Consider the following 57,671-nt stretch of genomic DNA (forward strand, 5'->3'; position numbering starts at 1 on the left):
CCCTGATCTTTTTCTTGCACCCACTTGATCTTTTTCTTACAGCGTTTTAAAAATCAGGTGCGTTAGCCCTGGTAAAAACCGCAGGTCAAGGCATGTCAACATTATGCACTAAGCTTTTCCTTTTTATTCAGCATGCAGCATCAACCGCCTCTTTTCCCGCATTAAATTTGAATGCCAAGGCCGCAAGAGGCAAGTAAGCCAGGGCCAAACTGGGTATAATGCCCATGAATCCTTTCTCAAGCATAACGGCAATAGGGAGCAACCAAAACAGGTTAATGAGGATAACACCCACGGTAATCGGCCAATGCTTACCATAATATTGCACGGCGTGTTGATACGCGTGAGTACGATGCGCCTCCAATAAACGAGCCCCCCGCAACCCACGCCGGATAAGCGTTAACGTCGCATCGGTGAAAAAAACTCCAGCCAGAATAAACCAGCACCAGAATAGCCGCTCCTGAACCATAGCCGCCTGAAGGGAAAGAATACTCACGGAAAAACCAAGAAAGCCGCTGCCGGCATCGCCCATAAAGATACGGGCTGGGGGGAAATTCCAGATTAAAAATCCCCCTACCGCCGCCGCCAGTAACAAGGGAAGCGCTAATAACTCTCTATTTCCCTGTAAAAAATACAACAGGCTGCCGCCTATACAAATACAAACCGTTTCGGCCGCAGCCAAACCGTCAATGCCATCCATGAAATTAAATAAATTCAATCCCCATACCAAATAAAAAACAGCGAGGATCTGCCCTGTCCAAAGCCACTCCCGATGCGATGAAAAAAGAGGAAGATTTGTAAAATTATCTAATAATAAAACCGCACCAACTGCCAGGGCAAAATGACCAATAAGACGATACACTGCCGGCAGCTGGTATCTATCATCAAGAAAACCCAACACAGCAACCAGAAGTCCCGGCCCCATGAAAATAAAACCCATTGACGGGGTGATCCGCTGCTTAATCAGAACGAATCCGATGGCCGCGAGAAAGCAAATCACAAAAGCAATACCGCCGCCACGCGGAGTTGGTATGGTATGCGAACTTCGTGCATTAGGAATATCCAGGAGATTGGTGGTTAAAGCATAGCGCCGAACAAGGCCGGTTGACGCGCAGGAAAGAATAAGAAGAAAACCATAAGAAGCCATTGGAATCATTGCGTGTCCTGATTAAAAAATTTCATTTTCATTCCATTGCCAACAATGGTATTTTTATAAAAAAATAATTATAACAGCATGATGCAACTAACAAAATTAAATGCATGGATTAATTTACAAAATCAGGTGAAATCCATCCACCAGACGTCAATACCTGAGCTGAAAAAAATTCATCCCAACCGCCACCAGGAATTGATCGTCTCCAATCGCTTGATTACCCTGGATTTAACCAATCAACGGATTAATCAGCCTATTTTACAAGGTTTGCTTGAATTGGCAGAAGCGCGAAAACTACGCGAACACATTCAGCAACTGGTGCAGGGCGACAAAGTCAATCGAAGTGAAAACAAACCTGCCCTGCATACGGCGCTGCGGCAATTGCAGGATGACCCGGTTATTGTCGATGGCCGTAATATCCTCAACGACATTCATGAAGCCAGAGAACAATCCCGGCAGTATGCAGAAACCATTCGTCAAGGCAAGTGGCTGGGGTTTAGCGGTAAAGCGATTAAAGACATTGTCAATATCGGGATTGGCGGTTCGGATTTAGGTCCGCAATTTTGTATCGATGCGTTAAAACCTTATACTGCACGGCATTTGCGTTACCATTTTATTTCCGACGTGGATCCCCTGTCGTTTGATTCAGTCGTCGCCCAGCTCGATCCAGAAACCACCCTATTCATCATTTCATCAAAATCCTTTACGACCCGCGAAACCCTTTACAATACCAATAAAGCCATCGCCTGGATTGGCGATCGTTCGCGCATGGATAAGCATTTTATCGCTGTAACGGCCAATATTCCCAAGACCAAAACCTTAGGCTTCAATCACACCCTGCCTATCTGGAACTGGGTGGGGGGACGCTACTCTCTGTGCTCAGCCATTAATCTTATAACCATGATCGCCATTGGATATGAACATTTTATTGACATTCTTGCTGGCGCATTCAGCATGGACCAGCACTTCTTACATACAGATTTTAGTCAAAACATGCCCGTCCTTCTCGCCTTGGCCGGGATTTGGAACATTAATTTTCTAGACATCAATAATTTGTTGCTGCTGACTTATTCTCAACGCCTTGCCTATTTCCCCCATTACATCCAACAACTGGACATGGAAAGCAACGGCAAATCCATCAATCACGCCGGGGAACGAGTGAACTATCACACCGGCCCGATTGTTTGGGGCGGCTTGGGTAATCAGGCGCAACACAGCTATTTTCAGTTGCTCTGCCAGGGAACCCATCGCGTGGCGATTGATGCCCTGACTATAAAAGAGAATGACGGGGAATTAATTAATCAAAGCTGCGACATGAAAGTGACCGTTCTGACGCAAGGGGTCGAATCAGACACCAGCCCCCATGCAGCCATTCCAGGCAATGTGCCGCTCACCAGAATAACGTTGGAGGCTTGTTCTCCCTTTGCCATTGGTGAGCTTATTGCTCTGTATGAACATAAAATTTACACTCAGAGTGTGATTTGGGATATTAATCCCTTTGATCAGCCCGGGGTTGAAAGTGCCAAGCAGTATTGTTTCGCGGAGTAATAAACGCTATAACCTTATCTATTTAGCACAATCGATGCCAAATCATTAGCCATATCGACAGCGCGTTTTTCTATTTGCACTTGCGCACGCTGCATGAGCGTCGTAACCTGAGCCTCCTCCTGAGAAGGAAAAAGGGTGTGCCTGGCAATCTGAGTACCATGGATTATTAACCGCGCTGTATACAATGCAGTGTCCGCAATGCCTGGAAATTCTGATTTGGTTTGCATAATGATTCTAACGAACAAATGAAAATAATATTATCATAATGACAAATTAATGGTCAATTATTTCGCAGTCTTTAAGAAAAAAATAATTTGTCGTGCCCGCGCAGGCGGGCAACTATTCATATCGCGAAGTCGCTTTGGTTGACCTCAAACCATGATCTGGGCATTCATTCCAGAAACGGCTTTACATCAGGCACATAGCGAACATGTTTGCCCATGCATTGTTTAATGGTCTTTAAGTGCTCTTTAGTCCAGTCAATGGTTCGCTGCAATCCTTCCGGCAGTGAGACCTGGGCTTTAAAGCCAAGTTCACGCTCTGATTTGCTGGTATCCCCATGACGCTTGCCGGAGCGATCCCAGTTCCTTGGCGGGAGTTTATCAAGGGCTGCTTGATTGCCCGTGATTTCATTTATCATGGTTGCCAATTCAAGGATCGACGTTTCCACACCCGAAGCAATATTGTAAACACCGCCCTCCTTGCCTTTTAACGCACAGGCAATCAAGCCATCAACAATGTCATCCACGTAAATAAAGTCACGGGTAGCAATACCGCCGTTGTCCAATGGCAAAGCCTGATTGTGCAGGGCTTTGAAAATGAAAGTAGGCGTTACATTACGCCAAATAGTATTGGCATTGCCCCGCCATTGGCCAGCACCTAAAATTTCACCCGGCCCATACACGTTTTGAAAACGGGCTTTGACAAACGGCATGTTATAACGCATGAAATAATAGTTGCCGTAAAATTCGCCAAATATTTTTGACATTTGGTAGGGGCTATCGAGGTACAGAGAAACATCTTCCTGCTCCACAGTAGCCTCTGCGTAGTCAAATGTTTTCTTGGCCACAACGCAACCGGCAGAGGAATAAACCACCTTTTTAAGTGACTTGAATTTGCTGATGCGATCAAACAGTTTTAATGTGGTCAGCGTATTGTTTTCATGATCTTTCAAAGGATCTTCAATGGAACTCTGGTTACCATGATAAGTGGCTAAATGGAAAACGTAGTCCAAATCCTCAGGCAAACGATACAAAACCGCATCGTCAGTAATGGATGCGTGAATAAATTCCAGATTAGGGTGGGTGGCGACTCGGGTAATATCAGCCGATAAAAGATTATCAACCACAATGACTTTGCTGGCATCAGAAGCAAGCAATTTATTGGTTAAGTTACTGCCTACGAAGCCTGCCCCGCCGACAACAAGTATTTTTTTTCCAGAAAAACTGGTCATGATGTTCATCCTCAATGCTTTTTCTCAAAAAAAGAGCAGGCTAAGCCTGCTCTTTCTCATCCCTAAGCCTTTACGCTGGCTCTGTTTCTTCAGAACGCAGATGGGTAAAGGTTTGTTCAATGCCGTATTCTTTATAATAATCAATTGCGGCTTTAACACCATTGACCAACGGGGTCGATGTTTTCCAGGAGAAATCCTTGTTGGTTCGGGATGGGTCAAGCAGGATGGTGAAGGCATCGTCTGGGTGACGGGGACGCACTTCCACTTCTTTATCCAGTTTGATGTTGAGCGCAGCTAATGTCGCATCGAACAATTCTTTGATGGAGTAATCGCTGCCAGAAGAAATGTGGTAGTAACCCTGACCTTGGCCATCCACTGCACGTTCTACGCAATCCACTAAATCGTTGATAAACACGAAGTCACGGCGGGTATCCATCACAAAGCACGCCTTGCCGGATGTCAGGCGATGGTAGAAAGTTGGTAGCGGACCACTGATGTTTCTGGGGCCGTACGCATTGGCTAAGCGGAAGGAAACAAAGCTTAAGCCAGACAATTCAACATAATGTTCAGCGGCTGTCTTGCTGATGGCGTAACTGCTGCCGCGCGCATCGAAATGATGATCCAGTGAAACCGGTTGCTCTTTGGGATTTAAGCCATAGCAAAGTGCAGTCTGGAAATAAACAATACGCTTACAGCCCGCTTTCTTGGTGGCATTGATAACGTTAATCGTACCCAACACGTTGGTTTTACAATCTTCAACCCAGTTGTCTGGATCTTTGTAGGAAGCCGCTGCATGCACAACAACATCCGGTTTGAATTCGGTAAAAATCCGTTCCATGGCTGCGGTGTCAGCAATGGTTTGCTCAATCGTCTGCAGGTTGCGGTGAGGTTTTAAATTGTCGCGGCGACCGGTAGAAAAGTTATCGATAACCAATACTTCGTCATTTCTGGCTAATAATCTGTCTGCCAAATGCGATCCGACAAAACCGGATCCTCCTGTAATTAACACTCTCATTCACTTTTCTCCTATGGTTGCGTATTCATTATTGTGATTCAGCATGGCACGATAAGTATGGGCTTGATCATGGAAGACCTGATGCCACATTTCGTAGCATAAAAAGCCCCAGACTTTACGGCTGAATTTGCCGGAATCGTCAATGGTATTAATAATTCGCTGGTAATCAATAAAATTGTCTTTCCTTGACAACCCGGTGTGCAGGATATCAAAAACAAACTCTTTCAAATCGCCGCGAATCCATTCGTTTAAGGGAACCGGAAAGCCCATTTTGTCTTTACGATTTAATATTTGCTTGGGCAGAACATTGGCAAAAGTCTGCTTTAACATATGTTTCATGCGGCCATCGGCAAATTTTACATTCGCGGGAACAGTCGCTGCAAACTCAATCAAGGGATAATACAGGAAAGGCACGCGTGCCTCGAGACCATGAGCCATGCTGACCCGATCTTCAACATGCAGCAGGCTTGGCAGCAGGCATTTGAAATCAAAATGCGTCATGCTGTCGAAATAGGATTCTGCCTTTTCGAATTTTGCCGCATTGAATACTTCAATGAATTTATTGTAAACGTGTCCTCTTTCGGCCGCAGTCAACGTCACCTCGCCATCAAGGTCCATGCCACGGTCCACCAGGGTAAAGTAACGCTTTTCCAGAGGCTCAAACAGCCCATGGCTCCAAAAACGCTTAAGCAGGGGTTTATAAGCATTCAGCACTTCGAGATTGGGAATAATGGATTCCGCCGTCACCACGAAATTGCCTTTTTTGTAATTGCCCTCAATGGCCGCCTTCATGCATTGCTCGAAATAGGCAATCAGGTAACGGGCATAACCGCCAAAAATTTCGTCCCCACCCTGACCGCCAAGCACGACTTTAACCTGCCTGGACGCCATTTCCGAGACCATGTATTGGGGGAACACGCCAGGTCCTGCGACCGGGAAATCAAGGTGGTAAATGATTTTACGGAACATGTCGGCAAAATCCTGGGAGGTGATGTCGCGAACCTGCAATTTGGTGCCGCAGAGCTGCGCTGCGTATTGCGCATATTCGCTTTCATCATAGGCCTTGTCTTCAAGAAAACGGCCATGGAAGAAAGGCAGGGCCTCGCCCTTTTGTTGGGTCGCTAAAATACCAATTAAACTTGAGTCAACCCCACCACTGACATAAGCGCCGATGTTGACATCTGCCCGGGTATGCAATTTGACTGATTCATGGAGAATCTCTTCGAGTTTATTGTAAAAATACTTGGGCGTATGATCGTAATCAATGTGGTAATGCACATCCCAAAAACGCCATACCTTCTTCCCTTCAGCACTGATCACCATGGCATGAGCGGGCTCTAACTGATGAACCCCTTTGAACAGCGTGCGGTTACCCATGGGGTATTGGAAAGTAATATATTCCGCAAAAGACTGCCGCTCCGTTTTAATCGACGGCAGGAAAGGCAATAAGGCTTTGCTTTCGGAAGCAAAGTAAAATGCATGGTCCTGTTCGGTGTAATAAAAGGGTTTGATGCCGAAATGATCGCGGGCGCAGAATAATTTTTCACCATCCCAAATGGCAAAGGCAAACATGCCTTTGAAATGCTTGACGCAATCAACGCCATAAACCTTGTAAGCCGCCAGAATCACTTCCGTATCGGAACGGGTAGTAAAGGTCCAGTGGGCGGCAAGCGCCTGCCTTAACTCGACATGATTATAAATCTCGCCATTATATACAATGACGTCACCGGTAGGGGCCACCATGGGCTGGTGAGCATGTTGCGACAAATCGATAATGCTTAGGCGACGGTGCGCCAATCCCAGGGTTTTATGCTTATTCGTCCAAATCCCTTCATCATCCGGCCCGCGATGGGCAATCAGCTTGTTCATCACCTGCAGTTTTTTCTCAAGCTGTTCTACAGCAGCGGCCTTAAGATTAAATATTCCCGCTATACCACACATAGGTACCTATTCCTTTATTTATTTTTTTACAATCTGATACATCGCTGTTAAATACTTAGGCAGGCATCAGTGGCTAAGGATAATAGCAATCCCCTCTCCATTGGTCAAACCATGCTAGCCTTTATTAACCCATGGTTTTCCCGTAAATACGCTGGTTTAAGTAAGCGATGAATTTGAGCGTCGCATATTCTACCGGAGCCTCTGCTATTTTAGTGTCCCTGTCAGGAATCAATTCAATGTTGCGTATCACCCCATAACAAATTTCATTAGCTTTTGTAATAGCCAGCTCGCTTTCTGGTCTTATTTTTATTAATGTTTTGCCAATCTGGACGGGATAGACACCGGAAGATGTCTTTAAAAAAGATGTTTTACATAACCCACCCTGCCTCTGAATATCCACTATCGCTTCCATTGGGTAAGGCAGGTTTTCAAATTTCATTCGCAAAGGTGGGGTTACGAGGGAATTGGCGCCAATGTACCTTGGTAGACCATCCAGTTTGACCTGGTTGTTAATGAGGGGAACCATGAGGAGTCCGCCCTTGTTTCTTAAGATCTGCAGATGCTTGCTCTGTAAATACTCCAGGGGATCATAGACAAAGCGGGTATATTTAAAATGCAGATACCAGCTATTAATGCCGGACATCACCTGTCCCTCGTGGTTAAGCACTTCTTCGAGAGATAAAAGGCTGGATAAATTATTTTTCTCTTTTACCCAGATACTCCCCCAGGTAATATCAACATAACGCCACTTGTTGGCTATTTTAACCTCAGCTGCCGCATGACTGCATGGGCGTTCCTGATCGTCAATGTAGTAAAAATCCACAGGACGCGCATCGACTTTCAGTAACTTCATAATTTCTAAAAACATCGCCTGGTGGTTGCCGCAAATGCCATAACCTCTTTTTAGCATCTGTGATTGCTCGTTCATTGATAAAGCCAAAGCCCCCTGACTGGTTGAAGCCAGATAGTTATAGCGTCCTGATCCAGCGAGGGTCTGAACAAGATTCATCGCTTCCAAAGCACGATAAATGTCCAGGTCATCTTTAGACAGATTATCGCTTAACGAATGATTAATGCCCTGCACAGCATGTTCCGTCATGCAGGCATTCTGTTTAAATGCGTCTTTATATTGACAATAAAGCTTCGTCTCAGGCTTGCCCGCCAGAACCGGGCTGATTAGACTGATGAGAAGTCCCAAGAAAATTCTCAATCGTACTTGCCGGTTGAGCCTGAGAGTCAAATCCATACTGTATCTCATTGATGTTTATCAAAACACGGATAATAAATGCCTGAGATAAGATTGGCAATTCTCTGTTGTTATTTCCCACACACAACTGGACAACATCCCGATGAGACATTATCATTCCGTGTCAATCACGGAACTTATTGCAACCTACCCAGGTTAATTTTCTTCAAAGAGAGTATCGCTGCATGAACACTGGCCAAGGATATGCTATCTCTTGTGAAAACTTATCCAAAGAATTTTATATTATCGATGAGCATTTGAACTGGCGTATCGTTTTTCGCGATAAAAATACTCCTTTCTCCGCATTTCAAGCTCTCTCTGATGTAAGCCTCAACGTGCCCAAAGGAAAATTTGTTGGCATTCTGGGACGTAATGGCGCAGGTAAAAGCACCTTATTACGCATTTTAGGCGGCGTCTATGCGCCGACGAGCGGCGTTATCCATATCAAAGGGGAAGCCAGCTGCCTGTTTGAAATGGGAGGACTGGGCAATAACCGGCTTACCGGCCATGCCTATGCGGATCGCTTTCTTGACATTTATGGCATCAATAAATTCCAACGCCAGCAACTAGTCAGAAATATTCAGGATTTTTCAGAGTTAGGCAAGGATTTTCATAAACCCATTTATTCCTACTCGTCCGGTATGGCCGCAAGACTTTACTTTGCCACGGCCACCGAATTGCAGCATCAAATCTACCTGGTTGATGAACTTTTATCCGTCGGTGATGAACATTTTCAGGCAAAATGCTGGAAGCGCCTGCGGGAACGCTTTTCCAATGGCGCATCAGGGATTTTAGTTACCCATGACTGGTCTGCCGTCATTAAGCTGTGCGAATACGCCTACATTCTGGACCAGGGTCGGATAGTCACCGGTGGGCGTGCCGATGTCATCGTGCAAAAATACCTTGATCTGCCTTTACCGAACCGGGAGCTTGCCGAAATCATCCCGTCGTCAACACCCTATGTTGCTCAAAGCGGCAAGGATTGTCATCTGGCATTCGATATTTTACTCAAACAGCCTGTCCCTCTTGCGGTGAATTATTCCATTGAGCGGTTTCGCGGCGGCCATGGCTGGGAAATTATTTTACTGAATGACGAGTATGTGGAAATTCCCTGCCGTAAAGGGGTCAATCCGGTATCCATCCGTATTCCCAACCTCCCGCTTGCCGCAGGCGACTATTATTTCAATCTTTTCTTAAAGTCACTCAATCCAGCTGTTGATAACCTCAAACTGGACAGCCGCAGCTGGACTTATGGAAACGGTATTCCATTACAGGTTAAGGGCAAAAATGCCAACGCCTCTGTTCATTTACCCTGGCGTACGCAGGTAAGGATTAAGCAGCATGACAACGCCTCACATTGAAATCAAAAACCTGTCCAAAATATTTTATTCACGCCTGAGTGATAATCTGCACAAGGTGGGCTCGGGATTACCCCATGAAGGAAAAGATGACAAAATTGCCCTGGATAACATTAATTTAAGTCTGTGTTCCGGTGAAACCATCGGCATCATCGGCCGCAATGGCGCTGGCAAATCGACCCTGCTTTCACTAATTGCCGGAATTGCAAGCCCAACCATGGGCGATCTGATCATTGAAGGTCACGTGACCGCCGTCATGACCCTGGGGGTTGGCTTACGCGAAGATTTAACCGGCAGAGAAAATATTTATCTTGATGGCGAAATCCAGGGTAAATCACGGGAGTCGATGAATGCCCTTATGGATAACATCATTGAATTTTCCGAGTTGGGCCACTTCATCGACAAGCCAGTAAAAACTTACTCCACCGGCATGAAATCCAGGCTGGCCTTTTCCATGCTAGTTGAAATCGAACCCGAGATTTTAATCATCGATGAAGCCCTGTCGGCTGGTGATATTTTCTTTGCCCAAAAAGCCTCCCGCAAAATCAGGGACATTTGCGCAAAGGGCAAAATCGTCATCCTGGTTTCCCATTCAATGGGAACTATCGAATCCATGTGTAATCGCTGCCTGTGGATGGAAAAAGGGCGCATTATTATGGATGACGTGCCGGCTGCCGTGACCCAGGCTTACTTAAAAAAAATCCGGGAAGAGGACGAGCATACCGATACGCATCATGCGCGTTTTGAGCAATCCGAGGTTAATCATGAGGCTACCTATCAGATCAAAAACGTTATTTTCCGATTAGCCGGCAGCGATTATCCGCAAACCATCTTTCACACCCAGGATCATTTTCTTACGGAAATTACGGTTGAACGGCTTCGTTTTGGTAAAGGCTCGCTTACGATGGTGATTGAGCGCATCGACGGGATTATTGTTTATCAGGAAACCATTGATTTAACCGGCATTGAACCGGATAAAAAGCTCGAATTTCAACTGGAATTGTCATTAAATCCCCTGGTACTGAATAAGGGTTATTACCAATTGAAATTGCAGGTCAATGAAGGCACGGTTTGCAGTAATCATTTTACTCGATTATTTGAAATTAAAAATAATTGCATGCCAAGCGGTGGTAGTCCCCTGCTTCATTACCCCGCAGAAATTAGTTTAGTTAATAAGGAAACGCCGGTATGTTCGGATTCGATAGAACTGATTACTCAATGATTTATAATTTTTTTAGGATTAATCTTAAAGATCGGTATCTGGCCTCCGCGCTGGGTGGCATTTGGGCTATCCTTAACCCCATCATCATGCTCAGTATTTTTACCTTTATTTTTGGCTTTGTTTATCGCGCCCGGTTACCCGGTGCAACGACGACGCTTTCTTATGTAGTCTGGTTAATCAGCGGCTATGGACCCTGGCTTGCCATCAGCGAAGGGCTTCTTAATTCCGCCAATTCCATCGTATCCAATACTGGCATCGTAAAAAACATGGCGTTTAAAACCGAAATTTTACCGATATCGTCTGTTCTGATTTCCATTATCCCCCTGCTGGTGAGTCTGGTTTTCTTAACCCTTATCATGATAGCGGATCATAATAGGCCTTCCTGGGAAGCCTTAATGGTTATCCCGGTCATCGCCATCATGTACTTTTTCATGTTTGGACTGGGTTTTTTCCTTTCTGCCGTGACTGTTTTTTTGAGGGATTTAGCCATTGTTCTGCCTAATATTTTGATGATGATTTTATTCGTTTCCCCTATTTTTTACACAGTCGAATCCATGCCGAGACCCATTCAAATCGCCTCTGAATTTAATCCATTTTATATTCTTACAGAAGGCTTTCGTCAGCCACTGGTCTATCATACAATACCCAACCATTTAATTTATGGCTTAATTTACGTTTCAGGAATAGCAGCCTTATTGTATTTTTTTGGTTTGTCACGGTTTAGGAAAATCAAAGGCTACTTTACCTCTGTTATATAAATACAATAAATAATCAGTAAGGGAATAACATGTCAGCGAATATGACTCAGGACGAAATTGACAGGCAAAATCAAAACTACTGGAATGAATTATGTGGCAGCCCTCTGGCTCAATACCTGGGTGTTGTTGACTCCAGCCCATCCAGTCTGGCTATTTTTGATGATTATTATCTGACAGTTTACCCCTACCTCAAAAAATACCTTCCTGCCGTATGCATAAAAGGTAAAAAAGTGTTGGAAGTTGGTCTGGGTTATGGCACGATGGCCCAGTATTTGGCCGAAGCAGGGGCTGACTATCATGGCCTTGATATCGCCAATAATGCAGCGGGTATGGCACGACACCGGTTACAACAAGTGGGGCTGGCGGGCGATGTGCGAGTAGGCAGCATGTTGGAATGCCCTTTCCCGGATAATTATTTCGACCTGGTTGTATCAATTGGTTGCTTTCACCATACGGGCAGCGTCCAGAAATGCGTCGATCAGGCCCATCGCATACTAAAGCCAGGCGGCAAAGCCGTGATTATGGTATATAATAAATTTTCCTTCCGGCAGTGGACGCGTTGGCCTATAGCCACTGTACGTAATCTTTTACAGCAATGGACTGGCTTTAAAAACCTCTCCAGAAAAGTAACCGTCGCGCAGCGTCACGCCTACGATGCCTCCGTGGACGGTCAAAAGGCGGCGCCTGAAACCGAATTTTTTTCAGTGAAGGAATTAAAATCCATTTTTTCTGATTACACAAGCGTGCAAGTCACTCGGGAAAATTTTGACGATTATGATGTAGTCCGATGGAAGAATATTCCTATTATTAAAATGGGTTCACGTGCTGATTATTTAAACACCCGATGGTGTCGACATCTGGGCTTGGATCTTTATGTCGAAGCGATAAAATAACCTCAATCCTGGCTTGATAATTTGATGGATAAGACTATGAAGCTAAACATATTATTTTTGTGTAATAAACCAAAGTCAGCTACTGACGCAAATACTATTATCGATCACATTTCAGCTTTTGAAGATTACTCCCAACATCATGTCTTTACCTATTCGAATGTTGGTGATATTTCCCCCCGCATCCAATTGGAACAATTTGATGCAATAATGATTCATTATTCCATTTCACTGGTGAATGATTATTACATTTCTCCCCAGTCAAAGGCTCTTCTGCGTGATTTTACCGGTTTAAAAATCATGTTCATCCAGGATGAGTACAGACAAATCAATAAAATTGTTTCTGAGATTGATTATTTAAAGATTGATGTGCTTTTCACCTGTTTCCCTCCAGAGGAAATGAGTAAAATTTACTGTCCATCCAAACTACCTTTTTTATCCCTATACAGCAATTTAACCGGTTATATTCCTGAAAGACTGCTTGATTTTCCACCCGCCCGTATCCCGTTGACAGCACAACGTGAAATTGATGTCGGTTACCGCAGTCGTAAAGTACCGTATTGGTTAGGTCAATTAGGTTATGAAAAATGGCATATTGTGGAACAATGGCAGCAGTTGGCTGAAAAAAATAGCGGCCTTAAAACGGACATTTCTTACTATGAGCAGGATAGAATTTATGGAGATAACTGGGTCAGATTCCTCCTTACCTGTAAAACGACGTTAGGGGTTGAAAGTGGTGCCAGCATCATGGATTTCACGGGGCAGTTGCAAACACTGGTTGACTTTCATCAAGCGACTTACCCTGACGATTCATTTGAAAAAATTCAAAAAATCTATCTCCGGGAGCATGAGGGCCTGTACAAGCTCAATCAGATTTCACCCCGTTGTTTTGAGGCGATTGCCTTAAAAACAGTCTTGGTTTTATATGAAGGCGACTATTCAGGTATTTTAACGGCCGGACAGCATTATATCCCCCTTAAAAAAGATTTTAGCAACATTCAGGAAGTCATTGCCAAAATTAAAAATACGGCTTACCTGCAAGCGATGGCCAATAAGGCGTATGAAGACATTGCACTCAATAGCCAATACCATTATTCAAGCTTCATTCAGCGTTTCGATGACATCATCACGAACGAATTCAAACAGCGAGATAAAAGAAAAGCCGCTCAACCTTACCAGCCCGATGACTTACAAACGTCGCTATCTGCTTTTGACTTCCCTGTTGCGGAACATCCATTCGAGGAGGTGAAAAGGAAGGTAGCTATCCGACCCATCCTCAGCCGGGCGTTGCATTTGCTCATTAATCGGTTCGCACAAAGTGCCACTTTACGAAAATTTAAATTTTTCCTCACGCAACGGGTTGTTATATTCAACCCGCTCTTACGAGTCATTAAACGGCGCCTGTTACAACTTATTTAGGAGAAGCTGTTTAGCTGTTCCGGCTTAAATTTCCGCATTGTCGGTTGGGAAGCAAATTCGTTGCCCGCAACCGGCGGGCAGGAAAATTGACAGAAAAGTCAGATTTTAGCCGGACTGTTTGATGAGTCTGGACTTTAAATAAGTCAGGTAGCGATGAGCCCCTTTAAAAAGCAGCTTAAAACGTTCGGGAAGACTGTGTTTGTTATCAGCAAGAAGTTTAAAGAAATTCATGAGAATGAATGTTAATTCCGTCGTACTTCGTCTCACGGCGTTAAGCCAATGGTGTTTTGACAATTTCTCAAACTGTTGCTGAACAACATCCAACCGCCCCTGTCGTGGATGCTCTATCTGCATCAGCAATTCATCAGCAATTAAATTGGAAAAAACATGCTGACTGTATTTGTCTGATAAAATTAAATCATCAAACGTTTTATCGACCATGCCCTGCAGAAAAGCAGTATCCCGCAGGCGGGCCAACACCTCATCCAGATTGGAAAAATCCTTTTCGAGCACAATATAGTGCTTGTCGGCTTCACAAACCCCGCTGTAGTACCCTGGAAACATAATCATCGCAGTTCTGGTGGCAGCAGCCTCAAATACTCGGGGTGAAATGGCATTATAAAGAATCTTGCCGTCGTAAGGTTTTAATACTTGCTCATACAGTTCAGAAAAACTCGCCTGTTTGTTTTTTTGCAGATAATGATTGGTTTTTTTTATAACACGCCCATCAAAATCCCATATGCTGGCACCACTTTCGGTACCCAGAACCGCTTTGGAATTTTTAAGAAGTGTTAACCAGGCCTCTCCATAAACGCGATTGGACTCTTCAAGGCTTATGTCCAACCGCAGGCGGCTACCCGCTACCCGCTGGCAAAATTGTTCGGCTATCCATTGTTTCTCATAAGCCAGACTTCCCAACCAATAATCACAGCGTCTTGCGCGGTAGGACACATCGAGCGGCCGTTCGGCAATATCGGGTGATTGATAGGTTTTCATCGCTTCTTGAACATAGCCAGTCAGCACCGTGGTTTTTTTCAAGCTTTTTAAGCGGGGATCCGGGTAAGCGATATCGATAACGGATTGATTCACCAGGGTAAAAAGCAGATTAAATTGCAAACGGTACAGGTACTCCTGTACTTCGTTGACCTTCTGGTATTCATCCTGCAGAAAAAGAAATTTTGTACCCTGATAATCCATCAGTCTTTTCTTTAAACTGGCAGAGAGATAATAATGCGTGTAGGGCTTTATCGAGTAATGGATGCCAATCGCATCAAAAACCGATAAGTCCAGCTTATCAATGGTTTTACAGACCAGTGGATTTAGGATATGCCAATGCAATTTCTTACTGGACGTGACAGCGGCAATATGATCCTGCACAGCGCCCGCTGGGTGCGTGGTGTCAGCGAGAAATAAAACCTGGGGTTGATTCATGACCGCAATCCATTCATTTAAACTGATAATATTTTTTCTTAAGCATTTTAATGGTCGTTTGTGGTTTTAAAATGCCCTTAATTACCTTACGCATACTCAAGGGCAGTCGTTGATAGGTTTTCATACCTAACCTAAACAGCCGGGTCTTCAAAGGAACATGCCGTATAATTTTTCTAAACTCATCGGGTTGGTAATAGCTGCCTGAGAGAACGTAATCGCGTTGGTTGAATTCTTTATCAATGACCTCATCAACGAGACGTATAAAGGATTGATAGCTGTATTGTCCACCCAGAGCGATTTCGTCATAGGTTCTATTCACCATATTCTGAAGATAATCGTCATCTTTTAATTTGCGCAAAACATCGCCAATGTTACTAAAGTCTTTTTTAAGACTGATGTAATGCCTGTCAGGAATTAATACGCCGGAATATTCTCCTTCATATAAAATCAAAGCCGTCTTTAAGGCAATCGCTTCAAAACAGCGTGGGGAAATCTGGTTGAGCTTGTATTGCCCTTCGTGTTCACGCAAATACAATTGTTGCACGTCCTGAAATGAAGCATGAGGATGAGTTAACTCGTAAGCCTCAACCTCCTTTTCCAACTCCCCAGTAAAATCCATGACGCTTGCGCCGCTTTCAACCCCTAAAGTGGCCTTGCAACGGCTTAAAAATTCAATCCATTTCTGCCCATAGAGGCGATCGCGTTCATGGTAAGATACATCACAAATCAGGTTTTTCCCTTCAGTATGCTCTTGCCATTTTTCAACAATATTCCACTTCTCATAGGCTAACTCGCCAAACCAGGCAGACAAACGTCTGGCTCGATATCCTGCATGGATAGGCCTGTTTTTTATGGGCGGCTGCTCTTTAAACTGTAAAAGACGCTCAGGAATATAACCCGTCAGGTTATTGTATTTCGATACCTTGGGTAAATCGCTTGTCCTGTAGATACGCTCCATTTCACCTTCAGGGAAGCAAGTAAACAGAACATCTACATCCAGATACTGCAATTGGCTGACCATATGATTGATCTGTCGGTATTCATCCTGGACAAAAATAATTTTTAATCCCTGATAATGACGCAGCCTTTCTTTCGCATGCTGGGACAGGTAACTATTATTCAATATACATAAGGAGTAATGAATAATAATAGCATCAAATTTCTGCAAATCCAGTTTGGGACTCAAGTCGCCCAGATTCGATAACAGCCAAATGCGATGTTTTGAATAATCGGTAAATGCATCAATGTGATCAATGATCGTATTGGCATCATTCCCAACGGGGGGTTTGTTGCATAATAACAAGATGTTTAATTTCATGGTTAACTCATACTAAAAGGACTGTTACTGCCATCCCTTGTAAAACAGGCTGTGCAGTATGGATAGACCTGCTTCGCTTTCATGGTGGACAGGAAGCCATCGATCATCAAGTGGACTGTAATTCTGATAAATTAACTGGATGCCTTGCTCGGCAAACAATTCATCATTCTGATAACCGCCTGCTCCATGACCACAAAGGTAAGCTTCTGCGTCGACCTGTTTGAGTAGTTCAATGAGCAGCTCAGTAGCATGCTGACTATGGCTCAGCTCTGATTGCCTGACAAACCGTGTTTTTAATCCCAATAAAGCAGCAATGACTGTCACCGCATGCATATTATATTGCGCAAGCGAAGTGGTATTGAAATCAAGCAAAGGCTCTATTTTCGCCATAACTTCATCATAAAAAGGCGCTTTTTTATAATTAAAAAACAAAGACTTTTTAATTTTTTTAATATGGAAATCTTTATCTGAAAAAAAGACATCCTTAATTAATTGAGTCCCCGATTCTTTTTTAATCGGCAGCCCATACCAGGATGGCTCCTTATTATTCAGCAATTTAACCCGATTACACCAGGAACCTGACCCGCTGCCGCTTTTAGGATAGGCCACTTCATCCAAAAAGATAAATACGTCGGCTTGCCTTATTTTGTCGAAATAACCATTCCAGGGAAAAAAATTAGGCTGGTGGATTGCGCAAACGACCATTTGATTATCCAAATACCTTGTGCCGGTATTATTCCGGCACGATCAATTAATCTTTAATGGCAACAATAGTGATACCGGAAGGTTCAACTATCTCCCGGACTATGCGCATCGAGGCTTCATCACACCAGCCCCTGACCTCCTCAGGTGTATGACGATGGGCATTTTTAGGCGCATACCAATCGTAATTAATATGATTCATTTCTTCCAGATTTAGTTTGGAATCATAGTAGGCCTTAAATACATGCCAATAAAAGAAACGCTGCAGATTAATTTTACCGGCAGGAATATCCAGAAGTTTAATCTCTTCAGGAATATCAATGGTAATATCCAAATCGCCCAATAATTTTCCAAGTTTGGTCAAGGGCCGTAACGCATCCCATCCTTCCTCAGGATTCATAGGCTGTAGTTGTTCACGGATGTAGTCATCGACAAACTCGCGAATAGGTCCTTTTTTATTATAAACATAAAACAAAAACATCCCTTTCTTCTTTAATAACTTAGCCAGGGACAAAAAGGTATTGCGCGTCGAATCCGTATGATGCATAACACCTTCGGAAAAAATCATATCCACTGTACTGGGCTTCAAGGGTAATTTTTCTATATTGGCCTGCATAAACGCTGCATCTCTAACTTGACGGCTTTCAAAACGCTGACGACAAACATCGACTGCAGTTGAAATATCAATACCCAAATAATGAATGTTTGAAAAATTATCTTTCCAATATTCCAGAGCAGACAATCCAGCCCCGCAACCCGCATCCAGCACAATTGGTTTCGATGCAAAAGAATTAACATAAGGCGTCGGCTCAGCATAGCGTTCAATTAACCACCGGCGAGTACGAGTTACCATTTCCTCTGATTCAAAGCTATCTCGCTGCGACCATTTAAAACCAAAGGCTTCCTGAGTTTGCTGTTGAGCATTAGAGATGGAGTCCTGAAAGCGAACAACACCATTGGAATAGGTTAATCTTTCTTTTTTACTCTCCGCATCAAGATCGAGAATTTCAGAAAACCAATCCGGTAGAGACAGGGTGTCTAGCCCAATATTTTTCAAGCTTATTGGTTTCTCACACACCTCGCTCATCGTACGCTCCTTTAATAATTATTGACGGTAAATCAGAATGTCCATACACGAAAAAATGAATTACAGGTTGTAATTTCATGACTTATTCTTATAATGGGGCTAATGATATGAGAGTATTAAATGATTGTAAATAACACGCCGACTCCCTGATCCAATGCCTAACCAACTTGTCACATTAAGACCTCCGCTTCCCGAAGACAGCAAAAGCTATTTTAACTGGATTAATGACCGCGAACTGGTACTTCACAACGCAGATTTTAAACCGGTTTCCTGGCAAGAACATGAGCGCTGGTTTAATCATTTAAATGAATTGCCGACCAGCCTTTTTTTTTCAATCGTTGAAAATGCCACTCAATTACTTATCGGCTCCTGCTCATTAAGGAACATAGATACTCAACAGGCAGAGTTACAGATTCGCATCGGCGAACCCCACTTTCACGGGAAAGGGTACGGGACAGCGGCGGTTCGTTTATTGGTTGCTCATGGATTCTCAAAGCTTAAGCTTGAATGCATTTATCTTCATGTATTCTGCCGTAATGTCCGCGCTATCAAGGCCTATGAAAAATGCCACTTCAAGATTGATAGTAAACTGGAGAAGGCTGCATTTATTGATAACCAATACATTGATATGTTTCGTATGTCAGTCAATCGCGATTTAATTCAGAAGTTGTAAATCCCCGGCTAACAACCGGCTGTAGATTTGATCAAACCGTTTCGCTGCTACTGTATCGGAATGCCATTTTAGGCAAAATTCCCTGCTTTTCTGACCTATTTCAATCCTTTTTTGTGGGTTCAGGATTAAATCCCTTAGGATGTCCTCCACCGTATCCGGCAGAGCACTGATAATGGGCAATTCGTCTGCGCACTCCGGCAATTCCGCTCGCAGGGATTCAAGCCACTCAGGGCGGATATAGCAAATGACCGGTTTCGCCAGCATCATGGCCTCCCGCGCCGTCGCACCGTACCAGCCGTAAGAAAGCATATCCAGGAAGATATCGGCTTGAACCTGATAGTAACGAATATCCCTGTTTGCTATGCCTTCGGGAGAAATAAGTTCAATTTTTAAGCCTTCATCCTGAAATTTTTTAATCAGGGGAAGGTAAACATGAGTCGACTTGATATTGACGCCACTTTCCTTCGTTCGGTCTCGTTTATTACCTACCGCGTGGTAAACATACGTTTTCTCTTCATCGTTCCTTATTTTGAAATTTTCAGGCACCTCAATGTCGGGATGCCAAATCTCCGCGTTTAAACAATAGACTTCAGGTACTTCATGGACTGTAGGTGCAGCATTATAATCTGTCCGATTGCCGCCGAATAAACATTGATAATCGGCTATCTGATTACGAAATATCCCCCATGCCAGATTTTTTGAATCACTGCACACATCCTTTTGGTGCTTCCAAATACAAATATTACAAACCGGGGTCTTATCCCATTTCGAAAAGGATGATTGTGAAACACCATCCAGGCAACCATTATTGGTATAGACAATTTTTTTATTCAGCTTTTTTAAAACATGAATCTCATACGCTTCACCAAAGTTGGATTTAAACCAGCTGCTTATGGAGGTACCGAATTGTATTCCATTGGTATTGCTGAAATGAAATACCTCATACTGCAGGAGCGATTTTAAATAAAACTTTAAATCGGTATACAGGGAACCCGTGCAATTGATTCTGAAATCTTCGCCATGATAATAAATTTGCGAATGAGGATTAGAATCCCAATTCAAGACATCCGCTCTCCATCCCAATTGCCGCAGGGCACGTGATAAATACCAACCGTTGTAATAGCATTGACCGGCAAAGAGGACAGACTTTCGTCGACCAAACAGCCACCCTCGAACTTTTACATACGAGCTGATAAAAGCAAGCGCCATTTTGATTAAGGATTTATCGTATTTTTTTAGAATTTTACTGGAAAGCAAGCTGTCATTCCTCTTGTTGTCGTTTAATCAAGGATTAACCTATATTCTTACGGCCGTTTTCCGCCAGCAGTGCATCATAGGCCGCCATAACCGCCGCAGCCCTTCCTTCAACAGCCCGTAACACCCTGGCACGGGGCAGCATGGGCGTTTCCTGCCACCACCCAGGATGCGTTAACACGTGCAAGCGAGAATCACTCGCCTCCTCCAATATGTTTTTTAAGCGTCTGAAGCGCCAGTAGCCATTAGAATCGGAACAATACGAGATCTCATTTTTAAAAAAACTGGAATAACAATTTATCAGTCCCCCATAACTTGCCTTTTCACAGTGCAAAATGGCTTTGAGGGGGTTATGAAAACTGAATACCTCAATACCTACGTCAAACCAGTCTTCCAACCATTTTTTTTCATGAACTATCAATTCATCCAGTTGATCTTCCGAGGTCACATCATAATAATCAGCATCAAAATGTAAACCTATCTGATGCCCCATCTGAATGATTTGCCTGATAATATTTGATTGGCTTTTTTCAAGCAGATTATAAAATTCGCAGTGAGGATTTATAAAATAGGTTGCAGTAATCGATTCTTCCTGTTCGATTTGAGCCACACGCAAAGCCCGATTTAGAGAGAAATCGCAATCATGCCGCCATAAAACATAGTTTTCAGCCGAATCCAATTGATTATAAGTAATGAACTTATAATTCGATTTAGCCAATCTTAGTAAATTTTTGTACTCATTGATAGTAAAGTCATCTATATGATATTGCAGACCTTTATCGCTGTTTAAATCCACATTCATTGGGCGCATTACTCTTAAGCTGTATCGGACACACGGCATTGAATTATATTAAATCCGCATGCAATTTCATAGAAGATCAACTACGCCCTTATGAAAGGATGTCAGCGGTCGAGCAAGCAGGGTGCGCATTGGTTCATTATCAGCAATAATATTAGCTGCGTCGCCATCCAGGTACTCGAAACACGGCAAGATACCGGTTTGACTACCTATTATTTCAGCAATTTGACGGATACTCAAAATATCCGGTCCCGACACATTAAGGATATGGCTTTCTCTGGTCTGCAGACACTGATCAATTAAGTCCCTGACATCATTTACGTGCACAGGGTTAATTGCAATGCCATCCTCTCCTTGCAGGGAAACAGGAATATGCTGGCGTATACTTTCAACCAACCGCGGCAATAACATGCTTTTCTTTTGGCCATGACCATAGATAAAAAAAGGGCGGAGGATAAAAACTGACAAGTGTTGAGCATAAGCCTGCACCAGTTTTTCTGCAGCATATTTTGTACTGAAATAATAATTTAATGGCCCGGCAGGCAATTGTACCGGTGTCAACTCAGTCACAGGTTCAGCACTAGCCCCATAAATACCGCCAGTGGACGCAAAAACAAAATGGCTGGCTTGCGCCTTATGGGCATAATCCAGTAACGTCGCAGTAGCGGCTACACTCACATTAAAAACAGAAAGTGCGCTCGCTGGAAAGTCACGAAATTTTTCAGACTGCGCCAGATGAATAACAGCATCAACCGTCCTGGGAAGCAGCGTCACGTCCAACCCCGCAGCCAGATCGCATTCATAATATCGGACATTCTTTTGCTCTGTATCAGGTTTCTTTTGTACCAGAGCATGGATTTCATAATCATGGGCATAGTGTTCGATGAAGTGCCTGCCTACCAAACCAGTACTACCGGTAATGACTATTCGCTTTTGCATTCTATTTCCTAATAATACTGACCTAGCCATGTCTCAACGCTTAATAATGCCCAAATCAGCAGGCGATGGTTGGTTGAGCCATTTAAGTGTTCACGAATCAAACGCTCAACCGGTACGCTGTCCATAAAAGTATAAATTTTTGCATTTTTGTTGAGCAAAACTTTTTTTACAAACTCGATACTCTCTCCCTTGAACCAACTGGCATCGGGTGCTGAAAATCCTTGCTTTTCAGCTTTGGTGATTTTTTCGGGAATATAATGAGTCATGACATCACGAAGTATCTGTTTGCCATCATTGGTTTTATTTAAATATTTATTCGCTTTGTCGGTAATTTCATTTTCATTAATGCGCACAATTTCATGAAGATTATTTAGTTTAAGGCGCACTGGGCAGCGCATGGCAAAATCCACCAAATCATTATCCAGAAATGGAACCCGGCTTTCCAGGCCATGTGCCATGCTCAGTTTATCCTCAACTACAAGCAAACCATGTAAAAATGTCTTCGCCTCGAAATAAAGTGAATGATTGATATAATCTTCAGGCGTATACAGGTTTTCAGGATGATGCTGGAAAACATCTCGGAAAATATCCCGCGTATTCACATGGCTAACCTCATCCCAAATGGGCGCAAAAGCCTGCTTAATAACATTATTTGGAATCAGACGTTGCCAGAACTGATAATACTTATCGATGTAATGCTCAAAATCATCATTGACCACGGCGCGATAATACCGCCAGGGGTAACCACCGAAAAGTTCATCGCCACCCGCACCGCTCAAAACGACTTTGACAAATTTGCTCGCTAACTTTGCCGCATAAAAATTAGGGTAGCTTTGACCGACACGAGGCTCTTCCAAATGGGTGACCAATTTAGTCAGTACTCTTTCCATATCGCCTGCTTTCAAAACCATTTCGTAATGTTCTGTTTTGAAACAGTAAGACATATACTCTGCCTGGCTGCGCTCATCGAACGCCAACTCAAGACCCGAAGCAGAATGCAGATCAAAACCGCAGGTAAATGTTTTCATGTAGGGATACGATTGAGCAGCAATGGCAGTGATGGATCCGCTATCCAGACCCCCGCTTAAATAGCTGCCTAACTCGACATCGGTCATCAATTGGCGATTGACCGCCTGATGAAACAACCGATGCAATTCTTCGCGATATTCTTCGTCGCTTATTTTTTCAGCAGGCTCTGAGAAATCAAAATCCCAATACTCTCTCAATTTCAACGTTTTATTTTCGGCGCGCAAATCCAGTACCCCGACATGCCCTGCCGGAAAAATCTTGATATCATCAAGAAAAGTTCTGTTCGTGAAAATGTTCTGAAAGGTAAAATACTCTAACAAAGCGGCTTTATCGATGTTGGGTTGAAAGGCAGGATGCGCCGTGATCGCCTTCTGTTCTGATCCGAATGCAAAAAAACCGACCTGTTCTGTGTAGTAAACCGGTTTGATGCCATAACGATCACGAGCCAACAACAGCGTCTGGCATTGCCGGTCCCAGAGGGCAAAAGCAAACATGCCATTAAAGCGTTCAATGGCTTTAGCGCCCCAATGAATCAAGGCATTAAGCACCACCTCACTGTCGGTATTTGAACGAAAATAGAAACCCTGCTGTTCAAGTTCACGCCGCAATTCGCGGAAATTATACACTTCTCCATTGTAACTCAGAACATAGCGCTGATTGATGGAAACCATGGGCTGACTGCCAGCAGCCGATAAATCAATAATGGCCAAACGACGATGCCCCAGAGCGACATTATCCTCAAGCCAATAGCCTTCTCCGTCAGGTCCTCGATGGCTGATGGCATCTGTCATTTTCTGGAGTATATCGCGGGTGGCTGCGCCACCCTTCAGATCAATATAACCTGCAATTCCACACATCGAGTTTCTCTTTATTGCCAGTAGTCACACCTGTTATTGCTTACAGGCTTTCAGATAAAGGCCATGACGGTGAGTATCTCCCTTGGGAGACTCATAAACTTCAGCCTGCACGTTGTTGAAGCCCAATTCATCAAGCGCGCCCACGAGTTCATAATATCTAAAATGATGAAAATGAACGGAATCAGGCAGCAAATCCGCTCGCTCCGTCCAGATATAGGTAGAAATATAAATATTTCCGCCTTTTTTTAGAACCTCTCTGGCTTGGCTTAAGGCACGGCGCCAATCAAAAATGTGATCCAGACTGGTATTGAATAGAACATGATCGAATGACTCTTTTCTAAAAGGAAGAAACTCTCCCGTTCCAATGATCCGGAAAGGCTCATTGCGGCTACAGAAAGGATCCAAACCCACGTAATTCGCCGTGTCTGGTAAAAGACTGGCGCCCAAGGAGGGATCATCGCATCCTACATCCAGGGTCAGGCCGTGACAATCGTTTAAAAAATTGGTCATGCGGAAAAAGTGCTTCTGGGCTGCACCTTCCGTTGGTGCGGCATTGACTTCACCGGATTGCTTAATGGTTGCCAATAGAAAATATTGCAAAAAGCTATCTGCGTAATGCTCCAACGGTACCTGAAGCCGGGTAGTAAAAAAAGGAACAAGCTTTGTCGGCATTAGAATGGGTAAGCCATCACGAATGTCATAAACATGCTCATCATCGGTAAGCGTTAAACCATCGTCACTTAACCGCAAAGGCATACCTGTGTCAGGCGAAACGAACAAATGCAACACCTCATCCAGTTTCAGTCGACAGGCATGTGGTCGCTGTTTTAATTCCTCAGGGGATATTGTCCTCTCATCCTTTTTTAATTCCATTGTTTTCTCACTAAAAGAGTTAAGCGGGTTCCTGAATCAATCTTTCAAACTCAAATTTCCCAGTCTTTCGCCAATGTATCAATTTTTCCAAACCGGTTTTTAAATCGTAACGGTATTGGAAATCAATGTCCTGACTGGCCTTTTGCACAGAACCAATCCGATTTTTAACCAACTGCCTGGCATCATCTGCGCTATACGGTTTGTAATTAACCGTCAGGCTTGATTGTTTCAGTGATAGAATTAATTCACAGAGTTGTTTGATAGTGGTCTGTACTTCTGTGCCGACATTATAAAAGCCATACGGTGTATCCGATAACAGCGCACAGAGATTGGATCGCGCAACATCCTCGACATAGATAAAATCATAAGCCTGACTGCCATCGCCGTTAATGGTGGGGGCTTCATTGGCATCGATTTTATTGAGCATAATGGGAATAACGCCGGAATAGACGGCATGTTGATCCTGCCCCGGACCATAGACATTCATGTAGCGCAAACCAATCACCTGCAAACCATAACGGTCATAAAACGCCGTGCACATGGCTTCGCCAGATATTTTGGTGGACCCATAAAAATTTTTATTATTAAACGGGTGCTCTTCCGTCATCGGCACCGCCACCGCATCGCCGTAAACAGAGGCACTGGACGAATAAATCAGTTTTTTTACCTTGTGTTTGACACAGGCTTCAAGAACATTGAATGTACCGGCCACATTCACTTCAAAGGCCGTACGCGGAAAATCCTTGCAGTGTAAAAGCCACATCGCCGCCAGATGAAAGACATAATCGACCCCTTCAAATGCCTTATCCAATACATCCGTTTCCCGTATGTCGCCGCCATAAGGAAACACATAACAACGGGGATCCTCAAGGCAATCTTTAATGTTAGCTAGTTTACCGCGGGAGAAGTTATCATAAATAATCACTTCGGACACATCGGTTTTGAGTAATTCCCTGACAACGAATCCACCGATAAACCCGGCTCCGCCAATCACCAGGACTTTTGCACCATGAATATTCACCTTGACTCCTTTGTTATCTCAGCCTGATGGTGTTCTTTTTCAGCGACAACCATTTTGGCAAAACTGAATGCGCTGGTAAATGCGGGGGAAACAGCATTTAGCACATGGGTTTCATTTTTAGTGGTAGACATTAAAAAATCCATCACCAATTCTTTTTTCTGTTGATCATATAATTGTGCCCGTATGCCCACTTTATCGCTGCGCAGCACGTCTTTTGCCCTAAGTCGAGGCACCAGGCTGCGGGCTGCACTTAAAAATTTTGACTTCAAAAGACGGGGCACTTCCTGATGAGTGTAGGTGCGAAAACCCTGTCGGTTAGCATAATAATGCCGGCTTAACAATGCCACTGTCTTCATTAACTCCGACAGATTGGCGCCCTGCCACCCGCGGTAATTTTCTCGCCCCAAAGCCGGAATGGCTGTGGGCCCAATGTATATTTTACCTGAAATGCTTTTGGTGAAATGAACACCCAAAAAGGGCACATTCATATCCGGAACAGGATAAATCAGGTGATTGATGGTTAAATTGGCCGCTTTTGCCACTTCATAATAAAAACCCTTGAATGGCAAGAGTACATAACGTTTACCCAGCCCGCAACGTTCTGCAATCTGATCAGCAAACAAGCCAGCTGTGTTAAATAAATAGCCATAATGCCAACTGCCTTGCGGAGTCCGTATGCACTTGCGCGTGGTATCAATGGTTAGTTCACCGCAATTCAAATGAAATACCACTCCTTGACTTTCCAAACTAAAATATAGGTGCTGTACAATCGCCAGGGGGTCAACAACCGCTGTGTCCGGCGAATAAAGCGCCTGTCCTGTAGCCGTTCTGGCCTCAGGCTCCATGGCGCGCAGTTCCTGTTCGTCAAGGAGGTGCACCCTGGCCCCATTCGCTTTAGCACGAGTATACAGCGTGTTTAAGGCAGCTTCATCCTCCTGTTTTACCGGAACAATCACTTTACCCATGCGGTTTAATGGTAATTGATGCTCTTCGCAGTAGGTCGCCATCAAACGGGCGCCATGCAGGCAAACCTGCGATTTCAGACTACCTTCCGGATAATAAATACCCGAATGCAAAACACCGCTGTTTCGGCCGCTGGCATGCAAGCCCACTGCCGCTTCCTTTTCAAGTACCACGATTTTTGCCCGAGGCTCTGCCTTAAGCAGTTCCCATGCAACGCTTAAACCCATGATGCCGGCCCCAATGATGAGGTAATCGGCACAGGCGGCTAAGTTAGGGGGTAGCGTGTTCAATTAAAATCTCAACGATTCGTTCAGCCGCATGCCCCTGGCCATAGAGGTTTTCAGTTTTTTGCTTTGAAGCAAGCGTTTTAGCCGCGGCAACATAATCCTGCAATGAAAACGCCTTATCCGGCGAACACAACTGGTTCCATCCCGCGTCAACCAGCTCCACCCATTCCGTTTCATCGCGCAGCGTAATGCAGGGTACCTGATTGAAATAGGCTTCCTTCTGCACCCCGCCCGAATCGGTCACAATCAAGGCCGCATGCTTTTCCAAGGCCAGCATATCGAGGTAGCCAACGGGTTCGGTTAGGAAAACATGTTTTTTAAGAGAGGAAAAGTAGCTTTTCTGACTCAAGGCAGCCCGTGTACGCGGGTGCAGGGGCAAAATGACCTTATACGTTTTAGCCAGGTCAATCAGGGCATTGCAGATGTTTTGCAGGCGCGATTCATCATCGGTGTTTTCGGCACGGTGAATCGTGGCCAGCACATAGGGTGTAGCCTGAAGTTGCCACTCATCGACTTTGGTTAGTCTCGACGCATTGAGCTCATTATAAAAAAGCGTGGCATCGAGCATCACATCACCGACATTAAAAATCTGTGCGGGATTAATGCCTTCTTTAAGCAATTGCTGCTTGCCGTTCTCAGTGGGTGCAAACAGCAGATGGCTCAAGTGATCAGCCGTGATGCGGTTAATCTCTTCCGGCATTTTGCGGTTAAACGAACGAAGCCCCGCTTCCACATGGGCCACAGGGATATGCAATTTGGCTGCGGCTAAAGCGCCGGCTAACGTGGAATTGGTATCACCATAAACCAAAACCCAATCCGGTTTTTCCTTGATTAATACGTCTTCAATGGCACCCAGCATCTGACCGGTTTGATGGCCATGACTGCCTGAGCCAATGTTTAAATGATAACCTGGTTGTGGAATGGATAACTCATCAAAAAACTGCGACGACATGTTGGCATCGTAATGTTGCCCGGTATGAATGATGATTTCATTCACGTCAGCTCGTTTTGCAATGATTCTTGAGACAGCGGCAGCCTTGATGAATTGCGGCCTCGCCCCCACAATCGTACATATTTTAATCATAATCAGTCCCCGTTTACTGGTCCATCAAGGTCACGGAATGGTTTTCGTTGAGCCTATAAATATCACCTGTCTGTGGGCATCTGGCGTAAGAAAGACCGTCATTCTCTTTTTTAAATGAAAGCCGCTCACCAAAACGGCTCATCCAGCCAATTTGTCGGGCGGGAACCCCCACCATCAAGGCATAAGCCGGGACATCCTGATTGACCACAGCACCCGCACCAACAAATGCGTACTCGCCAATAGTCACACCGCAAACAATGGTGCAGTTCGCGCCTAAGGTGGCACCGCGTTTAACCACCGTGTCACGGTACTCATCCTTGCGAGAGACCGCAGAGCGAGGATTGTAAACATTGGTAAACACCATGCTCGGACCACAGAAGACATCATCTTCCAGGGTAACATTATCATAAATAGACACGTTGTTCTGAATTTTGACATTATTGCCAATGGTTACCTGGTTGCCGACAAAGACATTCTGGCCAAGGCTGCAACGTTCGCCAATCCGGGCGCCGCCGCAAACATGAACCCAATGCCAAACACGCGTGCCCTCACCCAGTTGTGCACCCTCGTCAATGATGGCTGTGCCATGCGCCTGATACGACATATTATAACTCCAGGGGTAAATTCACCGTTGAGCCATCACGTGCGGAACGGTAAGCAGCAATCAATAACTCCAGCGACGTCAAGCCTTCACGACCATCCGTCTCAGGCTCTTCCTTGCCCTGCAAGGTATTAATGACGTTATCGTAATAAAGCGGATGCCCGAAGCCATACACCGAGGTCGTCTGATAGCTGGCGGCCATGATTTGTTCATCTTCCGGTTGCCGGTCGGCGAATTCCCATTGCTGGATTTCATTGACTGCCACACCGCCTATTCTGACCGTGCCTTTTTCGCCCAATACCGTGATAGACCCTTCCAGGTTTCTCGGATAGGTCAGCATCGTGACACTGACAGAGCCCATGGCGCCGCTGCGCCAACGGATATTCATCACGCCAGTGTCTTCGGTTTCAATGTCTCGGGCCAGGGTTCCCATCATGGCTTGTACGGATTGCACCGGGCCAAGCAGCCAATGGATTAAATCGATGTAATGGCTTGCCTGATTCATAAAGGCGCCGCCATCAAACTCCCAGGTACCGCGCCAGGAAGCCTGATCATAATAATCCTGCGGACGCGTCCAGAAGACATTGATATTGGCGAGATAAATTTTGCCAAAGCGCCCTTGTTCGATTGCTTTTTTTAATAATTGCAAGGTGGCATTGCGGCGGTTTTGTTTGACGACAAACAATCGAACACCTGCCTCATCGCAGGCATTTACCATGCGTAAACCATCCTGCCAGCGGGTGGCCATCGGTTTTTCTGTGAGCACATGACGGCCGCTACGAGCTATCTGGATTGCCTGGGAAGGGTGCAGGCCGCTTGGCGTACACAGGGAAACGATGTCGGCATTGGTGTGTTGCAGTAACTCCTCAAGGCTTCGATACCCTTCGACGCCATATTCATTCGTGGCTTTCTGCAACGCCTCCGAATCGATATCGCAGACCGCCGTCAGGTTCAATCGATCGCGATGTTCGGCAATCGATTGCAGGTGATTGCGTGAAATACGCCCACACCCGACCAGCGCGATATTAATTTTACGATCCGTGATATTCCAGGGTGCTTTTTTCATAATCAGGCACTCACTATGTTATTGCGTTTAAACGTTTTAAATGCAGCGCGCGTATCGACAATCAGTTGAGCGTGCTCAGCAATCAGGGCATAGTCAAAAGCATGATGGGCTGTCGCTAACACCACACAATCGTATTGGCTGATGGATTGCGGAGTAATCTCCACGCTTTTCATCTCCAGATGATGGTGGCGCATGGGCGGCAAGGCCGGCACATGCGGATCCGAATAGCTGACCTTAGCGCCTTTCTCTTGCAATAATTCAATGATTTCTAATGAAGGTGATTCACGCATGTCATCGACGTTGCGCTTATAGGCTGCACCCAAGACCAGAATGTTGCTGTTTTTAATCGCCTTGGTGCGCTCGTTTAACGCATCGGCAATTTTATTGACCACCCACAGGGGCATGCCACTGTTAATTTCTCCCGCTAACTCAATAAAACGGGTATGCAATCCATACTCGCGTGCCTTCCAGGTGAGGTAGAAGGGATCGATGGGAATGCAATGGCCGCCAATACCGGGCCCTGGATGATAAGGCACGAAACCAAAGGGTTTGGTTGCGGCGGCATCAATGACTTCATGAATATCGATGCCCATCTTGTCGGCCAGTATCTTCATTTCATTGACTAAGCCAATATTCACGGAACGATGAATATTTTCGAGCAACTTGGTCATTTCTGCGACTTTGGTAGAGGAAACAGGCACGACCTTGTCGATAACGCCTGAATACAAAGCCAGCCCTGCTTCAAGGCAAGCCGCTGTATCGCCGCCACAAACCTTGGGAATGGTGGCCGTGGTGAAATGTTGATTACCCGGGTCTTCGCGCTCAGGGGAATAAACCAGGAAGATATCCTGACCGACCACAAAACCACGGCTTTCAATGCGCGTTTTTAATTCTTCTTCGGTGGTGCCGGGGTAAGTTGTGCTTTCCAGTGAAATCACCTGTCCCGCACGGAGGTGGGGAAGCAGCGAATCCATCGTCTGCAGCACGAAACTTAAATCCGGCTCACGGTATTTGTCCAAAGGCGTTGGTACGCAAAGAACAATCGCATCCGCTTCAGCTGCCTGAGAAAAATCAGCCGTGGCTGTGATGTAATTTTTTACACCTGCAATCTGCTCGGAGGGGATATGTTGAATGTAGGAGCGGCCCTGGTTAATTGCCTGATTTTTACGCTCATCGACATCAATGCCGATAACACGATAACCCACCTCGGCAAACCGCAGCATTAAGGGCAATCCGACATACCCCAGTCCTACAATGCTAATCATTGCTTCTTTGTTTTTTATTCTTGGCAATAACGTTGCTAACATCTTCTTCATCCCATCTAAATTGAACTTTACAGTTACAGGTACATTTTTTTTCTTGTTAATACAGCATCCGTACTTTTGGATGTTTATCATCGATAAACATGGCCGGGAATCATAGCACCCAAAATTAGAAAAATCTCTTAATTAAACAAAAACAGTTCAATCATGAAAAAAATTTACCGATTTTGTGTTTCAACCATCGAAACAAAATGATTTAAAAAAGAAAAAATTCGCCAAAGTCAGGTAATTGGCTATATACTGGCTGAACGTTTAATAACTGGGTGGTTACATGTCCTTAAAGGCCATGTATAACGAAATTGCGGGTCACTACGCGACGGCCGATCGCTTCGGGTCGATAAGTGAGAGTCATCAAGCGGCCATCAACCAGATTAAAAAAGAGCATATAGGCTTTAAACCCAATTATAAAATTCTTGATTTTGGTGTCGGCAATGGCGCATTTCTTGAAAAACTCAGAGAACATATTCCCCATGCCCATTATACGGGTATTGATATTTCCTCAGAAATGCTGACAGAGGCCCGCAAAAGACTGCCCCTGACCACTATCGAAGCCAGCGCCACCGAGGCAAGCCATTATCTCCCGCAACACAGCCAGGATCTGGTGTTAGCGCATTTTATCAACGCCTACATCCCCATTCATACCCTGTTCGCGGAAGCTGATTTGCTGACCCGGGCGAACGGGTATTTTTCCTTGATTACCACAACGTATGAATCATTTCCCGTCGCCCAACAGCAGTTAGCCGAGTTTATTGCCCAGGGCACGATGCTAAGCAGTGTAGTCGGTCATTATTACAAAACCATGGTAAAAAATACGACAGTCGCCAGCGGGTTGGATGAATTATTACACGTTTTTGCCCAGCACCAGTTTAAAGTGGTGCAGCATCAACGCCTTCATATTCCAGTTACGCTCAATGATATTGATGAATTAGCGCTGTTCGGCATTGAAGGAACCTGGTTTTTAAATACCCTTTCCTTAAGGATGCTGCCTAAGAATTTTTTAGTGGCAAGGCTTAAGCGATTATTCGATAGAATATTTACCTTTCCCTACCACGACACCCACATCATTGATGTAATACTTGCAAAAAAATAACGGACGCAATAGCCAAGACAAGGAGTCGCTGTGTTTTTAGAAGCCCTGAGAAAGCAATTACCCGTGTGGGATACCCGCCAGCTGCAAACCAACAATATTGTGATGATCACCTTCTGGAGTCAGTTTTCGGTTTATGCCTTAAATACCGTGCTTGTTTTATTTTTGACCCGCCCCCTGCTCGCGCACGGATTAGGTTATAGCCATACCAAAGCGTATGCTTTCATTGGCATTACCCAGGCCACCAGCTACCTCATGCCGGTTTTAGGCGGCTTTATGGCCGATCAGGTTCTTGGTGTCAGACGGGCGATTCTCTATGGCAGCATCATGCTCGCCCTGGCCTATTTGCTGGTCATGTTAAGTGGTTATAGCTTAGTCGGCTTTGGCGATAAGCTGTTTATTGCAGCCTATGCCTTAATTCCTGCGACCAACTCCTTATTATTGGGGACCGCATCAGGTCTTGTTTCCCGTATTTACGAAGACGATGCTATTCAAGCCAAGACCGCCATGACCTTCTATTACATGGCCATCAATGTCGGTGCTCTGCTGGCCACTATATTAGCCCCTGCCTTGCTTGACAGCGTCTATGGTCCGCTGTCGGTACTGACTGTCACCTTCATTGGCAAATCCATTGCCGCGCTTAATTTTGCCAAACGCTATGCCCTTTACGACAATGTCATTTGGGGTAAAGACAAAGAACCGATGACCGCTAAAACAAGCTATCGCCTTGGCGTGTACATTTTAGGCATTTACCTCTTTACCTTACTGGCCTATTCGCATGTGCACGTGGCCAGCCTCGTCATTGGCTCAGGCTGCGCAGGGGGTATTGTCTGGTTTCTCATCAAAACATTGACGTTGTCCGGTGAAAATCGCAACAAGCAGTTAATTGCCATCTTGCTTATTTTGGAAGCGGTCGTCTTTTTTATTATTTACAATCAGATGAACAGCACGCTGGTGTTGTTCGCCAACAGCAACTCCAACCTTAATCTGTTTGGCTTCACCATTCTGCCGGCGCAATATCAAATTTTGAATCCCTTGCTTATCATTGCCCTGGGATCGCAACTCCCCCGCTTTTATCGCCTGTTTCCACGCTTTACTATTCCCTACCAATTTGCTGCGGGCACCCTGTTAGCGGGATTGGGGCTGTTGATTATGGCATTCGCTTCACAACAAGCCGTACAAGGGTATGTTGAGGGTAATTACATTGCCCTGACTTACATGCTGATTACCTTAGCCGAGTTATGGGTGAGCGCCATTGGATTAAGCATGATTGGCCTTTATTGCGATGGGCGAAATATCGCCTTTGCCATGGGAGTTTGGTATCTTGCAAGCTCCCTTTCCAATGCCATTTCAGGACAATTGGCTGGCTGGGTCGATATCCCTGAACAGCTTCAATCGGCGGCACAAACCCTCCCTCTCTACCAACATTATTATCTCTGGATGGGTTGTGCGGCCGTCGCTTTGGGCGCCTTCATGGGTCTCTTTGCTTTTTTTATCCAAAGGCAGATGGGGCGAAAAGGGGTTAAGTTGGCGTAAGTGCGCCGCTTACCTGCTGAATGACAGCAGGATAAGGCAAGACTACGAACCCAGTGTATAGGCCATTGCGTCATTCGCCTCAAGCGCATAGCTTAAGCAGGCAGGGGTCATCCCGTGTGTATTTTTTTGAGATTCATGGCTTCATTTTTAGTACACAGTAACGATACGATGGCTTTTGAATCGGCACTGTCACTCAGTACCATCAAATGCAAGGCTGTGTTTTTGTCTTCATCGGTTTCAAAAACAAGTTTTGGATTTTCATCCAGAATTTGCTTTATCTCCTCAATGGAGGCGTCTTCTGCGATGGCCTTAAACAGTAAATTGGAAGACGTTGCTGTTCTTTTCAACAGCGCATCCCAATAGTCCTTTTCTGGCGTTACTTTTTTCTCTTGAAGGGATGTGATGGCGGGCTTGAATAAATGGGGAGAATGGGGCGAGGACATTTTCGCAAAAAGTAATCGCGCCGCTAAAAAACCATCAATGTAATGGTATGCACTTTGAACAACAGGGAATTTTTCTCTTACCGATTTAGGGAGGTGTAAAAGAATATCGCAACCTAAAAGTATTTGAAGCTCTTCATCAAATTCAAAATCAATCAATGCAGGATAGGTGGGATTCTGGTGTAAGTCCTGCAAATATTGATGGGTTGTTTGGGGGCCATATTTTGCTTTTACTATGGAGACAACGGAATTAAACCCCCTCGTCTCGACCATGGCCAATGCCGCCAGAATATTTTCAATGTATTCCCGGATTATGATTCTAATGCAGTCACGTGCTTGAGGTTTATATTCGTTAAACGCTTTAAGTTCATTGTAATTCGTATGCAACGCTTCGAAACCCGAAATGACATCCAGAGGTTCTCTAACTTTTCCTTTTTGTCTGGTGATGCTTTCGAGAATTAAACCTGACCAATTTTCATGAATCGTGACAATAATCGCTTTAATTTGCTGTGGTGTCAGCATGACGGCTACTCCCTAAAATAATAGATTAACGGCTTGGCTGGTGATCAATAAAATTATCCGTCGATCATGTCGCTTGCATTGTCTAATTTGCCTGCGTCCTGAAGGGGGTATTTTAATGAATTAACATTATTTATCAATGAAGAACAAACATCATCGAGTGGCTTAGTGTCTTCCGTCATTATTTCATCAAAACATGTGAACATGGCCACTGTTTGAGCCCTTCTGGATGCCGCGAACAAGTCGCGGCACGTAGGCAGAGTGGATGTTTTCGTAAAGCACAGGCAGCAAAACGACGTTTTAAAAAGGGTAATCCATAAAGCAACCCGTTGCCTTCTTTTAAAACCGCAACGACAAACAGCTTAAGCCCCCATCCAGTTTGCGAAATTCGCTGACGTCGATTTCGATGAGGTCATAGCCAAGGCTTCGGATGAGGTCTCTGGTTTTGGGGAAGCCAGCCGGCATCAAGACAATGTCATTGACTAAAATGCAATTGGCCGCATAGCCTTCCTCTTCATCAATTACGTGCTGGTGCAGCAGGTTAAACTCGGGGTGGTTGATGAACTCGCCGCTAACCAGTAAATTGCCCTTATCAAGGTAGCTCACCCCGGTTTTCAGGTGAAGAACCTCCTTTAAAGGCAATACCGACGCCGTGTATTCGTAATGCCTCAGAATATGGATAAGCTGCTTCGCCCCTTCCTGATTGGTTCGTTTGGATAAACCGATATAAAAATGGTTATCCACCCGCAGCACATCGCCCGCGTCCAGTGTGCCCGGGGCGGTAATTTCCTTGATATCCTCCCCGTAAAAAGCGGCAATCGCCTCACGGTTTAAGGCGACTTCGCCGAGGCGCGACAGCGCACCGGGGCGGGTTAAAATGGCGCCATGGCCGGTTAGCAGGGCTGGATCTTCAATGAAGCAGGAATCGGGGAATTCGTCTGCCGGGGGCAAGACGGTGACCTCAAGGTCACAGGCGCGCAGCATATCCACATAATGCTGATGCTGTGCAAGCGCCAACTCATAATCCGGGTGGCCAAGATTGGCCGAGGTAAGGCCATGCACCAGGCTTTTGGCTGGCTGACGAACAATGGCGCGTGTGAACATGTTTTATCCTTAAAATGAATCCCTAAAGCCCCAGATTATCCCGCTTAAATACCCGATCAGCACGGTAACTGGATCGGACCATAGGGCCTGAGGCCACTTCAAAAAAGCCCTTGGACAACCCTATTTCACGCAGTTCAATGAATTTTTCGGGTGTCACGTAACGCGCCACGGGCAAATGATTTCTTGTCGGTTGCAGGTATTGTCCCAAGGTCAGAATATCAACCTGCTGCCGGCGCAAATCATCCATGGTCGCGATAATTTCTTCATCGGTTTCACCAAGACCAAGCATTAAACTCGTTTTGGTTAATACATCCGGGCGGTAACGCTTGGCAAAGGCTAAAACATTCAGCGTCTGCCAGTAACCCGCCCGATTATCGCGTACCGGGTGCGTCAAACGCTCCACCGTTTCGACATTCTGGGCAAACACATCCACCCCGCTATCCAGCAACACCGCGACATCGGCTTCAACACCCTGAAAATCGGGCGTCAGGGCTTCCACTTTGGTTGCCGGGCAGCGGGCTTTAATGGCGCGAATCGTGTCCGCGTAATGGTGAGCGCCTCCATCGGGTAAATCATCGCGGTTGACAGAAGTTAATACCACGTAATCCAGATTCATGAGCGCCACCGTGTTAGCGGTGTTTTCAGGCTCGTCCTTATCCAGCCAGCCATGGGGATTGCCGGTATCCACCGAACAAAACCGGCAGGCGCGCGTACACACAGCACCCATCAGCATGATGGTGGCCGTGCCATGCGACCAGCATTCCGCTATATTTGGGCATTTGGCTTCTTCACAAACGGTAGCCAGGCGATGTTTCACCACCTGCTCTTTCACTTGCTGATAAGCCGGCGTGGTGTGATTAACGATGCGCAGCCATTTGGGTTTGGGCAACCGTTCGGCGTGGCTATTTAAGGACTTGATGCCATCCTTAATGGCCACAATGCCTTCTGCCGTCTTGTATTTCTGACCGCTTTCAACCACGACAGGTATGTCTTTCAATTTACTCATGCCCGCACCAAAAAATCAGGATGCAAGGATGATCCCAAATCGGCCGGTTGAGATCAAGCCCTAGAGTACTTCAACGCGGTTGCGGCCGGCACGTTTAGCCTGATACATGGCGGCATCAGCACGCATAAACAGCGTTTCAATGTCTTCATCCGGTTTAAACGTGGTCAAACCGAAGGAAACCGTGACATCTACCCGCGTGTCGCGGTAACAGAATTGACAGGTTTCCACCGCCGCGCGCAGGGCTTCGAGAATGCGTCTTGCCTCTTTTTCATTGGTCCGCTCAAAAATAAAGATAAACTCCTCGCCGCCATAGCGCGCAATAAAATCCACTGAGCGGATGGAATTTTTAAAGAGTGCCGCCACTTTTTTCAGAACTTTATCCCCTGCCAGATGCCCGTAATTGTCATTGATTCTTTTAAAGTGATCGATGTCGGCAATCGCTAACGATAACTCGCCGTAGCCGCGTTTCCAGCGGTTGTAGGCTTCCTGGATGTGTTCATCGTAAGAAGCCCGGTTGGGCAAACCGGTTAGGCTGTCCTGATTAATAATGACTTGCTGCGATGTTAATTTATGCTTTATTTCCTCAGCCGCCTTTTCTGATTCAGACAGTTTCTGCTGCAATTTCTGCACTTCGGCTTCATAATCTCTTACGCGCTGTTGTTCACTTTCTTTAAAGTCTTTAATCCGTTGTTGAATAGTAGCTAAATTCGCACTGATTTTCCCGGATAGTTCTTCAATGGTTTTGGCATTGTCCACATGACTTTGGATTTGATTGATATTGGTGGCAATGCCGCTTTCCAGTTGCTGCGTGTGTTCCTGTGCCTGTTGGCTGCTTTCGTTGGCAAATTTTAAGTAACTGTCAAAATGATGCAATTGACTGGTTAAATCCTGTAGGTAATTTTTTAACTGACTCTGCTCAATGCTGAAGGCATCAATCACCAGTTTGGTAAAATTATCAATCACCGTCGGCAACAACTCGCCGGTAATTTCACTCTGTAACAAGGCTTTGACGTGCTCAACCTTGTCATGAAGTTCCTGGGGCATCGCCAAATGGCTTAACAGTTGTTTCAGGCTTAGATTCACCGTTTCACTAATCACCCCAGGAGGGGATTGATGCGGAAGGGAATCATTCGCCTGGGCATGCGATGCGATTAAACGCTGCACCTGCGTAAGAATGACGTCTGAATCTTTATTGCCATCAACATCCTGTTTAAGTGTAGCCACCACGTCGGCAGGCATCCCCAGCGGCAGGGTTAATAACAGGCCAATGATTTGCCGCAGGCTATTAATTTCATCCTGCAAAGTATTGCATCGCTGCTCATACTTGCTGATTGTGTTAATAATTTTTTGCTTAAGCTGCGGATCAATCATCAGCATTCCTTAAAAACAACTAGTCTTTCTTGCGATTTTTCATAAACTCAATTAACAAAGGCGCATGAGACCCGTCACAAAACGGTGGCTCCTTCGTTTGCTTGCATTGGCAGAAACAAACCGTCTCCGTGATCAGCGCCCGATATTTAACCGCTTTTTCACAAGGGGTCACATCGCAAAAAGGCTGCGTCTTGCTTTTGCCGCAACTGCACCAGTCATAAGTTTTACCTTTTTCCACCTCACAGGCAATGGGATAGAAAGGCGGGTCATCCGGCTGACGCGACATCGTTTCTCCTGTTCGCTTCACAATACAGTTAACATTTTAATATTAATCTATTTTTAACTTTTTGATTATCCAGGCTCCCAGGAAAGCGCCCGTTATCAAAACGAATGAAACAAACAGCTTGGCCAGTAAGGAGGGGTAAGCCAATAAAATCACCCCAACCAGGGCCAGAATAATCAAGGCGGTATCGCGAAAGTAAGCCTGATGCTTATCGGCCCACTTCTGCTTCAATAGGCCCATAATCAATAAAACCAGCAGGGAGAGCGAGAAAAAATAAACCAGGTAATAGATTAAAACATAAACTATTTGCTGCCCTGAAGACAAAGGCTGCACAATGAGCCATTGTTGAAAGATCAAAGCAAAATTGGGTGCGCAATTTTGTTGGTAAGACTGGATAAGCACGCCCGCTGCCAACGCTAAACCGAAGAAAAAATAAAGGCTTCTGAATAAAGGCCTCGGCGCAGGCTGCAATCGGTTCTCAAACACATAAAGGAGAAGAAGAAGACCGACAACTGCCGCCGGGATGATTAAAAAGGGCAGGATTTGAAAATACAAAGCGGTATACGCCTGCTGCAAATAATGGGTGAGCGTCGTCAATGCCAGGTAGAAAATGCCCAAAGTCAACTGACGGCCCGGTGTCCATTGCAGAATTAAAAACGAAATGAAGGCAAAAAGACCAAATATCCCGCATGGACTGACAGCATCGATTAAGGCCATCATGGGGATAAACGACCCGGCGGAGGGAGGATTGACGATATTATTTTCATACCAGCTTGCGGTCGCCCACTGTTGCAGGCTTTTAACCGTGGCAGGCGTCAATTCGCCGTCTTTTTCAATTTGCTCGCGGCAGTAGGTCAACGCCCTGCTTATTTTCTTTCCGGTGGTTTTGGCATCATCAAACCCGGTCCAGCGGGAGTCACAGAAAAAAATCGCCGGCACGGCATAATCATCAATGCCTTTCGTCCCCTGGTTTAAAAACTGGCTGAACGCATCCAGTGCGGCTTTATCCTCATTAATATAATGACGCTGAATCTGAAGCCATGACTTTTCTTCACCCAGTGAATTAAAAAATTCATCGGCCTTGCGGCAATGCGGGCAGGTAGTGGATAAAAACAAATCAACCTTTAACGTCACCTGCTGGTTATCCCGATCAAACCAGCGAACAGGCGGTGGGTTGCTTAAGGCTGACAAGACCCAACATCCCAGGAAAATGCCAAGGAACAGTTTAAAAACCCGCATGATAAACCTTTATTCTTTTTATTTCACACTATAACCCGTCTACGGCAATATTGTACATCCGCAATAACACCCTCAGTCAGGCATAACGGACCAATTAAAATGACCTACGGCCCTACATGTGAATATAGTTTTCCAGGTGCTCGATAACCCGGCTCTTCCCTTCGAGCAGATGAAACAGCACATCCCCGATGGATATAATGGCAACCAGTTCGTCTTTATCCTTAACCAGAACATGCCGCCGTTTGGTTTGAGTAATGACTTCCATGGCTTTTTCGACGGTGTCATTGACAGCAAGAATACTCACGTCTTTGTAGACAATATCCGCAGCCGTCACTTGCTCGGGTAATAAATTTTTATTCAGGCAGGAACGCACAATATCGCGTTCGCTGACAATACCGAGAAGTTCATTATTATCGCGCACAACCAGAGCGCCGATGTCTTTATCAGTCATCAGGGTAACACAATCACAAACACTGACTTGAGGTTCAACAAAAGCGATGGGACGGCGTGGGTGGGGCAAAATAGATGAGATGAGTTCAGCCATGACACACTCCTGCTTGGTAGGATATCAATTTGCCATATTGTATAAATATAGCACAAATACACCACCCAAGCGGTGTATTTGTGCATGCTTCAAGCAGGGAAAAATGCCTTATCAGCTAACGACTTTCCAGGAGCCGTCCGCTTGTCGGCAGGCTTTGCCGTAAATTTCCTGGGTTTTCCCGCCGATGATGGCGCGGGTGGTGTATTCGCGGCAAGGCTGGGAATTACTGTAATACGTACGGGTTGGTCTTACCGTGTAACGGTTACCAGAGTCAGGATTCTGCCAGACCACGGCTTTGCCTGTCGGCGCCGTTTCCAGGGCGCGTTGCATCTCGAGGCGATCGAGACGGTCCATCGTACGGCCGATATTGCCGCCCAGGTAAGCGCCTAACAGGGCACCGCCTGCAGCTGCGGCCACTTTACCGGAACCGCCCCCGAACTGGCTGCCAATCAGGCCGCCGACCACACCACCTGTTACCGTACCAATGCCTTCATTATTAACCTGCGCACATCCGCTCAACAACAAAGACGCTGAAACTGAGGCCAAAATTAATTTTTTCATTTAAGTTACCTGTTTAATCAGTTACAAAATCGGTTGCCATTCTACCATCTCGGTTAGATATTATCCATAATTTAGACACTGACAATTTTATCCTGCCGAACACGTGGGGAAAACTGGCAGAGTAATTCGTAAGCGATTGTTCCTGCTGACATAGCGATGGTTTCCACGGGAATATACTGCCCCCAAAGCTCGACAGGATCGCCAATTTTAACTGTTGGGCAGTGGCTCAAATCGATGGTGAGCATATCCATTGAAACACGCCCGACAATCGGAGCATGGACGCCATTAACCCATACGGGTGTATTTTGCGCGATGTGGCGGGGATAGCCGTCACCGTAACCGGCCGCGACAACGCCTATCACGGATGGTTTGCTGGTTTGCCAGCTTCCTCCATAGCCGATTCTTGCTCCTGCGGGAAAATGATGAATCGCACTGATGGCTGAAACAAAACGCATCACCGGCACCAGGCCAAGCTGCTGTCCCGTTTGGTTGATGAAAGGCGAGACGCCATACAACATGATACCCGGACGTACAACATCGGCATGGGTATCCGGCAACGCCATAATCGCGGCGGAATTACTGATGCTGTGAATCAGCCGCTTTGAGGGCAAAGCCAAATCCCGGTAAATCTTTATCTGGCTTTGGTTGCTGGGGTTATCCGGTTCATCGGCACTAGCCATATGCGTCATTAAACCGATGTCTTCATCGACCCAGGGACAAGCCATTAACGCCTGAAGCACCTCGTAGCATTCTTCCGGTGCAAAGCCCAGCCGATGCATGCCGGTATTGATTTTCACCCAGATCTTGATGGCTTTGGGCATGGGATTGGCCAACAACCACTGCAATTGATGGGGTTGATGGATAACGCATTGAAATTGCTGCTCTGAGACCACAGCCAGCTCATCGGGCGTAAAAATACCCTGGAATAACACGCAATCACTGCGGGCGCCCAGACCGCGGATGGCCAGGGCCTCTTCAAGGCAGGCGACACCAAAGGCATCCACCTGCCCTTCCAGCGCAGGCACGACGTCTGACAAACCACAGCCATAAGCATTGGCTTTGACCATGGCAATTACTTTTTTGCCCGGTGCAAACCGCTTCACGCATTGGACGTTATGAAGCAGCGCCATCGAATCAATTTGTACGCGAGTGGGCCTTGTCACCTTAATCTACCCCTTGATAACCATTAAACGCCAAATCCTCAAAGCGGGTGTATTTACCGAGGAAAGCGACTCGCACCTTGCCAATCGGACCATTACGCTGCTTGGCAATAATAATCTCAGCCACCCCTTTATCCGGGCTGTCTTCGTTATACACTTCGTCACGATAAATAAAGCAAATCAAATCCGCATCCTGCTCAATAGCGCCTGATTCACGCAGATCGGACATCACGGGGCGGCGATCACTGCGCTGCTCAAGGCTTCGGTTAAGCTGTGAAAGTGCAACGACCGGCACCTGCAATTCCTTGGCGAGTGCCTTAAGGCTTCGTGAAATTTCAGAAATCTCAGCCGTGCGGTTATCGGCCTTAAAGCCAGGCACTTTCATTAATTGCAGGTAGTCGACCACGATTAATCCCAGCTGGCCATGCTCTTTGGCCAAACGCCGCGCCCGCGCCCGCATTTCCGAGGGGCTTAACGCCGGCGTATCGTCGATAAAAAGCGGCGCTTCCGACAACATATGCACTGCCGAAGTCACACGCGGCCAATCGTCGTCATCGAGCTTTCCCGTCCGGATACGATGCTGATCGATACGGCCTAAGGATGACATCATACGCATGGCCAGCGAATCAGACGGCATCTCCATGGAAAACACCAGCACCGGCTTGCCGCCGCGTATGGCCGCATGTTCAGCCATGTTCATAACCAGAGTGGTTTTACCCATGGACGGCCGGCCGGCGACAATGATTAAATCAGACGGCTGCAAGCCGGACGTCATGGCGTCCAGATCGGTTAAACCGGTTGCAAGACCCGTAATGGCATCGCCATTGTGGTAAAGGGCATCGATTTTTTCCACGGCTTTGACCAGAATGGACTTGATGCTCTCAGGACCACCGTCCCCCCCGGTCTGCTCTGCAATGGCGAAAACACGGGTTTCTGCCAAATCCAGCAATTCCGGCACTTCCCGCCCGGAGGGATTGTAAGCGGCATCCGCAATTTCACCCGCAATGGCAATCAATTGCCGCTGGACTGATTTTTCGCGAACAATGTCGGCATAGGCGGAAATATTGGCCACACTGGGGGTATTATTCGCCAACTCAAACAGGTAGGTTTCCCCGCCGGCATCATCCAAATCATTGTTGGATTTAAGCATGTCGAGCAGGGTAACCACGTCGAAAGGCTGCTCCCGCTTCGACAGCTCCACCACGTTACGAAATAACACCCGATGCTCGGTGCGGTAAAAATCGGCTTCGCAGAGTTTGGTACTGATTTTGTCCCAAACCTGATTGTCCAGCATTAAACCGCCAATAATGGATTGCTCCGCTTCCACCGAATGCGGCGGACGCTTTAAGGGGTCGACTGCTGTTGCTTTTCGCGTTTGAACCTCAACCATCGCTTTGCCATCGAATGAACCAGACAGCTATTGTATTGGAGTTTGCAGGAAATGCCAAAGCCGTCTTGCGTATTTTGCCAAGATCATGGCTAACGCGCCCCCTTAAAACCTGACAAAAAATTTGTTAATATGCCGTTAATTAAAGCAATTTACATTGCCTTTCCACCAGGGTAATGCGGAGGACCGGTAACTTAGTAATCTTATTCACAACATAACGGCTGTTGAAAGAGATTTTAAGTTTATCATGGAGTCTTCGGTTCTTAACCCCCTCACGTCTATGTTTTATTAGCATTGATCATCGGTATGCTGCTTCTCTTTCCTCAGTCTATTCGTATTTACTTGAGGAAAATGAAATGAAAACCAAATTAAATTATCGTGAATTTCCAGATTTGAATCTGGTTGAATTAACCCGCTATAAACGTGCCAGCGAGGCGTTTATTCGCCTGATCCATTGTTTGGAAAAATCGTTAAGCCGTACTTCGTATTTTACAAATAAACTGCACTCTGATGAGGCTATTCCCTCTGAATTGCTTATTGAAATTCTGGCATTAAAGAATCCATTGGATAACCTATACGCGTTTCTGTTTAATCTCTGGAATTCCGACAAAGAAATATGCGAGGCCGAGATTGACTTATTGTCAAAGGTAATCGCAAGCAAACATGGCATTGACGACCTTCTGTTTAAATCGCAATTAACTTCTTTTTTTGATGTGTGTAAGCGATTACGACAATGCATCACTGAATTTGGTGAACAAAGAATAAACAGAAAAACCCAGGTCCCAACTCATACCGTTGGCGAAAAACAGGAAGGTCATCTCCTCACTGATTTATATCATCATTTAACCCAATTCCACGATTTAGTCTTTGCAACAACCGCACAACTTTGCCCCTCCAACACAAGCCACAGGCTTAGGTCACTGATTTATCCCCCCCTTCCTCCCAGTCAATCCATCCTGGATTCGCTTCCTCGAGAATTACAACTGATGATTTTCAGTCAGTTAGACCTGGAGGATTTACTGACACTACAGACCACCTCACAGAACTGGTCGGCGATTGCAGCCATAGCCTTTGCTGATCGTTTCAAAAAAAATCCCGCTCAGGTGATTGCGCATTTAAGCCATGCAAAGCCTGAAGAGGCTTATGAATTTATTAATGGGTATAGGCGAACAAGCGAATACAAAGCCCTCTATTCTCTGGTTGCCCAGGATATGCCGATGTCTAATCTTGAGATTGCCTGTTACCTGCTGACTCGACATGACGAGAAACTGCCTGCCATCACACGTATTCTTGAGACCTGTAACGATGCCAGCCTATCCCCAGAAATCAGAATGCAGCTTTCCCTGATTGTTAAACATACGCCGGAAATTAAGCATCGGCTAGGCAAATCCGAGACTCTATCAATGCCCCAATTTATGAGTCCGCATCAATTATTCGATTTATATTTAACCGCATTCCCAGAGGGCTATTTAAACATTTTACCTTCAGTTTATTTTAATCAAATCAATTTAGCAGGCGCAGCCCTTTCTTTCGCACCTCTTGCCCACGTCACTATCCGTGGACGGGATTTATCGAAAGCCCGTTTAGTTCAAGCCGACCTGCGCTATGCGAGATTAGCGTCCAGTCAATTGGAGTCGGCTGATTTAAGCCATGCCAATCTCTACCATGCGAACTTAAAACAGGCATCATTAATCAATGCCCTGCTCGAAAACACACGCCTCACGGGGGCTAATTTAAGCCATGCCAACTTATCGGGTGCGAGTCTTAAAAAAGCTGATTTACGTGGAGCCAATTTAACCAGTGCCTATTTCATGGCCACGGTCATGGATGGGGCTGATTTTACAGGCGCCAATTTAAGTCATGCCAGTTTCATCCATGTCGACCTGCGTTGTGTTGATTTAAGTCAGATGAATCTGGAGTGGAGCTACTTACACAAGGTACGTCTCATACCGGACACTGTTGTTAAAAGTACAGCACGATTGGAGAACTTTTTTAACACGTTTGAAAAAATGCTTTTAAATCATTCCGAAAAAAGCCGAAACAAGCTGCGCAAACAGATGCTCAAAGAGCTAAAATCCCTTTTAATAAACGTTTTTCTGAGAACAAAAAAGAAAAGAGCCTGGGTAAATTTAGTGTTCGAGTACTATCCTCCCTCCCTCTTTAAGGATGATTCTTTCCTTAAAACAAACCATCCTTTTAAGGCTTTGTTTGAGGAATTCCAACCAATTGAAGTCAAACGTTCCACTCCCCAAATTAATCTGCCCTTGCACAATGACGTGGTTTCCGTATTCGCTGAGTTACAAAACCGTATAATCACCGCTGACAGCGACATTAAGGTAGGCGATTTAATCCGCCAATTAACACAAATCATGCGCAAAGTGCCGGAATCCACCAACATCAGTCAAATCAGTTCATTGTCTAATCAGCATTTATTTTTGCTGCATGTGCTCTATTACTCAGGACTCGGCATTAATGAGCGGTGTAAACCGCTTAAGCCGCTCCTGGTGAACTATCCCAGTCATTCCCTTGACGAGCAGCCGAGGCACTCCTGTCGTTTTGCCAGCGAAATATTTGATGGCGAGCTTTTTAGATTGGAAAAACTGCAGCATATTAAGCCAGATGACTTCACATCAGCCTCTTTGTACGGTGATGAAGATTTTATCATTAAGACTAAAAAACAACATAAGAAACGAGTAAAACTTGGGGGATTATGGATCACTTATACTAATTATCTCGCAGGTGGAACACGGTACATGACCTTTCAAGTGGAAACCATCGATTTTCAAAATAAACAAATACAACCTGGTTTTAGCCTCGATCTTAAACCTTTTCCCAACTTAAGCACGGAGCAATTCCTTCCTCTCTGCCTCGGCAATATCATAGGCCGTATGGGCCATGATGTTTTTATACCTTTGACGATCATCCCCTTGATCAGGGCAGGATTTCATTTGAAAAAAAGCCTGATCAATTACATCTTTGCAACACAGAAAGGCCCTATTCCTCAATGCCTGTCTTTTGAAGTCATACAACCCATTGAAACAGAGAAAGAGCTTGCGCAGAACTTAAAACTGGAGAATCGACCTCCCAACAGGCGTTTTCTACCGGATAATCCTTACAGCCTGTTTTCGACTAAGGCAATCGCTCCCTTGCCATTAGCAGCGGAAGAATCATGCTGTCTTGTATCGTGAGTGCAGGTTATGCTTTGACGTGGGAAATAAAAAATCCAATGGCGAAAGCCATTGGATTTGATTGATCAGTGATTATCTCACCCAAACCTGGGTACGACCAAGCACAGAAACACCCACGTAACCGCGGACGTATAATTTGTTGCCTTTTAATGTCATTTTGGCTCGGTAAACTTTACCGGTTTTTGGATCAAGGATTTGGCCGCCATCCCACTCACCATTGCCTTTGTCTTTCAAACCCCAGACAAATCGCAGGCCTTGAATGGGTTTGCCTTTAAAGCCGCCCGGGCATTTGGAGCAAATACCGGTGTCGCCGGCTTGGGGGTATACTTTAACGATGGTACCGCTTAAGGTATTGCCTGACACATTGATACGAACCACAGCGCGTTTTTTACCGGTGACATCATCGATGGTGGTCCAGGTACCGGCAGGTGAAGCAGCCATGACGGCAGGAACAAACAACATCATGAGGATCACTGCAAACAACGATTTCAACTGTTCCATGAAATTTCTCCTTGATTTTCATCAATGAAAGAATAGGCCAGGTTGGCTGGCTTTGCAATTATTTGCTGCTCCTCTTGCAATTATTCCACATCAAGAGGAGTAAACAGCACATCCAAGTCCTGATCCGTTAATAACTCCTGTCGACTGCTGTTATCCGCAAGGATGCCTTCAAATAAGGCCCGTTTACGGGATTGCATGGCAAGAATCGCCTCCTCTACGGTTCCGCGGGTAATGAGTTTGTAAACAAAGACCGGATTTTCCTGGCCAATGCGGTGGCTTCGATCGGTTGCCTGCTCTTCGGCGGCAGGATTCCACCAGGGATCATAATGGATCACCGTATCCGCGCGCGTCAGATTTAACCCCGTCCCCCCAGCCTTCAGGCTGATTAAGAAAATGGGCACCTGCCCTTGCTGGAACTGATTAACCAGTTCCTGTCGGTTCTGAGTCTGGCCTGTCAATTTCAGGTAGGCGTAACGCCGCCGGTCCAATTGTTCTTCAATGAGTTTCAGCATGGAGGTAAACTGCGAAAACACCAGAATCCTGCGGCCCTCGTCCACCAGGTTGTCGAGCAAATCAAGCAGTGCATCGAGTTTGGCTGAAAACCCATGGGCGATGGCAGCACCCGGTATGGGAAGCAGGCGCGGATCGCAACAGACCTGTCTTAGTTTAAGCAAGGCATCCAGCAAGACAATATGGCTTTTCCCCATCCCCTGGCGGGCAATTGCATCCCTGACTTTTTTCTCCATGCTGATGCGGATGGCTTCATACAGATCGCGTTGATTACCTGCGAGTTCAACCAGGCGCACCATTTCTGTTTTAGGCGGCAATTCGCTGGCCACCTGATTTTTATTGCGTCTTAACATAAAAGGACGCACCCTTGCGGCTAATAATTCACGCCGCGCCTCATCCCCGTCTTTTTCAATAGGCGTTTTAAAAAAGCGTCGGAATTGCCTGGCATCCCCGAGCAACCCAGGCATTAAGAAATGGAACAGGGACCACAATTCACCCAAATGATTTTCAAGCGGCGTCCCGGAGAGACACAACCGATGCGTGGCCTTCACCTGCTGAATGATCTGGGTGGTTTTGGCACGGGCATTTTTAATGGATTGCGCCTCATCCAAAATGAGGTAGTAAAACGGGTAATCAACAAAACGGCTTTTATCACGCTGAATCAACCCGTAGGTTGAAATGACCAAATCATAGCCGTCAAATTCATCCTGATGCCGCTCCTGGCCATGGAAAATGAGCACCTTCAGTTCCGGCGTGAATCGTTTGGCTTCTTCAAACCAATTGACCACAAGGCTGGTGGGCGCCACGATTAAACTAGCATTTTGAAGGCGGCCCTGTTCCTTTTCAAGCTGCATGTGGGCAAGCGTTTGAACGGTTTTACCCAAGCCCATGTCATCGGCCAGCACCCCGCCTAAACGGCTCTCCCGCAGCAATTGCAACCAGTTTAACCCCTGTTGCTGGTAATCGCGAAGCATGGCTCTTAAACCAGCCGGCGGCTTGACCTGCTCAAGGCGTGACAAATCAACCAGCTTTTGCAGTTGCATTCTTATCTTTTCACCGCCATGCCAACGCAAGGCTGCGGCAGCTAAAGCCTGCTCGGTTTCACGGATAAGTATGAGCTGGTGGCGGCTGATAGTAAGACTGTCCCCCTCGTGAAGGGAACGGGTGCCGTATTGGATTAAAAAATTCACCAGGGGTTTAATGCGCCCCAGATTGACACGCAGGGCCTTGCCATTGGCTAAAGACAATTTAACCATTTGATCATCCGGTAACTGCTGAATATCGGTTGATTGCCATTGGTTAATTAATGCCGCAACAACCGGCACGATATTAACCGGTTTGCCTCCCACCAGAATGCCTAATTGGTAGGAAAAGAAATCATTGCCCTGCTCTTTAAAATCGGAATACCACTCCACCTGCTCCTCATCGACGATTTCTTCATAGACGGGATGCAGAAATTCCACCTGCCATTGTTTGCTTTTCAGCAGGGGAATGACCTGTTGGTACAAGCGTGCCAAATCGTCTTCCTGATGATAATGGCTTAAAACCTCAAGATCCAGGGTCTTGAGATCAAAGGACAGGCGCTCGTCAACTGACGCTTTCCTTAAATTCAGGATTTGGCTAATGTCCTGCCATTGTTGCTTTTCAAGCGCAAAATCCCGCTCCAGACGTATCAAGTGCTGCCCTTCCTCAAACACGGTAAAGTAGCACGGGTCATCCGCTTTGAATTCAAACCCTGAATAATCAAATGCAAGGTGCACATAAAATAATACAGCCGGCTGTTGATTGCCTATGGATAGCGATTGCCCCTGTTCGGCTGCATCAAACCGGACAATACCGCGCGGCTTACCGCGGCGTATTTGCCGCTGAGGGAATGTGTTAGGTAAGGGTAAGGTGTCATTCATGCTTCGGATGGTTTCAATTACCACGCCCACCGCCTCCAATGCCACCGGCGGCATGGATAAAATTTGCTTTAGCTGGGCTAAAGGAACCGGGATATTGATTAAACCGCATTCATCGCCGACTGGATCAATGTACCAGAGTTTATCCAGGAACAAATAATTCAGGGTTTCTTGCCCGTGCATCAGTACCGGCCGCTGATGACCGTCTTTTTCCAGTTGCCAGTGAAGCTTAGGCTTAAGGCTGTCGCCCCAATGCAACAAACGCTCCTCATCCCCATAACGGTAGGCACGCTGGGTTTTTATAATCTTTTCCAGCAGTTCACTGTTACGGATAGGCAGCCGTTCAAAGTTGCCCTGGATACGGCCTTTGAGCTGCAATTGCGCGATGATGTCTTCGTCATCCTCGGTAAAAAATTGCCGGCGGCTTTCCGTCACGGTAGTAAACAGATTCATTTTCCCTAAACTGCGGCGTTTGAGACGTTTTGCCAAAGCCAGCCTGACCATGACCAGGTCTTCGTGCGGGCCGTGTTCAAATGAGAGAAGATAAGTCACCACGTGCGTACCTGTCTGCTCGACCGATGGTTGTTGATCACGCAGGGTATGCAACCATTCGTTTAAGGTCTGGCCCGGCTTTTCAGACGCCGGGGCAGGGATAGTGATTTGTTCCTTAATCTGCAAAGCCAATAAGCTGGCTGCCGCGTGTTTGCAATTGGCCGCATAAGAGCAAGTACAATGAGCCGGTTTGGCCGGCCAGGCTTTCAAGTCAATATGCACATCATAAATCTGATGGGAGCGGCCCTTGACGCGTGCCTTTAAAAGACCATCGCTTAAACGAATATTAAGGACAAAGCCGCGCTGCTGATAATCCTGGCCATGCATCAACACGGAAGGAAGAAAAACATCGGCCATCCGTGATAAGGCATCCTTTAACATAAGGTATCTACATTTGCCAAAGTTAAACCGATCATTCTAGCAAATTTTATCGATGCAATACAGTTGCCGTGCTGAAACAAACAATCTGCACTGTTTGTTTCAGCAGGATGACCGCTTAATTGGAGCAGGAATAATTGAACGAAGGGCCTGGCGCATCATCGTCTTCCATAGTCGATTGGACCGTGGTCGAACCCACGTTCGTTTGGGGACTATCGTCCTGATCAAACGTGTCATCCTGGCCTGTTCCGTTCGTGTCTTTGGTGTTCGGCCCCTCCATCAAAAGTCCTGAACGCTGGTCAGTCGAGGCGCCTGGGTGAGAAAAGAACGTGCTTCCGGGTACCGGGTTTGCCGCCATCCGCCCAAAATCGCCAAAGGAATGGTTAAGCCGCAGCCTGAAATTCCTGCGGATGTCATCATATTCATCCTTCGGTGAGGCGACCAGTGACTCCGTCGCGAGAGATTTTGTGTGCAGCAACTCTTCCTGAGCTTCTGGTGGACAAACACAGAGATAGCCGTCACTGTTCTTGAACGTTTTGCAATCCATGCTGAGCAGCAACAGCAGCTCCTGCATCGTCGCCGTGGGTTCGAGGCCGCCATGATACATTGAATCATTGACTCTGGATTTTTCTACACTGGAACCGTCATAATGACGCATTTCTGAAGCCAGGCAATAAATGTACTTGACAAAATCACCCGATAAAATCGCTTTTTCCATCGCGGGAAACTGCGGTTCAACAATTTGAATCTGGTAGTCGAGCATCAATAAGGTAATGAGCCAGGCCCGATTAATTTGCGGAGACCATTTTTTGTCATCGCAATTAAGGTATGCGCCCTCTCCCGGATTTTTTTTGACCTTGGCCAGTACGCTGCGGGAAGAACCGATCCAGGCCACCGGTTGCTGCCCAGACTTCCTGATCAGGGCGTCAAATAAATAAATTTTTATCAATTCGAATTGAAATTCGTCGGCCTTGAATGGTTTCTCATACTTCATAAGTTCCTGCAATTTAATTACGCAGCTTTTTTCAGCAACACTCCATTGCGGCAACTCGTAAAGGATACGTCCAAATAATAAACCACCCAGTTCATTGGTCAATAAAAATTCACCTGACTTAAGCAATTTGACAATTTCTTTCTTATCTTCATGAAGAATCTGAGCCAATTGGTTGTTAGGGTATTTTTCTGCAAAATACTGTAAGGGTTTAAGATTCTCTTTAAGCTTCGGCCACTGTTTCATGTAAGCGTGTGCCGCCAGAGCAAAATAGGATGACTCAGAAGCCGTTTTAGTGTAGAAGCCGCCCTTCCTTAATTTTAAAGTCGTACACGCCTCCTCTTCATCATCAGATTCAGAGTGATTATCATCGGAATCAAAGGGCTCGGGCGTTTGAAGAATAGCTTGAAAGGGATTAAAAATAGCTAAAAAATCCTGGGATTTTGCCTTTTCAACCCGCAGATAGATGGCTAAAATCTCGGCTGCCTTTTTCTCAGCGGCAGGCAGCATATCGCTTATTGTTTGCTTATAGCTATTTAGCTGGCCCTTCAATTTGACAATGCGGGCTAGTTCCTCGTGGGTTGCGAATTGCTCAAGCGCATCTAGCTTGGTCTTTAGTTTTTCTGCCAGTGTCAGGGGGGTCATGGAAATGGCGTACATAACCAGAGAGGGCAGATTGGTTAATATTTTTTCAGACAAACGCAAATCCGCTTTGGCTGATTCCAGCGTGGTATTTTCCAACCACTGTATCAATATATCATAATTGGTCATAGCAACTACCTGAGTGGAAAATGTCAAAAGCGGTGAGCCAAGGCTCATGCTGTACAAGAATCATTTAAACACATGATGTACATTTTGAATACAAACATGTCGAAAAAATAAGAAATCTTTAGATTATCTTTACAAGATAAGCGTAAAATTGTAAATTGTGCGCACAAATATTGCACATTTCAGGCCTTATGGACACAGAACAGGTTTTCCAAGAATTGCAACTTCACAGTAATCGACTTGATCAATTAATCAAGGACATTGCGCAATTCGACAGTCATCATCCAATGGATTACCTTCAATCCCTTGAGGAGACGATTGATCATTTGCTGACTGAATACAGTAATCGCTTGCAGCCCCATAGTTTTGATGGTGGGAGCAAGACCGAAATTCCAGAGCCCGAATCCTCTGCTTCGACAACCTGTCTCACCGCTGCGGATGTAGATATCATGGCGACGATTTGTCGCAAAAAGCTTGAAACATGCCGCAACCAATATGGACCATTCTGCCTGAGAGCAGAACAAATAACCAGGCGATTAATCACCGACTTTCAAAAGACGCATCGCTTCCTGCAGGACTATTACGCTTCAGGGACGTTTGGCCAGGATAAAAAAAATACCCAGCTTCTGTTTAGTTCCCTCCATTCTTCGAGCTTTACGCATTACCTCAGCGATCAAATAAATACCTGGGAAGCCATCCGCCTCCATCTTCCCACCCTTCATCAAGTAAGTGGCGGTAAAAAAAATAAGCACAATGCACTCACGACTCTCCTTAATCCCGATAATATCGAATTTATGGACGCCATCGAGTATGGTTACCTTGGGATGCATGACGAAATAGGGCAACTCGCCATATTGAGACTCCGGGAGATATTTAATACCAGTCCAAAAAAAATAGAACGGGTCCATGCGTTCAAATTATTGAGTGGCTACTTGCCATTGCAGGTCAAAGACGCCCCATTGGCCATTGATATGGCGGCGTTGGAAATAGAAATTCTGAAACTGGCTTTCTATGCTCTGATGTATCCCGATAACAAAACCATTTGGCTTGGCACATCACGCGCTGTTAATGCCATGATTGAACACCATGCCGGTGAAGCCATCTATTTAAACCCTGATCCTAAAAAATTAAACTGGCAGTTAAACAAGGCCTGGCTTCTGGCTGCCCAGACGCTGGGTTATCAATTTGAATTGGTGGAGCAGCACTTTCCGAACATTGAAAAGGCCATATTAAGCCGCAATCCGGCCACACTCCTCATCGAGCTTGCAAAAGAAGTACGCCCCTCTCCTTTTGTTTCACAATACAATGGCAGCGATGCGCCCACGTCGACAACCCAGGAAGTACTCCTGTTGCTCAGTGCCGGCTGCAACGTCAGTAAAGAAAGTAATGGGCGCATTACATTACTTCCCGGCGGTACCTCATCCCTGCCTTTAAAGACCCCTGTTTGGGCCTTATCAAAATCACACAGTTATACCTTCTTTGAGGCCTCGTCACCGCCTCCGCTTGCGCGGCGCGAAGACCATTTTATACCCCCGGGACAGGAAAAAGACAGTCAGTCTTTGGCTTTACCCATTAAGGACGGTAAAGCGACAATCGGACTATTATGATAGTATAAGCCGTTCTGAATTAACCGAGCCTGCACGTCATGAATAATACGCTTGATATACTGTTTGCCCAGGTCAATATGACCGTCGGGGCAATCGACGCCAATGCGCAAACGATAGCAACCATTGTTCAGGCTCAGCAATCCTCGCATGATATCCTGCTATTCCCTGAGTTGGCATTGACGGGCTACCCCCCCGAAGATTTGCTGCTGCGTCCTGATTTTCACCGGCAAATAGACGAGGCGCTGCAGAGACTCGCAAAAGAAGTTGGCGATTGCCATGTCATCCTTGGCCATCCCTTGCTTGAAAACGGCAACTGCTTTAATGCCGCGAGCGTGCTTCATCGTGGTCAAATCATTGCCAGGTACTGCAAGCAGAAATTACCCAATTACGGTGTATTTGACGAAAGGCGTTATTTCACCCCGGGCCCAGAGACTGCCTGCATTCTCGAGATCAATGGTTACAGGTTGGGGCTTTGCATCTGCGAAGACCTTTGGCAATCCGGTCCGGTTGAAGCAATACTGGCCGAGGGAGCCGATGGCATGCTCTGCCTCAATGCCTCTCCGTTTGATGCTGAAAAATATGAACGGCGCGTTGAATTATTATCGGCCTATGCCCGTCAGGGCCTGGCTATTTTTTATGTCAATTTAATCGGGGGCCAGGATGAATTGCTGTTTGACGGCCAATCCTTAGCCTTTGATAACCAGGGCAACCTGTGTGCGCGGTTGCCGGCGTTTAAAGAAACGACCCAGTCGATCGCCTTTAACAAGAACCAGGTGTCAGGCCCACTGGAACCCCTGATGCATTCGACAGCCCTGCTTTACGAGGCATTGGTTTGTGCAGTACGTGACTATGTGAATAAAAATCGCTTTCCCGGGGTGCTGCTTGGGCTTTCCGGCGGCATTGATTCCGCCCTCACCTTGGCCATTGCCGCCGATGCGCTTGGAGTATCGCGTGTTCATCCCGTGTTAATGCCTTCACGCTACACAGCGGACATGAGTGTCAGCGATGCCGAGCAACAACTGCAGACCATGCAGGTATCGGGTACCGTGCTTCCTATTGAACCAGCCTTTCAAAGCCTGCTGTCTCTTTTAGCCCCAGCCTTTCATGGCTTGCCGACCGACACCACGGAAGAAAATCTGCAGGCCCGTATTCGCGGCGTGTTATTAATGGCTTTATCCAATAAAACCGGCAACATGGTGCTTGTGACCAGCAATAAAAGCGAAACTGCGGTGGGTTATGCCACCCTCTACGGCGACATGGCGGGAGGGTTTGCCGTATTGAAAGATGTACTCAAAACCCAGGTGTATGAACTGGCCACGTACCGTAACAGCTTATCGGATATTATTCCGCAACGGGTTATTGCGCGCCCCCCGTCAGCCGAACTGGCCCCTAATCAGACCGACCAGGACAGCTTACCGGATTATCCCACCCTGGATGCCATCATTCAGGATTACATGGTCAATAATCTGGATGCCGAGACGATTATCCATAAAGGTTTCGCGCCTGCGGTGGTCCATCGCGTCATTCAGTTGATTCAACGCAATGAATACAAAAGACGGCAAGCTGCTCCCGGCCCAAAAGTCAGTGCTCGTGCTTTTGGCCGGGAGTGGCGCTACCCGATTACCAATGGCTTCAATCCCGAAAAAAAACCGGTTTGAATAAGTCTGGTTTAAATGCTCGGACCACCGCAATGGTATTCATCCTCATTCACCATCCACTCACCGTCCATAGGCGTGCTCTCCAAACTCTCTGTAGGTGGCGGCGGAATATAATCATCAATGACGGCTGCGGTAATCACAGGCTTAACCGGTTTTTGGTATTCCTCAATGACTTGTGCGCCAAACAGAGTCGCTACAGCTGAATATTTGGACACCAGCTTCTTCTTTTTCTGAGCCACAGCGTCCTTGTCAACCTGCACGACTTCTTTCGTGTCTTTCGCGTTATGTTTCGCCTTAGCCAAATGCCCTCCCAGGCACTTTTCCAAGGCGCTAAATTCGGCGATATTGATTTTTAATACAGGCTTGACGGGTTCTTCGGTCCGCACCACAACAGGCATCCGCGACAATTTGGTAATGAGTCCGCGTAATTTTTCCTTCTCTTCAGCCTGTATCGCTTCTGGCTCCCTGCTGCCTAAACCATCCAGCATCTTGTGGTACTCTTCCCAGGCATCGGTATTTACGGCTCTCGCCGCACCATCCTGACATTGATACAAAAACCACAGGGATTTTTCACGGGTGAGAATATAGGCACCGAGACGCTGAGCAGGCAATCGCGCTAACTCATTGGTGAGCAACAATTCACAACTGAATCTTTTTTGCATCAACTGCAGCAGGCTTTTTTGTTTCTCATTATCCACCGCATGACGGGTTGATACACGCAAGAGCAGGGATTTAAAAAAGAGTTCATTGCTTTTGTCCCTTAAATCCCTTTTCTTCAGGCAATCCTCGACCAGAGGGTATGGTTTCAAATCAATGGCATGCGTCCTGCCAAGGCTGTCGTACCAGGTTATCCCCTCTTTTTTTTCATCCACAGTAAAAGCAGACGCAAGCCCCTCCAATTCTTTCGGTGCCGGGTTGACCAGGACGTTGATCTTACCAAGAAACTCTTCAAGCAAGACACGACATTGTGCTTTAATTTTTGCCCTGATTTTATCATCGTGAGTGATTGCGGATTTACCGAGCAGGAATTGTAATTCCTTATTGGCCAGTAATAATTCCTTTTTGCCGGTGCTGTCGTACCATCCCATGTACCAGCTTGTTTTCTTGCCGTTTTGCACAAAATAGACGGCGTATTTTTCCGTCTGTTTAAGGGCAAAATCGCGGGCCTCTTTTTCCCTGTCGAATAAAGCAATTTCGTCCAGGGCTTTCTCTTTGCGCTGATTGATGAGATCAAGCTCCCGCTGGCGCGCCTCTTTGATGGCCATTTCATTTTGCTGCGTTTTTATGAGCAAGGCCAGTTGTTCCTTGAGCAGAGGCGTTAGGGCAGTAATCACATGGGTTTGAAGGTACTCATCCGATTCTTTATCATACCCCGGTACTCCCTTGATTAATCCGAGCATGAGACGGGTATTGGCTGATGTAGTAGCCCAGCTGCCTTCGGAAATAAAGACAAGCAGGGCCTGCAGGCGAAGCAGTGGGTCGGGAAATTTAAGATCATGTTCGGCTTTCTTGAAATTATCGCTTCGTTGCCGTGAGTAACTGTAAAACCAGCCCCAGACGTAGGATTGCTTCGGCTCATCATAAACTGCGTGCGCTTTGCCAAAGATTTCCTCTAATTTTTTTTTACCCGCTTCACTGTTGTCAGAAACCAAATCAATCAGCGCCTGGGTAAATTTCTCCAGGTTATTAATTATTTTTGCCATGCTCAAACCTCCTTTTTGCTAGCACATCTAATCATCTTAGCTCAGGATCTGATAAAGTAACAATAAAAGCCGCTTGCAAAATCAAAGCAAAACGCTAACATGAATTGGTTTTAACATAATAATAACAATAGGTAAGTTATGAGAACTGCACTTCTTTCTGCTGCATTGCTGACGTCCAGCGCTGCTTTTTCCGCTATTCCGGTTGACGGTTGGTATGCCAGCGTTTTTGGCGGTTACAGTTATCTTCCCGATAATGTCAGCACGGCTAAATACGGCCTGTTTTACAGTGATGCGTCTTATACCAGCGGCTTCAACGCTGGGGGAAGAATTGGTTATAAAAGCTCGCCACTCCGTTATGAAGCGGAATTAAC

48 protein-coding genes (1 of these 48 running past the window's edge) are annotated in these 57,671 nt (G+C 45.9%); 13 read left to right on the forward strand and 35 right to left on the reverse strand.

What is annotated here, in order from left to right; translation table 11 throughout:
* Window positions 1-127: 127 nt before the first annotated feature.
* Complete coding sequence (locus Lery_RS09930) at window positions 128-1,153, reverse strand: MraY family glycosyltransferase (RefSeq protein WP_237759207.1); 1,026 nt, start codon at window positions 1,151-1,153, stop codon at window positions 128-130.
* Window positions 1,154-1,231: 78 nt separating this feature from the next.
* On the opposite strand from Lery_RS09930, the gene pgi reads away from it, so the two are divergent.
* Window positions 1,232-2,698: a glucose-6-phosphate isomerase gene (pgi, locus tag Lery_RS09935; protein WP_058527112.1), complete on the forward strand. Its 1,467-nt coding sequence runs from the start codon at window positions 1,232-1,234 to the stop codon at window positions 2,696-2,698.
* 14 nt (window positions 2,699-2,712) lie between these two features.
* On the opposite strand, the gene Lery_RS09940 is transcribed toward pgi, so the two are convergent.
* The 5 genes from Lery_RS09940 to Lery_RS09960 all read right to left on the reverse strand — a co-directional run bounded on the left by Lery_RS09940 (window position 2,713) and on the right by Lery_RS09960 (window position 8,353).
* A complete protein-coding gene (locus tag Lery_RS09940) occupies window positions 2,713-2,925 on the reverse strand; it encodes a hypothetical protein (protein ID WP_058527113.1) in 213 nt (70 codons plus the stop codon).
* 164 nt (window positions 2,926-3,089) lie between these two features.
* Entirely contained in the window at window positions 3,090-4,151 is a 1,062-nt protein-coding gene (locus tag Lery_RS09945; RefSeq protein ID WP_058527268.1) for an NAD-dependent epimerase/dehydratase family protein, read from the reverse strand.
* 70 nt (window positions 4,152-4,221) lie between these two features.
* The gene (locus Lery_RS09950) at window positions 4,222-5,166 is read right to left on the reverse strand and encodes an NAD-dependent epimerase/dehydratase family protein (protein WP_058527114.1); all 945 of its coding nucleotides are present in this window, start codon (window positions 5,164-5,166) and stop codon (window positions 4,222-4,224) included.
* Window positions 5,167-7,107, reverse strand: coding sequence for an asparagine synthase (glutamine-hydrolyzing) (asnB, locus tag Lery_RS09955; protein ID WP_058527115.1), 1,941 nt, complete (start codon window positions 7,105-7,107; stop codon window positions 5,167-5,169).
* A 124-nt stretch (window positions 7,108-7,231) separates the two neighbouring features.
* Window positions 7,232-8,353, reverse strand: coding sequence for a transglutaminase-like domain-containing protein (locus tag Lery_RS09960; RefSeq protein WP_058527116.1), 1,122 nt, complete (start codon window positions 8,351-8,353; stop codon window positions 7,232-7,234).
* Between the two features lie 185 nt (window positions 8,354-8,538).
* Here Lery_RS09960 and Lery_RS09965 point away from each other — a divergent pair, with 185 nt between their 5' ends.
* Genes Lery_RS09965 through Lery_RS09985 form a run of 5 tightly spaced genes read left to right on the forward strand, consistent with a single transcriptional unit; the run spans window position 8,539 to window position 14,000 of the window.
* Window positions 8,539-9,714 carry an ABC transporter ATP-binding protein gene (locus Lery_RS09965; protein WP_058527117.1) on the forward strand — a complete coding sequence of 392 codons (1,176 nt, stop codon included), beginning with the start codon at window positions 8,539-8,541 and terminating at the stop codon, window positions 9,712-9,714.
* Window positions 9,695-10,933 carry an ABC transporter ATP-binding protein gene (locus Lery_RS09970; RefSeq protein ID WP_058527118.1) on the forward strand — a complete coding sequence of 413 codons (1,239 nt, stop codon included), beginning with the start codon at window positions 9,695-9,697 and terminating at the stop codon, window positions 10,931-10,933. The genes Lery_RS09965 and Lery_RS09970 overlap by 20 nt, the downstream gene beginning before the upstream one ends.
* Entirely contained in the window at window positions 10,930-11,691 is a 762-nt protein-coding gene (locus tag Lery_RS09975) for an ABC transporter permease (protein WP_202814036.1), read from the forward strand. Before Lery_RS09970 ends, Lery_RS09975 begins: the two co-directional genes overlap by 4 nt.
* 29 nt (window positions 11,692-11,720) lie before the next feature.
* Window positions 11,721-12,584: a class I SAM-dependent methyltransferase gene (locus tag Lery_RS09980; protein ID WP_058527120.1), complete on the forward strand. Its 864-nt coding sequence runs from the start codon at window positions 11,721-11,723 to the stop codon at window positions 12,582-12,584.
* Window positions 12,585-12,620: 36 nt separating this feature from the next.
* Window positions 12,621-14,000, forward strand: coding sequence for a hypothetical protein (locus Lery_RS09985; RefSeq protein ID WP_058527121.1), 1,380 nt, complete (start codon window positions 12,621-12,623; stop codon window positions 13,998-14,000).
* Between the two features lie 105 nt (window positions 14,001-14,105).
* Here the strand turns inward: Lery_RS09985 and Lery_RS09990 are convergent, their stop codons facing one another.
* From Lery_RS09990 to Lery_RS10005, 4 genes are read right to left on the reverse strand one after another with little or no spacing between them, the layout of a single operon-like run.
* On the reverse strand, window positions 14,106-15,431 hold the full coding sequence (locus tag Lery_RS09990) for a hypothetical protein (protein WP_058527122.1): 1,326 nt from the start codon (window positions 15,429-15,431) through the stop codon (window positions 14,106-14,108).
* A gap of 13 nt (window positions 15,432-15,444) precedes the next feature.
* A complete protein-coding gene (locus Lery_RS09995) occupies window positions 15,445-16,749 on the reverse strand; it encodes a hypothetical protein (protein ID WP_058527123.1) in 1,305 nt (434 codons plus the stop codon).
* A gap of 24 nt (window positions 16,750-16,773) precedes the next feature.
* Entirely contained in the window at window positions 16,774-17,454 is a 681-nt protein-coding gene (locus tag Lery_RS10000; protein ID WP_058527124.1) for a WbqC family protein, read from the reverse strand.
* A gap of 46 nt (window positions 17,455-17,500) precedes the next feature.
* A complete protein-coding gene (locus Lery_RS10005) occupies window positions 17,501-18,508 on the reverse strand; it encodes a class I SAM-dependent methyltransferase (protein WP_237759208.1) in 1,008 nt (335 codons plus the stop codon).
* A gap of 184 nt (window positions 18,509-18,692) precedes the next feature.
* Between Lery_RS10005 and Lery_RS10010 the strand changes: the two genes are divergently transcribed.
* Window positions 18,693-19,211, forward strand: coding sequence for a GNAT family N-acetyltransferase (locus tag Lery_RS10010; protein ID WP_058527125.1), 519 nt, complete (start codon window positions 18,693-18,695; stop codon window positions 19,209-19,211).
* Here Lery_RS10010 and Lery_RS10015 read toward each other — a convergent pair.
* From Lery_RS10015 to Lery_RS10065, 11 genes are all read right to left on the reverse strand, one after another.
* The gene (locus Lery_RS10015; RefSeq protein ID WP_058527126.1) at window positions 19,194-20,468 is read right to left on the reverse strand and encodes a glycosyltransferase; all 1,275 of its coding nucleotides are present in this window, start codon (window positions 20,466-20,468) and stop codon (window positions 19,194-19,196) included. The genes Lery_RS10010 and Lery_RS10015 overlap by 18 nt on opposite strands.
* Before the next feature lie 34 nt (window positions 20,469-20,502).
* The gene (locus tag Lery_RS10020) at window positions 20,503-21,267 is read right to left on the reverse strand and encodes a polysaccharide deacetylase family protein (RefSeq protein WP_202814037.1); all 765 of its coding nucleotides are present in this window, start codon (window positions 21,265-21,267) and stop codon (window positions 20,503-20,505) included.
* Between the two features lie 66 nt (window positions 21,268-21,333).
* Window positions 21,334-22,203 (reverse strand): NAD-dependent epimerase/dehydratase family protein, encoded by an 870-nt coding sequence (locus Lery_RS10025; RefSeq protein WP_058527128.1) that lies wholly within the window; start codon window positions 22,201-22,203, stop codon window positions 21,334-21,336.
* Between the two features lie 8 nt (window positions 22,204-22,211).
* Entirely contained in the window at window positions 22,212-24,089 is a 1,878-nt protein-coding gene (gene asnB, locus Lery_RS10030; RefSeq protein ID WP_058527129.1) for an asparagine synthase (glutamine-hydrolyzing), read from the reverse strand.
* A 33-nt stretch (window positions 24,090-24,122) separates the two neighbouring features.
* The gene (locus Lery_RS10035) at window positions 24,123-24,962 is read right to left on the reverse strand and encodes a methyltransferase domain-containing protein (RefSeq protein WP_058527130.1); all 840 of its coding nucleotides are present in this window, start codon (window positions 24,960-24,962) and stop codon (window positions 24,123-24,125) included.
* A 19-nt stretch (window positions 24,963-24,981) separates the two neighbouring features.
* The gene (locus Lery_RS10040; RefSeq protein ID WP_058527131.1) at window positions 24,982-25,983 is read right to left on the reverse strand and encodes an NAD-dependent epimerase/dehydratase family protein; all 1,002 of its coding nucleotides are present in this window, start codon (window positions 25,981-25,983) and stop codon (window positions 24,982-24,984) included.
* A complete protein-coding gene (gene lhgO, locus Lery_RS10045; protein ID WP_058527132.1) occupies window positions 25,980-27,236 on the reverse strand; it encodes an L-2-hydroxyglutarate oxidase in 1,257 nt (418 codons plus the stop codon). Before lhgO ends, Lery_RS10040 begins: the two co-directional genes overlap by 4 nt.
* The gene (wecB, locus tag Lery_RS10050) at window positions 27,217-28,317 is read right to left on the reverse strand and encodes a non-hydrolyzing UDP-N-acetylglucosamine 2-epimerase (protein ID WP_237759209.1); all 1,101 of its coding nucleotides are present in this window, start codon (window positions 28,315-28,317) and stop codon (window positions 27,217-27,219) included. The genes lhgO and wecB overlap by 20 nt, the downstream gene beginning before the upstream one ends.
* A gap of 13 nt (window positions 28,318-28,330) precedes the next feature.
* A complete protein-coding gene (locus Lery_RS10055; RefSeq protein WP_058527133.1) occupies window positions 28,331-28,921 on the reverse strand; it encodes an acyltransferase in 591 nt (196 codons plus the stop codon).
* A gap of 1 nt (window position 28,922) precedes the next feature.
* Entirely contained in the window at window positions 28,923-29,984 is a 1,062-nt protein-coding gene (locus Lery_RS10060; RefSeq protein ID WP_058527134.1) for a Gfo/Idh/MocA family protein, read from the reverse strand.
* A gap of 2 nt (window positions 29,985-29,986) precedes the next feature.
* Window positions 29,987-31,291 carry a nucleotide sugar dehydrogenase gene (locus Lery_RS10065; RefSeq protein WP_058527135.1) on the reverse strand — a complete coding sequence of 435 codons (1,305 nt, stop codon included), beginning with the start codon at window positions 31,289-31,291 and terminating at the stop codon, window positions 29,987-29,989.
* A 286-nt stretch (window positions 31,292-31,577) separates the two neighbouring features.
* Here Lery_RS10065 and Lery_RS10070 point away from each other — a divergent pair, with 286 nt between their 5' ends.
* Window positions 31,578-32,396 (forward strand): class I SAM-dependent methyltransferase, encoded by an 819-nt coding sequence (locus Lery_RS10070; protein WP_058527136.1) that lies wholly within the window; start codon window positions 31,578-31,580, stop codon window positions 32,394-32,396.
* A gap of 30 nt (window positions 32,397-32,426) precedes the next feature.
* Window positions 32,427-33,929, forward strand: coding sequence for a peptide MFS transporter (locus tag Lery_RS10075; protein ID WP_058527137.1), 1,503 nt, complete (start codon window positions 32,427-32,429; stop codon window positions 33,927-33,929).
* Window positions 33,930-34,036: 107 nt separating this feature from the next.
* Here Lery_RS10075 and Lery_RS10080 read toward each other — a convergent pair whose 3' ends face one another.
* From Lery_RS10080 to dnaB, 10 genes are all read right to left on the reverse strand, one after another.
* Window positions 34,037-34,891, reverse strand: a complete 855-nt coding sequence (locus Lery_RS10080) for a hypothetical protein (protein WP_058527138.1) — start codon at window positions 34,889-34,891, stop codon at window positions 34,037-34,039.
* Between the two features lie 336 nt (window positions 34,892-35,227).
* A complete protein-coding gene (locus Lery_RS10085) occupies window positions 35,228-35,992 on the reverse strand; it encodes a dimethylarginine dimethylaminohydrolase family protein (RefSeq protein WP_058527139.1) in 765 nt (254 codons plus the stop codon).
* Between the two features lie 22 nt (window positions 35,993-36,014).
* Complete coding sequence (lipA, locus tag Lery_RS10090; RefSeq protein WP_058527140.1) at window positions 36,015-36,998, reverse strand: lipoyl synthase; 984 nt, start codon at window positions 36,996-36,998, stop codon at window positions 36,015-36,017.
* 60 nt (window positions 36,999-37,058) lie between these two features.
* Complete coding sequence (locus Lery_RS10095; RefSeq protein WP_058527141.1) at window positions 37,059-38,369, reverse strand: GGDEF domain-containing protein; 1,311 nt, start codon at window positions 38,367-38,369, stop codon at window positions 37,059-37,061.
* 19 nt (window positions 38,370-38,388) lie between these two features.
* A complete protein-coding gene (locus tag Lery_RS10100; protein WP_058527142.1) occupies window positions 38,389-38,655 on the reverse strand; it encodes a CDGSH iron-sulfur domain-containing protein in 267 nt (88 codons plus the stop codon).
* 42 nt (window positions 38,656-38,697) lie between these two features.
* The gene (locus Lery_RS10105) at window positions 38,698-39,891 is read right to left on the reverse strand and encodes a glutaredoxin family protein (protein ID WP_058527143.1); all 1,194 of its coding nucleotides are present in this window, start codon (window positions 39,889-39,891) and stop codon (window positions 38,698-38,700) included.
* A 112-nt stretch (window positions 39,892-40,003) separates the two neighbouring features.
* On the reverse strand, window positions 40,004-40,435 hold the full coding sequence (locus tag Lery_RS10110; RefSeq protein ID WP_058527144.1) for a CBS domain-containing protein: 432 nt from the start codon (window positions 40,433-40,435) through the stop codon (window positions 40,004-40,006).
* Window positions 40,436-40,546: 111 nt separating this feature from the next.
* Entirely contained in the window at window positions 40,547-40,996 is a 450-nt protein-coding gene (locus tag Lery_RS10115) for an RT0821/Lpp0805 family surface protein (protein ID WP_058527145.1), read from the reverse strand.
* A 71-nt stretch (window positions 40,997-41,067) separates the two neighbouring features.
* Complete coding sequence (alr, locus tag Lery_RS10120) at window positions 41,068-42,159, reverse strand: alanine racemase (RefSeq protein WP_058527146.1); 1,092 nt, start codon at window positions 42,157-42,159, stop codon at window positions 41,068-41,070.
* 1 nt (window position 42,160) lies between these two features.
* The gene (dnaB, locus tag Lery_RS10125) at window positions 42,161-43,546 is read right to left on the reverse strand and encodes a replicative DNA helicase (RefSeq protein WP_058527147.1); all 1,386 of its coding nucleotides are present in this window, start codon (window positions 43,544-43,546) and stop codon (window positions 42,161-42,163) included.
* Between the two features lie 353 nt (window positions 43,547-43,899).
* On the opposite strand from dnaB, the gene Lery_RS10130 reads away from it, so the two are divergent.
* Window positions 43,900-46,731 carry a pentapeptide repeat-containing protein gene (locus tag Lery_RS10130; protein ID WP_058527148.1) on the forward strand — a complete coding sequence of 944 codons (2,832 nt, stop codon included), beginning with the start codon at window positions 43,900-43,902 and terminating at the stop codon, window positions 46,729-46,731.
* 72 nt (window positions 46,732-46,803) lie between these two features.
* On the opposite strand, the gene Lery_RS10135 is transcribed toward Lery_RS10130, so the two are convergent.
* The 3 genes from Lery_RS10135 to Lery_RS10145 form a co-directional block, all read right to left on the reverse strand.
* The gene (locus tag Lery_RS10135; protein WP_420324163.1) at window positions 46,804-47,196 is read right to left on the reverse strand and encodes a DUF2147 domain-containing protein; all 393 of its coding nucleotides are present in this window, start codon (window positions 47,194-47,196) and stop codon (window positions 46,804-46,806) included.
* A gap of 116 nt (window positions 47,197-47,312) precedes the next feature.
* Window positions 47,313-50,576 (reverse strand): DEAD/DEAH box helicase, encoded by a 3,264-nt coding sequence (locus Lery_RS10140; RefSeq protein ID WP_058527150.1) that lies wholly within the window; start codon window positions 50,574-50,576, stop codon window positions 47,313-47,315.
* Window positions 50,577-50,691: 115 nt separating this feature from the next.
* On the reverse strand, window positions 50,692-52,335 hold the full coding sequence (locus tag Lery_RS10145; RefSeq protein ID WP_058527151.1) for a hypothetical protein: 1,644 nt from the start codon (window positions 52,333-52,335) through the stop codon (window positions 50,692-50,694).
* A 188-nt stretch (window positions 52,336-52,523) separates the two neighbouring features.
* Here Lery_RS10145 and Lery_RS10150 point away from each other — a divergent pair, with 188 nt between their 5' ends.
* Both Lery_RS10150 and Lery_RS10155 read left to right on the forward strand, forming a co-directional pair.
* On the forward strand, window positions 52,524-53,939 hold the full coding sequence (locus tag Lery_RS10150) for a hypothetical protein (protein ID WP_058527152.1): 1,416 nt from the start codon (window positions 52,524-52,526) through the stop codon (window positions 53,937-53,939).
* 38 nt (window positions 53,940-53,977) lie between these two features.
* Entirely contained in the window at window positions 53,978-55,597 is a 1,620-nt protein-coding gene (locus Lery_RS10155) for an NAD+ synthase (protein WP_058527153.1), read from the forward strand.
* An 11-nt stretch (window positions 55,598-55,608) separates the two neighbouring features.
* Here Lery_RS10155 and Lery_RS10160 read toward each other — a convergent pair whose 3' ends face one another.
* Window positions 55,609-57,300, reverse strand: coding sequence for a hypothetical protein (locus tag Lery_RS10160; protein ID WP_058527154.1), 1,692 nt, complete (start codon window positions 57,298-57,300; stop codon window positions 55,609-55,611).
* Window positions 57,301-57,438: 138 nt separating this feature from the next.
* On the opposite strand from Lery_RS10160, the gene Lery_RS10165 reads away from it, so the two are divergent.
* Window positions 57,439-57,671 carry the 5' portion of an outer membrane protein gene (locus Lery_RS10165; RefSeq protein WP_058527155.1) on the forward strand. The gene runs 406 nt beyond the window's last position, so 233 of the gene's 639 nt are visible here — the first part of the coding sequence; the start codon lies at window positions 57,439-57,441; its stop codon lies off the right edge, out of view.

The organism is Legionella erythra, from assembly GCF_001467615.1.
Taxonomy (GTDB): domain Bacteria; phylum Pseudomonadota; class Gammaproteobacteria; order Legionellales; family Legionellaceae; genus Legionella_C; species Legionella_C erythra.

Bases quoted from the DNA above. Each gene is read 5' to 3' on its own strand.
- Lery_RS09940 (WP_058527113.1), bottom strand. From the start codon at position 2,925: ATGCAAACCAAATCAGAATTTCCAGGCATTGCGGACACTGCATTGTAT.
- Lery_RS09985 (WP_058527121.1), top strand. From the start codon at position 12,621: ATGAAGCTAAACATATTATTTTTGTGTAATAAACCAAAGTCAGCTACT.
- Lery_RS10055 (WP_058527133.1), bottom strand. From the start codon at position 28,921: ATGTCGTATCAGGCGCATGGCACAGCCATCATTGACGAGGGTGCACAA.
- Lery_RS10105 (WP_058527143.1), bottom strand. From the start codon at position 39,891: ATGCGGGTTTTTAAACTGTTCCTTGGCATTTTCCTGGGATGTTGGGTC.
- Lery_RS10150 (WP_058527152.1), top strand. From the start codon at position 52,524: ATGGACACAGAACAGGTTTTCCAAGAATTGCAACTTCACAGTAATCGA.
- Lery_RS10060 (WP_058527134.1), bottom strand. From the start codon at position 29,984: ATGAAAAAAGCACCCTGGAATATCACGGATCGTAAAATTAATATCGCG.
- dnaB (WP_058527147.1), bottom strand. From the start codon at position 43,546: ATGGTTGAGGTTCAAACGCGAAAAGCAACAGCAGTCGACCCCTTAAAG.
- Lery_RS09950 (WP_058527114.1), bottom strand. From the start codon at position 5,166: ATGAGAGTGTTAATTACAGGAGGATCCGGTTTTGTCGGATCGCATTTG.
- Lery_RS09980 (WP_058527120.1), top strand. From the start codon at position 11,721: ATGTCAGCGAATATGACTCAGGACGAAATTGACAGGCAAAATCAAAAC.
- Lery_RS09990 (WP_058527122.1), bottom strand. From the start codon at position 15,431: ATGAATCAACCCCAGGTTTTATTTCTCGCTGACACCACGCACCCAGCG.
- Lery_RS10010 (WP_058527125.1), top strand. From the start codon at position 18,693: ATGCCTAACCAACTTGTCACATTAAGACCTCCGCTTCCCGAAGACAGC.
- Lery_RS09970 (WP_058527118.1), top strand. From the start codon at position 9,695: ATGACAACGCCTCACATTGAAATCAAAAACCTGTCCAAAATATTTTAT.
- Lery_RS10100 (WP_058527142.1), bottom strand. From the start codon at position 38,655: ATGTCGCGTCAGCCGGATGACCCGCCTTTCTATCCCATTGCCTGTGAG.
- Lery_RS10035 (WP_058527130.1), bottom strand. From the start codon at position 24,962: ATGGAATTAAAAAAGGATGAGAGGACAATATCCCCTGAGGAATTAAAA.
- Lery_RS10145 (WP_058527151.1), bottom strand. From the start codon at position 52,335: ATGACCAATTATGATATATTGATACAGTGGTTGGAAAATACCACGCTG.
- Lery_RS09995 (WP_058527123.1), bottom strand. From the start codon at position 16,749: ATGAAATTAAACATCTTGTTATTATGCAACAAACCCCCCGTTGGGAAT.
- Lery_RS10135 (WP_420324163.1), bottom strand. From the start codon at position 47,196: ATGATGTTGTTTGTTCCTGCCGTCATGGCTGCTTCACCTGCCGGTACC.
- asnB (WP_058527115.1), bottom strand. From the start codon at position 7,107: ATGTGTGGTATAGCGGGAATATTTAATCTTAAGGCCGCTGCTGTAGAA.
- Lery_RS10115 (WP_058527145.1), bottom strand. From the start codon at position 40,996: ATGAAAAAATTAATTTTGGCCTCAGTTTCAGCGTCTTTGTTGTTGAGC.
- Lery_RS09965 (WP_058527117.1), top strand. From the start codon at position 8,539: ATGAACACTGGCCAAGGATATGCTATCTCTTGTGAAAACTTATCCAAA.
- Lery_RS10025 (WP_058527128.1), bottom strand. From the start codon at position 22,203: ATGCAAAAGCGAATAGTCATTACCGGTAGTACTGGTTTGGTAGGCAGG.
- pgi (WP_058527112.1), top strand. From the start codon at position 1,232: ATGATGCAACTAACAAAATTAAATGCATGGATTAATTTACAAAATCAG.
- Lery_RS09930 (WP_237759207.1), bottom strand. From the start codon at position 1,153: ATGATTCCAATGGCTTCTTATGGTTTTCTTCTTATTCTTTCCTGCGCG.
- Lery_RS10085 (WP_058527139.1), bottom strand. From the start codon at position 35,992: ATGTTCACACGCGCCATTGTTCGTCAGCCAGCCAAAAGCCTGGTGCAT.
- Lery_RS09945 (WP_058527268.1), bottom strand. From the start codon at position 4,151: ATGACCAGTTTTTCTGGAAAAAAAATACTTGTTGTCGGCGGGGCAGGC.
- Lery_RS10065 (WP_058527135.1), bottom strand. From the start codon at position 31,291: ATGTTAGCAACGTTATTGCCAAGAATAAAAAACAAAGAAGCAATGATT.
- Lery_RS09960 (WP_058527116.1), bottom strand. From the start codon at position 8,353: ATGGATTTGACTCTCAGGCTCAACCGGCAAGTACGATTGAGAATTTTC.
- Lery_RS10070 (WP_058527136.1), top strand. From the start codon at position 31,578: ATGTCCTTAAAGGCCATGTATAACGAAATTGCGGGTCACTACGCGACG.
- Lery_RS10080 (WP_058527138.1), bottom strand. From the start codon at position 34,891: ATGCTGACACCACAGCAAATTAAAGCGATTATTGTCACGATTCATGAA.
- asnB (WP_058527129.1), bottom strand. From the start codon at position 24,089: ATGTGTGGAATTGCAGGTTATATTGATCTGAAGGGTGGCGCAGCCACC.
- Lery_RS10155 (WP_058527153.1), top strand. From the start codon at position 53,978: ATGAATAATACGCTTGATATACTGTTTGCCCAGGTCAATATGACCGTC.
- Lery_RS10000 (WP_058527124.1), bottom strand. From the start codon at position 17,454: ATGGTCGTTTGCGCAATCCACCAGCCTAATTTTTTTCCCTGGAATGGT.
- Lery_RS10160 (WP_058527154.1), bottom strand. From the start codon at position 57,300: ATGGCAAAAATAATTAATAACCTGGAGAAATTTACCCAGGCGCTGATT.
- Lery_RS10110 (WP_058527144.1), bottom strand. From the start codon at position 40,435: ATGGCTGAACTCATCTCATCTATTTTGCCCCACCCACGCCGTCCCATC.
- lipA (WP_058527140.1), bottom strand. From the start codon at position 36,998: ATGAGTAAATTGAAAGACATACCTGTCGTGGTTGAAAGCGGTCAGAAA.
- Lery_RS10095 (WP_058527141.1), bottom strand. From the start codon at position 38,369: ATGATTGATCCGCAGCTTAAGCAAAAAATTATTAACACAATCAGCAAG.
- Lery_RS10130 (WP_058527148.1), top strand. From the start codon at position 43,900: ATGAAAACCAAATTAAATTATCGTGAATTTCCAGATTTGAATCTGGTT.
- wecB (WP_237759209.1), bottom strand. From the start codon at position 28,317: ATGATTAAAATATGTACGATTGTGGGGGCGAGGCCGCAATTCATCAAG.
- Lery_RS10020 (WP_202814037.1), bottom strand. From the start codon at position 21,267: ATGAATGTGGATTTAAACAGCGATAAAGGTCTGCAATATCATATAGAT.
- Lery_RS10140 (WP_058527150.1), bottom strand. From the start codon at position 50,576: ATGTTAAAGGATGCCTTATCACGGATGGCCGATGTTTTTCTTCCTTCC.
- Lery_RS09975 (WP_202814036.1), top strand. From the start codon at position 10,930: ATGATTTATAATTTTTTTAGGATTAATCTTAAAGATCGGTATCTGGCC.